This is a genomic window from Erythrobacter sp., from assembly GCF_030066995.1.
Classification (GTDB): Bacteria; Pseudomonadota; Alphaproteobacteria; order Sphingomonadales; family Sphingomonadaceae; genus Erythrobacter.
In genome coordinates this window covers 115344-171298 of the sequence record NZ_JASJAP010000004.1, presented here as the reverse complement: position 1 = coordinate 171298, position 55955 = coordinate 115344, and the positions used below count along the sequence as shown (strand labels likewise).

The 55955-nt window shown below is 62.5% G+C and carries 54 protein-coding genes and 1 tRNA gene (2 of these 55 cut by a window edge); 30 read left to right on the top strand and 25 right to left on the bottom strand.

The annotated features are described in order from the left end of the window. Positions 1-187 carry the 5' end (the start) of an ABA4-like family protein gene (locus QNI87_RS10935; RefSeq protein WP_300596373.1) on the bottom strand. Its footprint begins 305 nt before the window's first position, so 187 of the gene's 492 nt are visible here — the first part of the coding sequence; the start codon lies at positions 185-187; the stop codon falls past the left edge of the window. 118 nt (positions 188-305) lie between these two features. Further along, positions 306-989 (bottom strand): PspA/IM30 family protein, encoded by a 684-nt coding sequence (locus tag QNI87_RS10930; protein ID WP_300596371.1) that lies wholly within the window; start codon positions 987-989, stop codon positions 306-308. 469 nt (positions 990-1458) lie between these two features. Between QNI87_RS10930 and rplK the strand changes: the two genes are divergently transcribed. The 3 genes from rplK (at position 1459) to QNI87_RS10915 (ending at position 3214) form a co-directional block, all read left to right on the top strand. Beyond that, on the top strand, positions 1459-1890 hold the full coding sequence (rplK, locus tag QNI87_RS10925; RefSeq protein WP_300596369.1) for a 50S ribosomal protein L11: 432 nt from the start codon (positions 1459-1461) through the stop codon (positions 1888-1890). Between the two features lie 4 nt (positions 1891-1894). Further along, a complete protein-coding gene (gene rplA, locus QNI87_RS10920) occupies positions 1895-2587 on the top strand; it encodes a 50S ribosomal protein L1 (protein WP_300596367.1) in 693 nt (230 codons plus the stop codon). Positions 2588-2854: 267 nt separating this feature from the next. Then, on the top strand, positions 2855-3214 hold the full coding sequence (locus tag QNI87_RS10915) for a hypothetical protein (RefSeq protein ID WP_300596365.1): 360 nt from the start codon (positions 2855-2857) through the stop codon (positions 3212-3214). On the opposite strand, the gene QNI87_RS10910 is transcribed toward QNI87_RS10915, so the two are convergent. The 4 genes from QNI87_RS10910 to QNI87_RS10895 all read right to left on the bottom strand — a co-directional run bounded on the left by QNI87_RS10910 (position 3173) and on the right by QNI87_RS10895 (position 7494). Further along, on the bottom strand, positions 3173-4111 hold the full coding sequence (locus QNI87_RS10910; protein ID WP_300596363.1) for a GNAT family N-acetyltransferase: 939 nt from the start codon (positions 4109-4111) through the stop codon (positions 3173-3175). The two genes, QNI87_RS10915 and QNI87_RS10910, sit on opposite strands and share 42 nt — an antisense overlap. Before the next feature lie 9 nt (positions 4112-4120). After that, a complete protein-coding gene (locus QNI87_RS10905; RefSeq protein ID WP_300596361.1) occupies positions 4121-5101 on the bottom strand; it encodes a hypothetical protein in 981 nt (326 codons plus the stop codon). A gap of 66 nt (positions 5102-5167) precedes the next feature. Beyond that, positions 5168-5929: a molybdopterin-binding protein gene (locus QNI87_RS10900; RefSeq protein ID WP_300596359.1), complete on the bottom strand. Its 762-nt coding sequence runs from the start codon at positions 5927-5929 to the stop codon at positions 5168-5170. A gap of 53 nt (positions 5930-5982) precedes the next feature. Continuing rightward, positions 5983-7494, bottom strand: coding sequence for an NAD(P)/FAD-dependent oxidoreductase (locus QNI87_RS10895; RefSeq protein WP_300596357.1), 1512 nt, complete (start codon positions 7492-7494; stop codon positions 5983-5985). 141 nt (positions 7495-7635) lie between these two features. Between QNI87_RS10895 and QNI87_RS10890 the strand changes: the two genes are divergently transcribed. Together QNI87_RS10890 and QNI87_RS10885 are read left to right on the top strand one after the other, a co-directional pair. Beyond that, positions 7636-9657, top strand: coding sequence for a TonB-dependent receptor (locus tag QNI87_RS10890; RefSeq protein WP_300596355.1), 2022 nt, complete (start codon positions 7636-7638; stop codon positions 9655-9657). Positions 9658-9849: 192 nt separating this feature from the next. Further along, complete coding sequence (locus QNI87_RS10885) at positions 9850-12408, top strand: TonB-dependent receptor (RefSeq protein WP_300596353.1); 2559 nt, start codon at positions 9850-9852, stop codon at positions 12406-12408. 265 nt (positions 12409-12673) lie between these two features. Here QNI87_RS10885 and QNI87_RS10880 read toward each other — a convergent pair whose 3' ends face one another. After that, positions 12674-13837 carry an acyl-CoA dehydrogenase family protein gene (locus QNI87_RS10880; RefSeq protein WP_300596351.1) on the bottom strand — a complete coding sequence of 388 codons (1164 nt, stop codon included), beginning with the start codon at positions 13835-13837 and terminating at the stop codon, positions 12674-12676. A 64-nt stretch (positions 13838-13901) separates the two neighbouring features. Further along, entirely contained in the window at positions 13902-14675 is a 774-nt protein-coding gene (locus QNI87_RS10875; RefSeq protein WP_300596349.1) for a crotonase/enoyl-CoA hydratase family protein, read from the bottom strand. Between the two features lie 132 nt (positions 14676-14807). Between QNI87_RS10875 and QNI87_RS10870 the strand changes: the two genes are divergently transcribed. Further along, entirely contained in the window at positions 14808-16076 is a 1269-nt protein-coding gene (locus QNI87_RS10870) for an acetyl-CoA C-acetyltransferase (RefSeq protein WP_300596347.1), read from the top strand. Next, positions 16069-17628: an acetyl-CoA acetyltransferase gene (locus tag QNI87_RS10865; protein ID WP_300596345.1), complete on the top strand. Its 1560-nt coding sequence runs from the start codon at positions 16069-16071 to the stop codon at positions 17626-17628. Before QNI87_RS10870 ends, QNI87_RS10865 begins: the two co-directional genes overlap by 8 nt. On the opposite strand, the gene QNI87_RS10860 is transcribed toward QNI87_RS10865, so the two are convergent. Together QNI87_RS10860 and QNI87_RS10855 are read right to left on the bottom strand one after the other, a co-directional pair. Further along, on the bottom strand, positions 17625-18266 hold the full coding sequence (locus tag QNI87_RS10860) for a carboxymuconolactone decarboxylase family protein (RefSeq protein ID WP_300596343.1): 642 nt from the start codon (positions 18264-18266) through the stop codon (positions 17625-17627). The two genes, QNI87_RS10865 and QNI87_RS10860, sit on opposite strands and share 4 nt — an antisense overlap. 4 nt (positions 18267-18270) lie before the next feature. Then, positions 18271-18804, bottom strand: a complete 534-nt coding sequence (locus tag QNI87_RS10855; RefSeq protein WP_300596342.1) for a VOC family protein — start codon at positions 18802-18804, stop codon at positions 18271-18273. A 255-nt stretch (positions 18805-19059) separates the two neighbouring features. Between QNI87_RS10855 and hppD the strand changes: the two genes are divergently transcribed. Beyond that, a complete protein-coding gene (hppD, locus tag QNI87_RS10850; RefSeq protein WP_300596341.1) occupies positions 19060-20199 on the top strand; it encodes a 4-hydroxyphenylpyruvate dioxygenase in 1140 nt (379 codons plus the stop codon). Between the two features lie 120 nt (positions 20200-20319). Further along, entirely contained in the window at positions 20320-20883 is a 564-nt protein-coding gene (locus QNI87_RS10845) for a VOC family protein (protein ID WP_300596338.1), read from the top strand. 15 nt (positions 20884-20898) lie between these two features. Here QNI87_RS10845 and QNI87_RS10840 read toward each other — a convergent pair whose 3' ends face one another. Further along, entirely contained in the window at positions 20899-22533 is a 1635-nt protein-coding gene (locus QNI87_RS10840) for a hypothetical protein (protein ID WP_300596336.1), read from the bottom strand. A 62-nt stretch (positions 22534-22595) separates the two neighbouring features. Here QNI87_RS10840 and QNI87_RS10835 point away from each other — a divergent pair, with 62 nt between their 5' ends. The 7 genes from QNI87_RS10835 to QNI87_RS10805 all read left to right on the top strand — a co-directional run bounded on the left by QNI87_RS10835 (position 22596) and on the right by QNI87_RS10805 (position 32469). Continuing rightward, a complete protein-coding gene (locus QNI87_RS10835; RefSeq protein WP_300596334.1) occupies positions 22596-24380 on the top strand; it encodes a patatin-like phospholipase family protein in 1785 nt (594 codons plus the stop codon). 108 nt (positions 24381-24488) lie between these two features. Continuing rightward, complete coding sequence (locus QNI87_RS10830; RefSeq protein WP_300596332.1) at positions 24489-24881, top strand: MerC domain-containing protein; 393 nt, start codon at positions 24489-24491, stop codon at positions 24879-24881. Positions 24882-25250: 369 nt separating this feature from the next. Then, positions 25251-25595, top strand: coding sequence for a hypothetical protein (locus tag QNI87_RS10825; protein WP_300596330.1), 345 nt, complete (start codon positions 25251-25253; stop codon positions 25593-25595). Positions 25596-25624: 29 nt separating this feature from the next. Further along, positions 25625-28381, top strand: a complete 2757-nt coding sequence (locus QNI87_RS10820) for a M10 family metallopeptidase C-terminal domain-containing protein (protein WP_300596328.1) — start codon at positions 25625-25627, stop codon at positions 28379-28381. Positions 28382-28495: 114 nt separating this feature from the next. After that, positions 28496-29248 (top strand): trehalose-phosphatase, encoded by a 753-nt coding sequence (gene otsB / locus QNI87_RS10815; RefSeq protein WP_300596326.1) that lies wholly within the window; start codon positions 28496-28498, stop codon positions 29246-29248. Between the two features lie 9 nt (positions 29249-29257). Next, positions 29258-31069, top strand: a complete 1812-nt coding sequence (locus tag QNI87_RS10810) for a glycoside hydrolase family 15 protein (protein ID WP_300596324.1) — start codon at positions 29258-29260, stop codon at positions 31067-31069. Beyond that, a complete protein-coding gene (locus QNI87_RS10805; protein ID WP_300596322.1) occupies positions 31069-32469 on the top strand; it encodes a trehalose-6-phosphate synthase in 1401 nt (466 codons plus the stop codon). The genes QNI87_RS10810 and QNI87_RS10805 overlap by 1 nt, the downstream gene beginning before the upstream one ends. A 9-nt stretch (positions 32470-32478) precedes the next feature. Here QNI87_RS10805 and QNI87_RS10800 read toward each other — a convergent pair whose 3' ends face one another. The 3 genes from QNI87_RS10800 to QNI87_RS10790 all read right to left on the bottom strand — a co-directional run bounded on the left by QNI87_RS10800 (position 32479) and on the right by QNI87_RS10790 (position 37022). Beyond that, positions 32479-34128: a PepSY domain-containing protein gene (locus QNI87_RS10800; RefSeq protein WP_300596320.1), complete on the bottom strand. Its 1650-nt coding sequence runs from the start codon at positions 34126-34128 to the stop codon at positions 32479-32481. Between the two features lie 21 nt (positions 34129-34149). Beyond that, positions 34150-36282, bottom strand: coding sequence for a TonB-dependent receptor (locus QNI87_RS10795; protein WP_300596318.1), 2133 nt, complete (start codon positions 36280-36282; stop codon positions 34150-34152). Between the two features lie 134 nt (positions 36283-36416). Beyond that, complete coding sequence (locus QNI87_RS10790; protein WP_300596316.1) at positions 36417-37022, bottom strand: hypothetical protein; 606 nt, start codon at positions 37020-37022, stop codon at positions 36417-36419. A gap of 106 nt (positions 37023-37128) precedes the next feature. Here QNI87_RS10790 and QNI87_RS10785 point away from each other — a divergent pair, with 106 nt between their 5' ends. Further along, complete coding sequence (locus tag QNI87_RS10785) at positions 37129-38067, top strand: formylglycine-generating enzyme family protein (protein ID WP_300596314.1); 939 nt, start codon at positions 37129-37131, stop codon at positions 38065-38067. Positions 38068-38131: 64 nt separating this feature from the next. On the opposite strand, the gene QNI87_RS10780 is transcribed toward QNI87_RS10785, so the two are convergent. Beyond that, positions 38132-38224: transfer RNA gene (locus QNI87_RS10780), tRNA-Ser, on the bottom strand. 356 nt (positions 38225-38580) lie between these two features. Between QNI87_RS10780 and QNI87_RS10775 the strand changes: the two genes are divergently transcribed. Together QNI87_RS10775 and QNI87_RS10770 are read left to right on the top strand one after the other, a co-directional pair. After that, entirely contained in the window at positions 38581-39408 is an 828-nt protein-coding gene (locus tag QNI87_RS10775) for a DUF1134 domain-containing protein (protein WP_300596652.1), read from the top strand. An 80-nt stretch (positions 39409-39488) separates the two neighbouring features. Next, a complete protein-coding gene (locus tag QNI87_RS10770) occupies positions 39489-40670 on the top strand; it encodes an aromatic amino acid transaminase (RefSeq protein ID WP_300596312.1) in 1182 nt (393 codons plus the stop codon). Positions 40671-40696: 26 nt separating this feature from the next. Here QNI87_RS10770 and QNI87_RS10765 read toward each other — a convergent pair whose 3' ends face one another. The 7 genes from QNI87_RS10765 to QNI87_RS10735 all read right to left on the bottom strand — a co-directional run bounded on the left by QNI87_RS10765 (position 40697) and on the right by QNI87_RS10735 (position 45410). Then, a complete protein-coding gene (locus QNI87_RS10765; RefSeq protein WP_300596310.1) occupies positions 40697-41320 on the bottom strand; it encodes a riboflavin synthase in 624 nt (207 codons plus the stop codon). A 42-nt stretch (positions 41321-41362) separates the two neighbouring features. Beyond that, positions 41363-42316 (bottom strand): bifunctional diaminohydroxyphosphoribosylaminopyrimidine deaminase/5-amino-6-(5-phosphoribosylamino)uracil reductase RibD, encoded by a 954-nt coding sequence (ribD, locus tag QNI87_RS10760; RefSeq protein WP_300596649.1) that lies wholly within the window; start codon positions 42314-42316, stop codon positions 41363-41365. A gap of 29 nt (positions 42317-42345) precedes the next feature. Beyond that, the gene (locus QNI87_RS10755) at positions 42346-42828 is read right to left on the bottom strand and encodes a hypothetical protein (RefSeq protein WP_300596308.1); all 483 of its coding nucleotides are present in this window, start codon (positions 42826-42828) and stop codon (positions 42346-42348) included. A gap of 86 nt (positions 42829-42914) precedes the next feature. Further along, positions 42915-43490 (bottom strand): DUF4402 domain-containing protein, encoded by a 576-nt coding sequence (locus tag QNI87_RS10750; RefSeq protein ID WP_300596306.1) that lies wholly within the window; start codon positions 43488-43490, stop codon positions 42915-42917. A 65-nt stretch (positions 43491-43555) separates the two neighbouring features. Next, positions 43556-44293 (bottom strand): YgjP-like metallopeptidase domain-containing protein, encoded by a 738-nt coding sequence (locus QNI87_RS10745; RefSeq protein ID WP_300596304.1) that lies wholly within the window; start codon positions 44291-44293, stop codon positions 43556-43558. Beyond that, a complete protein-coding gene (locus QNI87_RS10740) occupies positions 44290-44799 on the bottom strand; it encodes a YcgN family cysteine cluster protein (RefSeq protein ID WP_300596302.1) in 510 nt (169 codons plus the stop codon). Before QNI87_RS10740 ends, QNI87_RS10745 begins: the two co-directional genes overlap by 4 nt. Beyond that, positions 44787-45410 (bottom strand): SCO family protein, encoded by a 624-nt coding sequence (locus QNI87_RS10735; RefSeq protein WP_300596300.1) that lies wholly within the window; start codon positions 45408-45410, stop codon positions 44787-44789. The genes QNI87_RS10740 and QNI87_RS10735 overlap by 13 nt, the downstream gene beginning before the upstream one ends. A 124-nt stretch (positions 45411-45534) precedes the next feature. Here QNI87_RS10735 and QNI87_RS10730 point away from each other — a divergent pair, with 124 nt between their 5' ends. The 4 genes from QNI87_RS10730 to QNI87_RS10715 all read left to right on the top strand — a co-directional run bounded on the left by QNI87_RS10730 (position 45535) and on the right by QNI87_RS10715 (position 48535). Beyond that, complete coding sequence (locus QNI87_RS10730) at positions 45535-46191, top strand: ankyrin repeat domain-containing protein (RefSeq protein ID WP_300596298.1); 657 nt, start codon at positions 45535-45537, stop codon at positions 46189-46191. Position 46192: 1 nt separating this feature from the next. Beyond that, a complete protein-coding gene (locus QNI87_RS10725; RefSeq protein ID WP_300596296.1) occupies positions 46193-46882 on the top strand; it encodes a COQ9 family protein in 690 nt (229 codons plus the stop codon). Between the two features lie 133 nt (positions 46883-47015). Next, positions 47016-47537 carry a single-stranded DNA-binding protein gene (gene ssb / locus QNI87_RS10720; RefSeq protein ID WP_300596294.1) on the top strand — a complete coding sequence of 174 codons (522 nt, stop codon included), beginning with the start codon at positions 47016-47018 and terminating at the stop codon, positions 47535-47537. Positions 47538-47701: 164 nt separating this feature from the next. After that, positions 47702-48535: a DUF5694 domain-containing protein gene (locus QNI87_RS10715; RefSeq protein ID WP_300596292.1), complete on the top strand. Its 834-nt coding sequence runs from the start codon at positions 47702-47704 to the stop codon at positions 48533-48535. Here the strand turns inward: QNI87_RS10715 and QNI87_RS10710 are convergent. After that, positions 48532-49572, bottom strand: a complete 1041-nt coding sequence (locus QNI87_RS10710) for a hypothetical protein (RefSeq protein WP_300596290.1) — start codon at positions 49570-49572, stop codon at positions 48532-48534. The two genes, QNI87_RS10715 and QNI87_RS10710, sit on opposite strands and share 4 nt — an antisense overlap. 177 nt (positions 49573-49749) lie before the next feature. Between QNI87_RS10710 and QNI87_RS10705 the strand changes: the two genes are divergently transcribed. Both QNI87_RS10705 and QNI87_RS10700 read left to right on the top strand, forming a co-directional pair. Further along, the gene (locus QNI87_RS10705; RefSeq protein WP_300596288.1) at positions 49750-50154 is read left to right on the top strand and encodes a hypothetical protein; all 405 of its coding nucleotides are present in this window, start codon (positions 49750-49752) and stop codon (positions 50152-50154) included. Then, positions 50151-50369, top strand: a complete 219-nt coding sequence (locus QNI87_RS10700) for a helix-turn-helix transcriptional regulator (protein ID WP_300596286.1) — start codon at positions 50151-50153, stop codon at positions 50367-50369. Before QNI87_RS10705 ends, QNI87_RS10700 begins: the two co-directional genes overlap by 4 nt. Here QNI87_RS10700 and QNI87_RS10695 read toward each other — a convergent pair. Together QNI87_RS10695 and QNI87_RS10690 are read right to left on the bottom strand one after the other, a co-directional pair. Beyond that, positions 50366-50917 (bottom strand): DUF177 domain-containing protein, encoded by a 552-nt coding sequence (locus tag QNI87_RS10695; RefSeq protein WP_300596283.1) that lies wholly within the window; start codon positions 50915-50917, stop codon positions 50366-50368. The genes QNI87_RS10700 and QNI87_RS10695 overlap by 4 nt on opposite strands. 5 nt (positions 50918-50922) lie before the next feature. Further along, positions 50923-51450: a ubiquinol-cytochrome C chaperone family protein gene (locus QNI87_RS10690; RefSeq protein WP_300596281.1), complete on the bottom strand. Its 528-nt coding sequence runs from the start codon at positions 51448-51450 to the stop codon at positions 50923-50925. A gap of 308 nt (positions 51451-51758) precedes the next feature. On the opposite strand from QNI87_RS10690, the gene bamE reads away from it, so the two are divergent. The 5 genes from bamE to QNI87_RS10665 form a co-directional block, all read left to right on the top strand. Then, entirely contained in the window at positions 51759-52250 is a 492-nt protein-coding gene (bamE, locus tag QNI87_RS10685; RefSeq protein WP_300596279.1) for an outer membrane protein assembly factor BamE, read from the top strand. Positions 52251-52344: 94 nt separating this feature from the next. Continuing rightward, positions 52345-52905, top strand: coding sequence for an ATP-dependent protease subunit HslV (gene hslV / locus QNI87_RS10680; RefSeq protein WP_300596277.1), 561 nt, complete (start codon positions 52345-52347; stop codon positions 52903-52905). A 20-nt stretch (positions 52906-52925) separates the two neighbouring features. Further along, a complete protein-coding gene (gene hslU, locus QNI87_RS10675; protein ID WP_300596275.1) occupies positions 52926-54224 on the top strand; it encodes an ATP-dependent protease ATPase subunit HslU in 1299 nt (432 codons plus the stop codon). Beyond that, complete coding sequence (locus QNI87_RS10670; protein WP_300596274.1) at positions 54221-54622, top strand: ACT domain-containing protein; 402 nt, start codon at positions 54221-54223, stop codon at positions 54620-54622. The genes hslU and QNI87_RS10670 overlap by 4 nt, the downstream gene beginning before the upstream one ends. Before the next feature lie 98 nt (positions 54623-54720). Then, positions 54721-55955, top strand: the 5' portion of a protein-coding gene (locus tag QNI87_RS10665; protein WP_300596273.1) for a pitrilysin family protein. It continues 1615 nt past the right edge of the window; 1235 of the gene's 2850 nt are visible here — the first part of the coding sequence; it begins with the start codon at positions 54721-54723; its stop codon lies beyond the right edge, outside the window.

The window sequence follows — 55955 nt, the reverse complement described above, 5'->3', positions numbered from 1 at the left end:
CCATCGCAAAACCCGCGTAGAGCAACGCGATGCCGAACGGGATCACGTAGCGCGCAATCGCGAAGAGCCACGCGCCGTACCCTCCGGGGAAGGAGCGAGGCGCGAAGATCAGGATCAGCCACCCCGCCATGGCAGCCTGGCCAGCCCAGCCGAACCATTGATCAAGGCTTATGGACGAAATGGGCAACGCATCCTCCCGTTATGATCCCGCTAGGCGAGATAGGGAGGATCGTTCGGGGTGTCTAGTGCGAGTAATACACCTGAAGCGCGGTTGAACCGGTGCCGCTGGAGAGCTGCGCGTTGGTCTATTTCTTGGCGGCGCTTCTCTTCCTGGGAGCCTTCTTCGAACCCGCGCCCTTCATCGCGGCCAGCTCGTCGTCGATCTTGCTCTCGCGGCGCATCGTTTCGATCTCTTGCTCGACTGAGGCCTGCGCGCGCTTCTCGATAGAGCCATCAGTCGCAAACTCGGTGCGCTTTTCAAGCTCGGATATGCGGTTGCGATGCCGATCAGCCTTCGAGGGGGCGCGGCCGACCGTTTCGGTGGACGCGTGGTGAGCGTCGGCGGCGCTTTGTCGGAGAATCTGCTCGCGCGTTTCCTCACGCTTGGCCTCAAGCTCGCTTATCGCTTCGTCAATCTCTTTGAGGTCCGCTTCGGCCGCAGCACTATCGGCGTCAAGCTTGGCGAGCGCCGCGCGGCAATCCTCTCGCGCCATCAGCGCCTGCCGGGCGAGATCTTCGCGCCCGTGGTCCATCGCGATCTTCGCCTTCTCGCCCCAGTCCGCCTCGCGCATCTCTTGCTGCGTCTTCTGCTCGTCCAGCCGCGACTTGCGCCGGTCGGCGCGGGTGCGTTCGCCCTGAAGCGCGATGATCGATTCCTCGATCTCACGCTGCAAGTTGCCCAGCATCTTGACCGGGTCGGACGCGGTCTCGATCACGCTTGTCACATTGCTCGAAATCAGTTCTTTGACCTGGATCGCCACGCGCAGCATTGTGTTAGTCCCCTAAAGCCTCGTGTGCACTAGCGATAAGCTATAGAAATTAACAGGATATTTTCTTGGCGCGTTCGTAGTGCGGCAGGCCGTTTTCCTACTGCACCTGCCTGCGGTAAGCCGCTTCTCTATGTCTCGCTCGCTTTTCCCTGCCGCCTCGCGCCCGTCGGATCGGGCGTCGTGGAACCCGCATTCGAGGGGGCGCCTTTTTTGCTTCAGGACAGTGTTCCATGTGTTCCAGGCGTTCTCTACGTGCGATGAGTTGAGCCGTCCGGGCCGATGGGTCGCACAGCGGACGCAAAGGTTGCAATCCGGACGCGAACCGCTAAATGGCGCGCTTCGCGTTCGGCAACGGCGCGATTCCACGCGGGAGGCGGGCCAAGGGGCTCGCTGCTGGACCGCTTAACATGAGAACGCAGCCTTGGCCCAACGCCGCGGCCGCGTTCGACAGTGAGAAAGGAGGCCAGCGATGGCCAAGAAAATCGAAGGCTATATCAAGTTGCAGGTGCCTGCGGGCACCGCAAACCCTTCGCCCCCGATCGGTCCCGCGCTCGGTCAGCGCGGCGTCAACATTATGGAATTCTGCAAGGCGTTCAACGCCGCGACGCAGGATCTTGAAAAGAACGCGCCGATCCCGACCACGATCACCGTCTACGCCGACCGTTCGTTCACCTTCACCTTCAAGAGCCCGCCCGCGAGCTACATGATCAAGAAGGCGGCCAAGCTGAAGTCGGGCTCGAAAGAGCCGGGCAAGGTGTCCGCCGGTTCGATCAAGTCGAGCCAGGTCAAGGAAATCGCCGAGGCCAAGATGAAGGACCTCAACGCGAACGATATCGATGCGGCCATGAAGATCATCGAAGGCTCGTGCCGTTCGATGGGCCTCGAAGTGGTGGAGGGCTGAACCAATGGCGAAGATGACGAAGAAGCAGAAGGCGATCGCGCAGCTCGACAGCGAGAAGCTGTATACGGTTGATGAAGCGATTGCGACGCTGCGCGAGCACAAGGCGAAGTTTGACGAGACGGTTGAGATCTCGATGAATCTGAGCGTTGACCCGCGTCACGCCGACCAGATGGTTCGCGGCATGATCTCGCTGCCCTCGGGCACGGGCAAGGACGCCAAGGTTGCGGTCTTCGCGCGCGGCGACAACGCCGAAAAGGCCACTGCGGCTGGCGCGGACAAGGTTGGCGCCGAAGACCTGATGGAAGACATGCAGAACGGCAATCTCGACTATGACCGCGTGATCGCGACGCCGGACATGATGGGCGTGGTGGGCCGACTGGGTAAGATCCTTGGCCCCAAGGGCCTGATGCCGAACCCCAAGCTTGGCACTGTCACCCCCAATGTGGAGCAGGCCGTCAAGGACGCCAAGGGCGGCCAGGTCGAATTCCGCGTCGAGAAGATGGGCATCATCCACTCCGGCATCGGCAAGCTGTCGTTCAAGGACGAGGACCTGAAGGCAAACTTCAAGGCGATTACCGATGCGGTCGTGAAGGCCAAGCCGTCGGGCGCGAAGGGCAAATACGTCAAGAAGGTCTCGTTGACCTCGACGATGGGCCCGGGCCTCAAGATCGATATCGCGGAGGTGGAAGGCGCGTAAGTTCGCGTTTTCCTACACTCTGCAAGCGGAGTAAGAGGCCGGGGATGCGTATCCCCGGCCTTTTTTTTGCCCTTTTGCGCGAAGGGTGCGGCGGTTTGGTCCGTCGGCGGCGGAGCTGCATCTCGCGCGCTCAACGCGAAGGGCAGCGCGCGTGACTTCTTCGAGGCGGTGTAACGAAGAGCGCACTTGCGGCGAACAACCGGCATCAATCGTCGCTGGAGACCCGATCTCCCTCGCTATTCGCTTGCTTTTCGCACGGGAGCCCTCATGTTTTACCAGACGGCAACGGACATCACCCCCGGTGTTCGGCCGATCGCCCCGACCGAACTCTTCGAAGGAGACACTATGCTAAATCCCAAATGGGGCGTGATTGCGGTCGCCTTGGCCGTCTTCGCCCTGGCGGCGAGCTATGACGCTCAGCTGGGATTGGGTGTCGGGATCGGTCTGGTTGTGATCGTGGCGATTGCGCTGTGGATCAGGGTTCGGTTTGCGCTGCAACCCGGCGAGAGCCCAGCGGACCGATCGAAGCTGGCAAGCCGCTTCAAACGGCTGGGGCGAAACCGCCGAGCCGCGCAAGCGGCGGAGTTACGCTCGCAATCGCGCTCGGAGCCGGGCGAGCCCTCCTGAACGCTGGGCAAACGCCTTGGCCGCGCCCACGCTCGCGTCAAAAGCGTCGCGTCCCGCCGCTAGCGCGCGGTTGGCCAAGGTCGGCGAAAGCAACGCGAAACTCGCGCAGCAAACGCTATCGGTTGCAAACAACGCCTTGTGCGCGCCGTCGCCTTCGGTGAAGTCGAAGTGGCTAAAGCGCTGCTCGGCAAACAGTCTCTCCAGCGCCTCCATCTGCAAAACGGTGCCCGGCGAGAAGCGCGCCCAATGCGGATCGTATCCCAGATGCGCGTAGATAAGGGTGGTGCCGCGGACCGGAAGGGCGAGATACGCAATCGGAGCGTCCGGCCCTTCGAGCAGGAAGCAACGGATCCGATCGGCCTCGGCGAGAGCGAGCATCTCGGATTGCGCGGCCTGATCCTCGGGCAGACCGGCGTTCAGCAGGCGAGCCTGATAGGTCCGCGCCGAAAGCGGCAGCGCGCGGGCGAGAAACCGCTCGATCTGAGCTGGAGAGCGATGCTCGCTGATGGCGAAGCTTGCTCCGACTTCGCCTTCCAGCTTGCGTGCCTTTCGACGGAGCGTGGAGCGGGTCTTGCTCGAAAAGCGCGCCAGGTAGTCATCAAACGAGCCATCCATGGCCACGAAGCGCCGCGGGTAGTCCTGCCGCGCGCCGACGATGTGATCGGGAAAGCGCTCCAGGATCGAAGGGATGTGGGCAGTGGGAGCGGACAAAACCCGCCAGCCGTCTCGCCCCGGAGACGGAGGCTCGATGCGCTGCGAGGGCTCGCTCAGCGCCTGAGCGAGAGTGAACGACCAGGTGGCCAGGTCGCGTTCGACCGATGCCAGCCGGCGCGCGCCGATGGTGAAGTCGATGCTCGCTCGGTTCTTGACGAGGCTGGAGGGAACTTGCGCGCTCAAGGGAGGGCTTCACCGGGTACCATAAAGCGCGTTCGACACCGCCTGCTCCACCATGCGCGCGCCGGTGCGCAAAGCGCTGGCGGGAAGCAGCGGGGTGGGCGTGCGGGCGGCGCGGACCCGCGGCGGTTCATAGCGATAGGTCGCGCTCGCAACACCCTTGGTGTCGCGCAGAAACGCGCACAGTCGGTCAAAGCGACGTTGCACGATGCGCTTGGCTACCCGCTTCTCGCGGCTGAAGAACTCAAAGCTGTGGCTGACGAGCGTCAGGCTGTCCTGGCCTGTGTCGCGGGCGTGAACAATGGCTGCGCTAAGCTCGGCGAAAGACAGCGCGGTGATTTGCGCGTGCCTTTGAGCGCCGCCTCCCAGAGCTTCGATCGAGCCAACGGGCACCTCGATGACGCCGTTATGGAAGAGCGGAGAGCGATCGTCCGGACCCAGCGAGAGCCGACTGGCGCTTCCGGCAAGCGCGGGACAGTGGCTGGTGTCGTACTCCATTCCCAACGTGGCGAGCGCCCGCAGGGTGTCATCGTTCGCGCCGTAATTGCCCGCTCGAAAGGCAACGGGTGCTGGCGCGCCCGCGGCGATGAGCTGCGAGCGGGCGTATTCGATCAGCGTGCACTGATCCTCGAACGCGAACTCGAACAGGTTTTGCCCGGTGCGTCTCGAAGCGAGCGGATGGTGATCCCCTGCCCATTGCAGCCATTCGGTGTGGAGGTGCAACTGCACATCCTGGCCCGCGTCGAGGATGGGCGCCACGATGTCCTCGATCGCCGCCGTTCCCCACAAAAGGGCGGGCATGGGATCGACGAAGAAGACCGCGCTCTGTCCGGTCTCCTGCAAGCGTGCAAGCGCGTGAGGAAGCCCTGCAGTGACCCTGCTGGAGACACAAGCGATGGAACGAGCGTAGTTGTCTGCGCGTTCGTCCGGGCTGCCGCTCCGGACAAGGCCCGAGGAATACTCCGTGTCGATTGTGATGTAGACGCGGGTCATAGCGCTAAGAGGCTAGCAGCGCAGGGTTAATTGCGCGTTTGCCTGGGCTGCGGCGATGCGCGTTTCTCAGATGCCGCCCGGTGTGAAATCGTACCCGTTCGTGGCCAAGCCGTCGCACAAAGTGTCGACGCAGCTTTGGAGGTCGTCCGCGCTGGTCGAGCGGATCACGAAGTTCGCGCCGACCTTGCCATCGCGAAAGAACGGATAGGACCCGATCTGGCAATTCTCGTGGGCTTGCTCGGTCTCGCGCAATAGGCCCGCCACTTCGCTTTCGGCTGTCCAGCAGCCGACCGTCTCGGTGAGCAGGGTCGCGCCGCCTTCAAGCTCGCCGGTCAATGCGTCGAGCATTCCCGCGGTGATGTGGGGCACGCCCGCCATCAGGATCACATTCCCGCGGCGAATGCCCGGCGCGCCGGACATGCGGTTCGGGATTAACTCAGATCCCTGCGGAACGCGGGCCATGCGCAAGCGGCCTTCGTTCAGTCCGCCTTTGTCGGCGTAGTAGCGTTCGAGGAGCGCGCGCGCGTCTTCGTGGATGATGACCGGAACGCCCAGCGCCGCCGCCACGGCATCGACGGTGATGTCATCGTGCGTCGGTCCGATCCCGCCGGTGGTAAAAAGGTAATCGTTGGCTTTGCGCAGCGCGTTCACGGCCTCGATAATCGCGTCCTGATCATCGGCAACGATGCGGACTTCGGCCAGACGGATACCTTGCACCTGAAGCCAGCTTGCAACCTGGGCGATGTTCTTGTCGTGCGTGCGGCCAGAGAGGATTTCATCGCCAACTATGACGAGGCCGGCGGTCCAGATCTTGTCGGGAGAATTCATGGGGGACGATCTAGTTCAAGAACCCCGCAAATTCCACCGCGTTCGCTTCGATACTATTCCGCCGCTTCGAGCTGCTCATCCGGTTCGCAGGCGTTGGCTCCGGCGCGGCTGAAGGTGAGCAGGCCATCCTCGACCGGATCATTCTGCATCAGCTTGCGATCAGCCACATATTCCTGATTCAGACGCCAGGGATAGGAAACGGCGTTTTTGGGATTGATGTCCTTGGCGCGCGCCAGATAGCCGCTTGAGAAACCTTCGAAGATGTCTTCGACTTCCAGCGTCGCTTCCATTTCAGGTGTGAGCACAGGGGTGACGATATCCGCGCCCTTTACGCGCATCGTGTTGAGGACACGGCAGACATAGTCCGAGTTGATGTCTGCGCGCAGCGTCCAGCTGGCGTTGATATAGCCGAACACCACCGCAAGGTTGGGCAGGTTCGAATACATGCAGCCCTTGTAATAGAAACGCTCGGAGAAATCGACGTGCTTGCCGTTTACGCTGATGTCGATCTTGCCTGCGATCGCAAGTTTTAGTCCGGTGGCGGTGACGATGATGTCCGCGTCGAGAAGCTCACCGGATTTCAGGCGAACGCCCTCTTTCTCGAACGCCTCGATATGGCCAGTTACCACTTCGGCCTTGCCCGACCGTATCGCTTTGAACAGGTCGTCATCGGGGACCAGGCACAAGCGTTGTTCCCACGGATTGTAGGGCGGTGTAAACGCCGCCTTGTCGTAGCCCGGACCCAACGCTTTCTCGATGCCCTTATAGAGCGTTTGCTTCACCTTCTCTGGCTTGGTGCGCGCCGTCTTGAAGGCGTAGTCCTGCATCCGGATATTCTTGAAACGGGTGATCGAATAGGCGAGCTTGTCGGGCAAGATCTTGCGCAGAACGTTCGCGATCCGGTCTTTCGCAGGCCGTGCGAACATCCAGGTCGGCGTGCGCTGCAACATGGTGACCTTGGCCGCCCTGTCGGCCATTGATGGCACGATCGTCACGGCGGTGGCGCCCGACCCGATGACCACGATCTTCTTGCCGCTGTAGTCGAGATCCTCCGGCCAGAATTGCGGATGGATCACCTGCCCCTCGAAGTCGCCAAACTGGAAGCCGGCGTCGTAAGGCTCATCGTAATCGTAATAGCCCGAGCCAAGGTAGAGGAAATTCGCCGTCAGGCGGGTGGTCGAGCCGTCGTCGAGCTCCATTACGACATGCCAGCGCGCTTCGTCCTCGCGAAAATCGGCGGAGACGACCTTGTGACCAAAGCGGATATGCTTTCGGATATCGCGCTCATCGACGATCTTGTTGAGGTATTCCAGAATAGCCGGAGCGTCCGCGATCGATTTTTCGTGCCGCCACGGCTCGAAATCGAAACCAAGCGTGTGCATGTCGCTGTCCGAGCGGATACCGGGATAGCGGAACAAATCCCAAGTCCCGCCCAGGTTCTCGCGACGCTCCACGATCGCGTAACTGTGGCCCGGCGCTTTCATTTCCATATGCGCGGCCATGCCAATGCCGGAAATCCCGGCGCCAACGATGAGGACGTCAAAATCAGGGGGTGTTGCGAGCATGGTGTCTGGGGCCTCTTCTCTCTCCACGAGAGAAACTATCGGTTTCGAGTGCGAAACGCGAGTCTTGATTGCAAAATGAAACTGGTCCCATTTTGCCGCATTGCGCGTGACCTTGGCGGATCAAGGCTTTAGGCGCGCCCCATGACCTTCCGATTTTCCTGCGCCGCGTGCATGCTCGCTGCCGTTCTACCGTTTCCTGTCGCCGCCCAAGATGATGCCGAGGAGCCGCAAGAGGAAGGTATACTGGTTACAGGAGAGGGCCTTGAGCCTGCGCTGTCCAACAGCGTGTACGCCACGGTTGAGCTTCCGCGCGAGATCATAATCACAAGCGCTTCGGGACGTCTCGACGATGCGCTGCGCAACGTCGCCGGCTTTCAGCAGTTCAGGCGCTCGGACAGCCGATCCTCGAACCCGACGGCGCAAGGTGTAACCCTTAGAGCGCTGGGAGGTAACGCCACGAGCCGGGCCTTGGTGCTGCTCGATGGCGTTCCGATCGCCGATCCTTTCTTCGGCTATGTTCCCTTCACCGCCGTTGGCCCGGACACGCTCGGGACCGTTCGTGTCACCCGCGGCGGGGGGGCGGGCGCGTTTGGTTCAGGCGCGCTGGCGGGAACGATAGAGCTTGAGAGCGCTGGCCCCGAGGCGCTTGGGCGTTTCAGCGGTTCGCTACTCGTCAACGATCGCGAGGAGACCGAGGCGAGCGGCGCGCTCACGACAAAACTCGGGGCTGGCTTTGCAACCGTTAGCGGACGCTGGGATCGTGGCCAGGGTTTCTTCACGGCGCCTGAGGATCAGCGCACGCCCGCCTCCGCCCGAGCCGCCTTTGAGAGCTGGCAGGTAGGCTTGCGCGGGGTTGCGCCCCTCAGCCCCAATGTCGAACTGCAGGCGCGCGTCAGCCTTTTCGAAGACCAGCGAACATTGCGCTTCGACGGCGCGGATTCGATGACCGAGGGTCAGGACGCGAGCGTGCGGGTGGTCGGGCGCGGCCAATGGGAATTCGACGCGCTTGCTTACGTGCAGGCGCGTAATTTCAACAACGTCGTGATCTCCTCGACACGGTTCGTGCCGGTCCTCGATCAGCGCAACACACCCTCGACCGGTCTTGGCGGCAAATTCGAAATCCGTCCGCCCATCAGCGAAGCGCATGAAGTGCGGCTGGGCGCTGATTATCGCCGCGCGGACGGCGAGTTGTTCGAGGACGCCATCAGCGCCTTTACCGGTCTGATTACCGAGCGTCGAAACGCTGGTGGCAACACGTCAAACCTGGGTGTTTTCATCGAGGACGACTGGCAGATCGGGCCGCTTCTGTTGACCGGGGGATTGCGAGCAGACCACACGCGAATCGAAGATGGCTTCTTCCGCGCGCGCAATGCGACCAGCGTTCTTGTCACCGAGACGATCGCTGAAGATCGTTCTGACTGGGCGCTCAATTGGCGCGCGGGCGCAAAGTTCAACGCCTCGCGCCGTCTCGAAATGCGAGCGGCAGCCTACACCGGCTTGCGACTGCCGACCTTGAATGAACTGTATCGACCCTTCGTTGTGTTTCCGGTTGTCACACAGGCCAACGCCGAACTGGAGAATGAGCGCCTTGAAGGCTTTGAACTCGGACTCGACTGGTACCCAAGCCGCGAAATTGCCCTGTCCTTGACCGCGTTTGACAATCGCGTGGAAAACGCCATCGCCAATGTGACCCTCGAGCCCAATCTTCGCCAAAGGCAAAATCTGCCCGCAATCGACGCGCAAGGGATAGAAGCGAACGGCGTGCTTGTTTTCGGGAAGATGAGCTTTGATGCCTCGGTGACGTATACCGACGCCACTATCGATGGCGAGGGCGACAGCGCGGCGCTCAATGGCAATCGGCCTCCACAGACACCGGAGTTCTCGGCTTCGACGACGCTGGCCTGGCAGCCTGCGCAAGGGTGGCGGCTAGCGGGCACTTTGCGTCACATAGGCGCGCAGTTCGAGGACGATCAGGAAACCGACCGATTGCCGCCGGCCACCACTCTTGATCTGTTTGCCTCCGCCCGGATTTCGAAGGGCGTGTCGATTATTCTTCGAGCCGAAAACCTCTTTGACGAGGAGATCGTGACTCGCAACGCGGGCGGAGCGATCGATCTCGGCGTACCGCGCACGATCTGGGCGGGGCTGCGCGTGGGCCTTTAGGGCGAAACCGCAATCGGACCGAGTGGCGGCGGTTGGGTAATAATGCTGCGCCGCAGCGTGATTTGTGATATTTTTGCTACATTTAGGCAAGAACTATGCCCGGAGTCTTGCGGCTTAACCGCGCGCTGATAGTCTCCAATCTTACGGAAAGCCCGAAAGCGGGCCGCCGGGGTAAGTTGGAGAGGACATTTTATGAAACGCAAGCTTGCAGCGTACGCTGCGGGTCTGATGGCCTGCAGCTCGTTCACCGCACCCGCCTTCGCGCAGGAAATTCCCGAGGGTCTCGAAGCTCCTGAAGCCAGCCAGGATGTCATCATCGTGACGGCGACCCGCCGAGCTCAGGACGTTCAGGACATCCCGATCGCGGTGACCGCGATTTCGCCGGAGGCGCTCAATAACCAGGGTGTCGACAACATTCGCGAGGTCACCGACCTCGCTCCCAGCTTCACCTCAAGCCAAGCCCAAATCGCCTCAGGTTCGGTCGTGCTCCGTATTCGCGGTGTGGGGACGACCTCAAACAATATCGGTTTTGAAAGCGCGGTCGGCATCTTTATCGACGGTGCCTATCAGTCGCGACCGGGCGTGGCGCTCAACGAATTCGTCGATATCGAGCGCGTGGAAGTGCTGCGTGGTCCACAAGGCACCTTGTTTGGCCGCAACACCTCGGCCGGCGCTCTTAACATCACCACCAAACGACCCGAGCTGGGCGAATTCGGCGGTTTCGTAAACGCGGGCTACGGAAATTTCGACGAAATCAGCTTGCAAGGCGCGGTCAACGTACCTCTTACCGAAGACACTCTGGCCCTGCGCGTCACTGGCGCGTTTCGTCAGCGCGACGGCTTCCTTGATGTTGTCGATGAAAACGGTGTGAAGTTCGACGAAACCAACGACGTCGACCAATACCTTGTTCGCGCGCAATTAGGGTGGGAAACCGATAGCGGCTTTCGTGGTCGCCTGATCGCGGATTATTCGAACAACCAGTCTAGCTGCTGCGGCGCGATCGAGCTTTACCAAACCCCGCTTGTGCCTACGGGCGCGTTTGAGCGAGTGGGGCTTGGCGCCAACGGAGGTAACGGACAGCCTGTTGTCTCGGACAACCCTTTTGGTCAGGCTGAGTTCGAACAAGCTCTTGATAACAGAACGATTTCGGCCAGCTTCGCGCCTATCGCGGATATCGACAATTACGGCCTGACCGGTGAGATCGAATTCCCGGTTTCGGACAACGCAGACCTCATCTTTATCGGCTCGTATCGCCAATTCGAAGGCATGGAGTTTTACGATTCAGACTTCACCGCGCTGGATATCTTTAACGTCGGCGTCGATTCTGACATCGAAACGTTTACGGCGGAAATGCGGATCCAAGGCGAAACCTTCGGAGGCAAGCTCAACTACATGGTGGGGGGCTTCTTCTCGGATGAAACGATCGATCAATCGACTTCGTTCTTCCTCGGATCGGATTATGACGCCAACGCCGGTGCGCTGTTTGGCGGCATCCCGGGGCTAGAGCAGCCCATTCAAACCTTTACCGGTGCCGATGCGACCGGCACGGAGACGGTCAACCGATTCCAGCAAGACGCGCAAAGCTACGCAATCTTCACCCACAACTCGCTGGAGCTTGTTGAGGGCCTCGAACTGACGGTGGGCGCGCGCTATGTTTGGGAAGAAAAGGAAGGCGGCTTCACTCAGACAGAGACGAATAACACGATCTGTCCAGCTACTCTTGACGCTCTTGCGGCCGGGGTCGTTCCAGCCGCGCTAACCGACGGGTTGTTCGCCCTTGGCTGTTTCAGCTTCGCGGCGCCAGCGGACTTGCCTCAGGCGGCTGCACTGCCTCTGGTTGAGACGTTTGAGGACACGTTCAGCGATGAAGAGCTGATCTACACCGTTCGTTTGGGCTACGAATTTCCCGACACGCCCATCAACGTCTACGCCAGCTTCACGCATGGTATCAAAGCGGGCGGTATCAACCTCGACACGACAGCCGCTGTCGATGGCGCTAGCCCCACCTTTGAGTCCGAAGAAGTCGATGCGTGGGAGATCGGTTTCAAGAGCCGCCTTATCGACGACGCGCTTACGCTCAATGTCGCAGCCTTCATTGAGGAATTTACGAACTTCCAGGTTCTTGAGTTCACCGGTTTGGCGTTCGAGACCTTCAACGTACCGAAAGCGGAATCCAAGGGTGTCGAAATAGAAAGTCTCTGGCGCGTTAGTCCGGAGCTTTCGATCAGCGCCTCGGCGACGATTCTCGACGCCCGCTATCCCGAAGATTGCGCGGGAGACCAGACTGACAACGTGACGATCGCGTCGCTGTGTGGTTTCGATCTAACGAACGCGCCTGGCGTGATCGGGATCATGGGGGCCAATTATGAGAAGCCCATTGGCAATGGTATGGACTTCTTCTTTGCGGGCCAGATCCGTTTGGAAGGCGACCAGCGCACCTCGACCCAAGCGATTGTTCCGCCTGACGATGCGGCCATTGCGGCAGCGGGTAGCGTGGAAGCCGCGATTGATGCCGCTCCTCTCATCATCGGAGACGTGCAGGACGGGCAGGAATTCATCAACCTGCGCGCTGGCCTGCGTTTCAACGATGGCGCCTATTCGATCGAGGGATTTGTCAACAATCTGACCGACAACGTGGTGCGCGGGGTTACCTTCAACACCACGTTGCGTGGGTCGGGCGCAGCCAACTCGCGTTCCGCCTTTTCGCTGCAACCGCGCACCTATGGTGTTGTGGTTCGCGCGAAGTTCTGATTGAGGCGCAAGTAGAAAGTGGGGCGGTTTCGGAAACGGAGCTGCCCCTTTTTTGTTGTCTCGTCATTGCGAGCGAAGCGTGGCAATCCAGAGTGGTTCGCTCCACCGTTCTGGATTGCTTAGTCGCTTCGCTTCTCGCAATGACGAGGTGTAAGAAAAACAAACGAGGGCGGCGTGGGGTTCATCCAAGCCGCCCCAATTTATGCGTGGGGAGACCCCCACTTCTCATTCTCCTTCCAATGGGGAAGGGAAGCAGGCGTTCCGCTCACATAGATCTCGCGATCAGCATCTTCATGATCTCGTTCGAACCGCCATAGATCCGCGCGATGCGGGTGTCGCGGTACATGCGGCCGATGGCGTAATCGTTGGTGTAGCCCGCGCCGCCGTGGAATTGCAGGCACTTGTCGACCACTTCGCTCTGAAGCTCGGTCACCCAGTACTTCGCCATGCTAGCGGTGGCCACATCCAGCTTGCCCTCCAGCAGCTTCTCGATGCAGTCGTTGACGAACACACGCGCCGCCGTGCCGCGCGCCTTAAGGTCTGCGAGCACGAACTGCGTGTTCTGGAAATCCCAGATCGTTTTCCCGAACGCCTTGCGGTTCTTGACGTAGTCAACCGTGACTTCGAGCGCTTTCTCGATACCCGTCATGGCGCCCATCGCAATGACGAGGCGCTCTTGTGGCAGCTCGCCCATAAGCTGGTAAAAGCCCTTGCCCTCGACCCCGCCGAGGACGTTGTCGCCGGGGATAAAGACGTTGTCGAAAAACAGCTCCGAGGTGTCCTGCGCATCGAGACCGACCTTGTCGAGTTTCTTGCCGCGCTGGAAGCCATCCGCGCCTTCGGTCTCCAGAAGCATAAGCGAGATGCCTTTGGCGCCCTCGTTCGGATCGGTCTTCGCGACGACAATGATGAAGTCGGCGGTCTGGCCGTTCGAGATCCAGGTCTTCGACCCGTTGAGCCGGTATCCATTGCCGTCTTTCAAGGCGGTGGTCTTGATGCTCTGAAGGTCTGAGCCCACGTCCGGTTCGCTCATGGCGATTGCGCTGACGAGTTCGCCGGTGACGAGCTTGGGCAGATACTTCTGCTTCTGCTCTTCCGTCCCGTGGCGCACGAGATACGGCAGGATGATCGTGTTGTGCAAGGACGCGGCAAAGCCTTCGACGCCGTGCTTCGCTTGCTGGTCGATCACCACCATGTCGTGGCGGAAGTCGCCGCCATGGCCGCCATACTCGGTGGGAACCGAGACGCCGAGCAGGCCAGCTTCTCCCGCTTCGTGCCAGAACTCGCGTTCCACCTGGCCGTCCTCACGCCATTTCAGAATGCGCTTTTCCGGCGCGTGTTGCTGGTAGAACTTGCCAACCGCGTCAGCGAAAATCGAAATTTCCTCGTCTTCCATGAAGGCGGGTTGGGGCACGTCGATGACGGGCATAATCTCTCTCCTCAAATCCCAAATTAATTACGCGGGGGCACCACGAAAGGATGCCCCGGCGCGATCATTTGCCCTGCCAGTTGGGCGGGCGCTTCTCGGCGAAAGCGGCGGCCCCTTCGCGCGCGTCTTGCGATACGAATACCGGCGCGATCAGCTGGGCCTGTTTCTCGTAACGCTCATCCATTGCCCAGCCGCGCGACTCCCGGATAATCTGCTTGGAGACTTGCACCGCAAGCGGTCCATTGGCGGCGATGCGCGCGGCAAGCGCAAGCGCGCCTTCAAGCGCAGCGCCCTCGGTCACCTCGTTGATGAGGCCCAGCTCATACGCGCGCGGCGCGTCGATAAAGTCGCCGGTCAGAGCCAGCTCCATCGCGATACGCTCGGGGATCTGGTCGGGCAGCATCATCACCCCGCCCGCCGCGGCGACGAGGCCGCGCTTGGCTTCCGGGATGCCGAACTTCGCCTTGGAAGACGCAACCACAAGATCGCAGGCGATCATCAGCTCCAAACCACCCGCCAGCGCGTAGCCTTCGACCGCCGCGATCAGCGGCTTGGCTGGCGGGGCCTGAACGACGCCGCCAAAGCCGCGGCCTTCGACCGTCGGGCTCTCGCCCCGAAGGAAGCCTTTGAGGTCCATCCCCGAGCAGAACGTGCCGCCCGCGCCGGTCAAAATGCCGACGCGCAGCGCATCGTCGGAATCCAGCCGGTCCATGGCTGCTGCGATGCCCTCGGCGGCGGCCTTGGTCATGGCGTTCTTCGCTTCGGGGCGGTTGATCGTGACGATCAGCACGCCGTCCTTGACTTCGGTCAGGACTTCTTGGGTGGGGGTGTCGGTCAAAGCTCTCTCTCCGTGTCCACGAGTGTGTGATTTTTCGCGTTGCGATGCGAAACTGATTGTTGTGCGCGTGGTGCAGTGCGTTTACGCAAGCGTCAACCGCTATTCGCGAGATTCTAGGAGAGAGGACCCCCAATGGCTGAAGCTTACATCATCGACGCTGTGCGCACCCCGCGTGGTATCGGCAAACAGGGCAAAGGTGCGTTGGCTGAGCAACACCCGCAGCACCTGGCCGCGACGGTTCTGAAGGCGATCAAGGAGCGCAACAACCTCGACACCGCCACCGTTGACGACGTGATCTGGTCGGTCTCCACCCAGGACGGCCTGCAAGCGGGCGATCTTGGTCGTATGGCCGCGCTCGATGCGGGCTATGACGTCACCTCGTCGGGCACCACACTGGACCGGTTCTGCGGCGGGGGCATTACCAGTGTGAACCTGGCCGCCGCGCAGGTCATAAGCGGGATGGAAGACTGCATCGTGGCCGGAGGCACCGAGATGATGAGCCTGACCGCGGCCATGTCGAAAGAGAAGATGCAGGCAGGCATCAAGCCGATGATGATGGGCAGCTACAACGAGCGGCTGCAAGGGGTGCACCCGCAATCCCACCAGGGCATTTGCGGCGACGCAATCGCTTCGAAGGAGGGCTTCACCCGCGAAGAACTCGACGAAGTTGGCTACCGTTCTCAAAAGCGCGCCGCTGAAGCCATCGCCGAAGGGCGCTTCGATAAGTCGGTTGTGCCTGTGGTGGCCGATGACGGCACGGTGGTCCTCGACCGCGAGGAGTACCCGCGCCCGCAAACAACGAGGGAAGATCTTGCCAAGCTTGAACCAGCATTCACCAAGATCGCCGACGTTCCGCTCGATGCCAAGGGCAACACTTTCCGCGGCCTCGTGAACCAGAAGTATCCCGATCTCGAAATCGAACACTTCCATCACGCTGGAAATTCCTCGGGCGTGGTTGACGGCGCGGCGGCGGTTCTCGTGACGAGCGGCGAATACGCCAAGAAGCATGGTCTCAAGCCGCGCGCGCGCATTGTCGCCACGGCGAATATGGGCGATGATCCCACGCTCATGCTCAATGCGCCGGTCCCGGCGGCGAAGAAAGTCCTCGAAAAGGCCGGCATGACGCTGGACGAGATCGACCTGTTCGAGATCAACGAGGCCTTCGCCGTGGTCGCCGCCAAGTTCGTGCGCGATCTCGATCTTGATTGGGACAAGGTCAACGTCAACGGCGGCTCGATTGCTCTGGGCCACCCGATTGGCGCCACGGGCTCGATCCTGATCGGGACCATCGTCGATGAGCTCGAACGTCAGGACAAGCGCTACGGCCTCGTGACGATGTGCGCAGCCGGCGGGATGGCCCCGGCAATTATCGTCGAGCGCGTGGACGACTTCGTTGATTGAAAAGGCACGCGAGGTTGCCGATACGACTCCGGTCATCATCGGCGTCGGTCAGTGTTCGGAGCGTGTGGGCGAACCGACCTATGAAGGCCTCAATTACATGGATCTCGGCGGGCGGGCGCTCGCCGAGGCCATCGCCGATAGCGGCGCGAGGGGCTCGGTAGCTCAGGCTATCGACACGCTCGCCGCGATCCGAGCGTTTGAAATCTCGCGGCCAGGTCGCGAGCCGCCCTTTGGCACAGCGAGCAACATTCCGCGCGCCATGGGAAACCGTGTCGGCGCCAACCCTGCGCGCGCAATCCTTACGACAACCGGCGGTCAGACCAACCAGCAGCTCCTCGGCGAGTTCGCCACCGCGATTGCGGCCAGCGAGAGCCAGTGCGCGGCGATTGTCGGTGCGGAGGCGATCTCGACCGCGCTGGCGCTCGCAGCCAGTCGCGAAACCCCCGACTGGTCCGAAGAGATTGAAGGCGACTTCGAAGATCAGGGCTATGGCATCGACAAGCTGCTCGAACCCTCGCTGTTCCAGCATGGTGCGATCGGCGCGATCCCGCTCTACGCGCTCGCTGAAAACGCGCGGCGAGCCAAGCGCGGCATGAGCCTGGACGCGTATCGGCTTGAGATCGGCGCGCTGTTCGAACCTTTCACGCGCGTCGCCGCCGCCAATCCGCACGCCGCCGCTCCGGTGGAACGTACGGCTGAGGAACTTGCCACAATTACGGAGCGCAACCGCATCGTCTCCGAGCCCTACGCTCGCATGACGGTTGCGCGTGATCAGGTGAATCAGTCCGCCGCGATCATCGTCGCCAGCGTCGCCAAGGCGCGCGAATTGGGCGTGCCGGAAGAAAAGTGGGTGCACATCCACGCCGTCACCGCCGCGACCGAATTGCCGTTGATGCAGCGTCCGGACCTGTCCGCCTGCCCTGCCAGTATCGCCAGCGTGGAAGCGGCCCTGACGCGCGCGGGCAAGGGGATGGAGGACATGGCCTATCTCGACTTCTATTCGTGCTTTGCGATTCCGGTCTTTAACCAGATTGACCATTTTGGCCTGACCGTGGACGACCCGCGCGGCCTGACGCTGACAGGTGGTCTCCCCTTCTTCGGCGGAGCCGGGAACAACTACTCCGCCCACGCCATCGCCGAAGCGGTGCAGCGGGTGCGCGAAGACGCGAGGAGCTTTGCCTTCGTGGGCGCCAATGGAGGGTGGATGAGCAAGTATTCCTCTGGCGTCTACTCAACGACACCAGCGGACTGGTCCGCGAACGACCGTTTCGAAGTTCTGCCCGAGGCCGAGGACGCGGTGCCGCTGGGCTCAGCCCAGGTTGAGCTAGCGACAATCGAGACCTACACGATCCACCACACCAAGAAGGGCGCTGAGGCTATCTGGATTGGCCGCGATGAAAGCGGCGGGCGCATGGCGGGCAACGCGGATCTGAACGACGAGGCGACTCGCGCTGTCTTTGAAGGGGGTGAACCTTTTGGAGACACACTGCGCGTGTCGCGCGATGATCGCGGCCGAAATATCGGACGCCTTGCGCCGACGCCCGGCCTTTAGGAGCTCCTTTCGCCTCCCAGAAAGTCGAGGGCGTCGAACCCTTCGGGCGCCTCGACCTCGGTGATCGGATCGTCGCGGTCGTCGAATTCGGTGCGCAGCGCGCGGCTTATAACGGCGTGCATCATGTACATCGCGGTCACATAGGTGAGCTCAAGGATTTCCTCATCGCCAAAGCTCGCTTTGAGTTCGTCGAAAAGCGCATCGGGAACGCGGCCCTGATGGCACACAAGCCGGTCCGCATAGGCCAGCACTAGCCGTTCTTTCGCGCCGAAAAGGTCGCAGGTTTGCCAGGTGGGTAGGGCGGCGATCTTCTCTTCGGGGTAGGCAAGGCCGCGCAAGGACTTGCAATGCTGCGAGAATACGAACTGGCTACCGACCGCCCATCCGGCCCAGGTTTGCCCCAGCTCGCGCAGGACAGGATCAAGCTTGCGCTCGGGCGAGCGGTAATAGGCAAAGCCTTCCGCAGCGTGCTTCAACGTCGCGGGCGAGATGGCAAACACCGTCCACCAGTCTCCCGGCGTGCCCGTGGCGGTGCCGGGTTCGGCAACGGGATCACGCTCTCCGAACAGCAGGCGGTAGAGCGGCTTGGCAATCTTTTCATCCGCTTCGCCAAGCGGCACTTCGCGCAGACGCGGCATCGCCTTACGCCTCCTGCGGCGCGGCGACGCCCGCCGGATCGTGCTTCACGTCGTCAGGTCCGAATTCGCGCGTGGTCGCTGCAAATTCCAGGAGAATGCCGTTGGGGTCGGTGAAATAGACCGAGCGCACGAACACGCCTTCGTGCATGTCCTTGGCGTAGCCCCCCGGACTGTCGTCGTGGTTGAAGACCATATGGGTGTGCTCGACGCCCGCTTCTTCCAGCCGGTCGAGCGCGGCTTCCAACTCGCTCTCTTCCATATCGAAGGCGAGATGGTTCATCGAGCCGTGGGCGGATTTGGCGTCGAACGGAAACTTCTTGACCGAGGCTATCCCCGGCGCGGCTTCCGGGGCGTCGTCCCACCAGAAGAAGGCGACCGCGTTCCCGCCGCCGCAATCGAAGAAGAAGTGCTGGCCTCCATCGGGCAATTGCACCGTCTTGAACAGCGGCATGTTGAGGACCTGCGTGTAGAACTTCATCGTCTCGCGCATGTCGCGGCACACCAGCGCGACGTGGTTGATGCCCTTGGTCTTGATCATCTCCGCTCTCCTTCGCTGCTGCCAATCTGCACACAAGTAGAGCGGCTTGAAAGGGGGTTTAGTTGATAAAGTACATCCCTGGAGCCGGGATTCGAGCATTCAACCAAATGAGACGTTTCTGCGATTGCAATCGGCGCGCAAAGCGCGTAAATGGTTACAACCGTAACCAGTTTGTAACGCGCCCACCGGGTGCGACCCCGATCCCCATGACGCCGAGCCCGCATCCCCGGCGCGCGTTCGAGAAGGCAAGAAGGCATGACCAAACACGACGCAATCCAGGCTTCCCTCCATCCCGGCGATCTGTTCGAGAACCCGGCTGGCCTCGACGGGTTCGAATTCGTCGAATTCTGCGCGCCCGAAAAAGGCGTGCTTGAGCCGGTGTTCGAGACGATGGGCTTCACCCTTGTCGCCAAACACCGTTCGAAAGACGTCCATCTGTGGCGCCAGGGCGGGATCAACCTCGTCGTCAATTACGAGCCGCGCAGCGCCGCCTGGTACTTCGCGCAGGAACACGGACCCAGCGCGTGCGGAATGGCGTTCCGCGTGCGCGACGCGGCCAAGGCGTATGAGCATCTAATCGAGGCAGGCGCGGAGCCGGTTCCCAATCAGCCCGGCCCGATGGAGCTTTCGATCCCCGCCATTCGCGGTATTGGCGGCGCGATCCTTTATCTCGTCGATCGCTACGCGGGCGCAGCCGACAAGAGCCTGACGATCTACGACATCGATTTCGACTATCTGCCCGGCGTCGATCCCTATCCCGAGGGCGCGGGCTTTCACACGATCGATCACCTGACCCACAACGTCTACACCGGGCGGATGAAATACTGGGCTGAATACTACGAGCGCCTGTTCAACTTCCGCGAAATCCGCTTCTTCGACATCAAGGGCGAATACACCGGCCTCACGTCCAAAGCGCTGACCGCGCCCGACGGCAAGATCCGCATTCCGCTCAACGAAGAGGGCGAGAGCGGCAAGGGCCAGATCGAGGAATTCCTGCGTCATTACAACGGTGAGGGCATTCAGCACATCGCGCTGATCTGCGACGACCTCGTGACGTGCTGGGACAAGCTTAAGGAGCTGGGTGTGCCGTTCATGACCGCGCCGCCCGCGACCTATTACGAAATGCTCGATGAGCGGCTGCCGGGCCATGGCGAAGACGTGAACGCGCTTCAGGCGCGTGGCATTCTGCTCGACGGGACGACCGATGGCGAAACTCCGCGCCTGTTGCTCCAGATCTTCGCCGAGGCGAAAGTCGGTCCGCTCTTCTTCGAGTTCATTCAGCGCAAGGGCGACGATGGCTTTGGCGAGGGCAACTTCAAGGCCCTGTTCGAAAGCATGGAGCGGGACCAGATCCGCCGCGGAGCCCTGGAGGTCGAGGAAGAACCGGCTGAATAAAGCACAGCTGTTGCTGACCCGTTCGTGCTGAGCCTGTCGAAGCACCGCTCTTCTTCTTGAGCGACGGAGCAAAAGGAAGGACAGCCCTTCGACAGGCTCGGGGCGAACGGAGTTAGGGTTATGACAGATCATCCTGTCACTCTCGCGGGCGTGCACCACGTCGCCTATCGCTGCCGTGACGCCAAAGAGACCGTCGAGTGGTACGCCCGCGTGCTCGGGATGGACTACACCACCGCCTTTGCCGAGGATCACGTTCCCTCGACCGGGGCCTACGATCCATACATGCATGTCTTCCTGGACGCAGGTAACGGCAACGTGCTCGCCTTCTTCGAATTGCCGAACCAGCCCGATATGGGCCGCGATGAAAACACGCCGCAATGGGTGCAGCACCTCGCCTTTCGCGTGGGCAGCGAAGCGGAATTGCTGAAGGCCAAGAAACATATCGAGGCGCAGGGTGTCGATGTGCTTGGCCCAACGCATCATGGCATCTTCAAGTCGATCTATTTCTTCGATCCCAATGGGCACCGTGTGGAGCTTGCCGCCGATATCGGCACGACCGAGCAATATGACGAACTCAAGCGTGTCGCGCCGCTGATGCTCAAGGAATGGAGCAAGACCAAGAAAGCGCCGCGCCACGCAGACTGGCTGCACGAGGTTGCGCGCGCCGAACACGCAAAGGATTAGCTCGCATAGTGTAGATCAGGCGAGCCCCCACCGCTCCAGTGCGGGCGGGCAAAGCCTGGCGCGCAGACCTTCCGGCACCAGCGCCGCGCGCGCCGCCCGGTAACGCACGGCGGCCTCGCCAAAGTCGGCGGCGATCTTGGCCGCGTCGCTCGGTATGTCCTTGCCCCAATGCATCGAGAACGGCACGCCCGCCTGCTCAAGAGCGTCGGTGAAATCGCGGGCAAACTCGTCGCTGTGCGAAATCCACCCCGCAATCCCGGCGCGCGTCAGGCCATCGATATTGACGATCGCGGTGTCCTTAAAGCGCAGGAAGCTTAGCGAGGCGCGGCTCTTGACCGCGAAGCGCACCGTGAAAACGAAATGTTTGCGCCACTTTGCCGCAACGCGGTTTCCGATTTCCAGCGCCCGCTTGAGCTCGCTGACAGGTACCGCGAGCGCAGCGTTGAACGTGTCCACCCGGATGCCCAGCACCTCGCGCGGCTTCCAGTCGCCGGTCAGCGCAAGGAGGCTCTCAGGGCGGTCCGAGACCGGCTTTGCTTCCACCTCCTCGCGAAAGTCCCCGAAGATCATCTTGGCGATGTCGAGCAGACGCAGACGGCGGCCGAAGCTGAACAGGGCGTCTTCCTCATCAAGATCATCGTCGCTGTCGTCCTTGGCGCTGCGCGAGGCGACCATGCGCGCGGAGAACGCGTTGATCCCGTCAACCAGGAGGTCGAGCGCGTCGCGCGTCTCGGGCGGGGCCGGGGGATCGGGCGCGGCGGCGTATCCTTGTGGCAAGTCCTCGCGCCAATAGAGGGTTTGCATGACCTCTTCATCGAGGCCCTTATTGGGATCGAAGGTGATCTCATAGAATGCGGGCGGATTGGGGCCGGTAAGCGCCTCGGCCGCGCGCGCGTATTGCGCCTGCCCCACCGCGTCCCACCATTGAGGGGCGAGCGGGGCCAGAGCCTTTTTCCAGGAAAGGCCAAAGCGCGGCACCGCTTCAAGCAGGACGGCCGCGCAATAGCCGAGCCCGCCCAGATGGACCAAGGTGTCGTCGAACAAAGTGGGGTCGGCAGGGGTCGCAAAAGTGCGAATGAAAGCCTCGCTCAGCACCGGGCATTGCGGATCGGCGATCCAGTGCTTGGCGTCGGACCCGCTGACGAACAGAAGCCCGCGCACATGCGTCTCCAGCCCCATCTCACCCAGCAGCGATCCATGCGTACCGGTGGCAATGGCGCCCGCGATCGACTGACCCTTGTGTGATCCGGCGGTGCGAAACGAGAGGCCGCGCGCGTCGAGAAAGCGCATGATGTCTTCCAGCTTCGCGCCGCCGCTCGCCATGACGAAGCGCTCAGCCTGGCTCTCGGCTTCGGGGACCAGAGCGTCGGCAGGGACGGGCCAGACGGCGCGATCGAGCGCGGTGTCGATCCGCACACCGGGCGATGCAAAAAGGTCGGCTTGCGACCACGCGGACCCGGTGATCGCAACGGGATGCGGCTGGCTGGCAAGATCGTCCATCAACGCGCCCAGCGTCGCGGTTCGCCGCACCAGATCCTCGCCCAGGGCGCCCGCAGGGCCCGCCTTCACCTTGAACACCCGCAGCGCGCGGCGATCGCAGGTGCGATGCTCATCCAGCCAATCCCCGCCGTCGATTTCGATGATCTGCATCAAACGCGTCCCTTTCCTACTGGCTGGCTCCCAGCGTATCGTCTGTTTCGAACAATTATTGTATGCAAAAAATCGATAGGCTTGGCGATGCTGCGGGCCGGTCGGGTGGGCGGTGTCAGGGGAGATTTGTGGTGGGCAGAGCGGGTCTGGCGTTGGCTATGGCGGCGGTGTTGGTGAGCGGCTGCGCCTCCACGCGCGGCGGGCAGAACATTGCGTGCCGCGGGTTTGACGACTTCGCGCTTGAGCCCAGGCCGCACGCGATCATCAGCGATATCCAGCGCTACGGGGTCGAGAACCGGGGCGTCGAAGCGCCGAGCGAACCGGCCGCCAAGACCGGCGCCCCTTCGGCGATGGACGAGGTGATCGGCGACACCGCTTTCGGGATGAACGAAGACCAACTCAAGCGGGAAGGCAGCCGGCTGCGCACCGCGTATGATCGCGCCATCACCCCGTCGGCGAAGAACACGATCGTTGTCCGCTCCACGCTCGCGCCGCGCAACGTCCTGCTGCTGTCGGGCGGCGGGCAGTGGGGCGCGTATGGCGCGGGCCTGTTTCTTGGCATGGTGTGTCGGCAGGAGGTTTCGACCGCGTATGACGCCGATGCGGTGCCGTGCCTGCTCGACACGCCGGAAGGCAAGCGCGTGATCGTGGACGATGAGGGGGCGATCGATTTCGGCCCTCTCGACGCCATGGATATCGGCGTCATCACAGGCGTGAGCACCGGCAGCCTCCAGTCGCTGCTGCTGATGGTCGTGCTTGACCGTTCGCAGCTCAGGAAGACGCGCATCGCGGCCCTGCAGCAGATGCTCGATAGCTACGCGCCCGCCGATCAGAGCGAGCTTGTCGATTACGATGGGTTTGGCGCGGTGATCCTTCAGGGCTCGGTCGCCGGCACGGACGAACTGCGAGGCCATGTCGGCCGCGTGCTGGAGAGCCGATGGGGTTTTCGCGACGGTGTGCGGCAGGCGGACGGCGGCTATGCGGGCGATCCCTTTCCCGATCGCCGACTGGTCGATCAGATCGCGCATTCGCCGATCACCACGATGGTGGGGATCGTGCAGGGGCACGACGGCAATTTTCGCTCGGTCAACATGAAGCGGATGGTGAGCGAAATCCAGCCCGACGACGGCGATGGCGGCAATCCCCAGACGAGCGAGGCGGTGGATTGCGTGCTCGCGACAACGCTCGCCTCCTCCGCAATGCCGGTGTTCCATCAGCAATTGCGCGTGGTCGAGGAAGCGGGAGCGAGCGACGATGATCCGGGCGTCACCTTGTTCGATGGCGGGGTGCGGCGTTCGGTCTTCATCTCCGAGCTCGGGGAGGCGTTTGCCCGGCGCTACGCGACGCTGGTCAGCTCTTTGGGGCGCGAGCTCTATTCGCTGCTCGACCAGAATCAGAAACTGCCCAGGATGTATGTGCTACGCAACGGGCCGACGACCGCGGTGTTCGAGCCGGAGGTAGACCGTGTCGACAACGCGATCGTCCAGGCCCTGCGCGCCTACGAACTGCTGGTGAACGAACTTGAGGTGAGCTCGATCGCCTCGCTGCGGCTCGCCAACCCCTATGGAACCATCTTGCTGAGCACGGCGGACGGCTCGGAGAACAAGGAGTTTCTGCCCGGAGACGCACCGGGCAAGCCGGTGGCCGGTGCCCGGCGTCCAGGGTGCAAAAAGAACGGCGAAATGTTTGATCCGGAATTCATGGTGTGCCTGCAGAACTTCGGCATCCGGCGCGGCATGACCCTTGAAGTCGACAAGCACGGGCAGACCATTCCGGCCTTCTGGCCACTCAGCGAGATCGCCGAGAGACCGGGCGTTACCGTGTCAGAGCCCGCCAACGACAACTGAACTTGCCCTTGCACGCCTTTTCGCAGAAGGGATCGGCGGTTGACCTTGCGCGGCCAATGGCGCAAAGCATCATGATATATTGTAACATCAAGACGGACAAGCCGCCCGATGACCACGTCCCAACGCACCACCACCTCGCCCGTAAGGAGCCAAACCGATCGCGCGGCGGTCTTCTTGAGTCTGGCGTGCATCGCGCATTGTGTGGCGTTGCCGATGGTGGCGGTGGCTCTTCCGTTTGCCGCCGCAGCGGCCGAAGCGGAGTGGGTCCACTGGGTGTTCGCGGTGCTCGCTATCCTCGCCTCGGGGACGGTCGCGTTGACCGATCCTGCAGCGCGCGTGGCGAACTTTCTCGTCCCCGCCGGGCTGGGCGCAGCGCTGGTGGTCTTCGGTCTCTTCTCCGAAGGGCTAGGGATCGAAGAGGCTATCCCCACCGTGATTGGCGGCGTGCTGCTGGCTTTCGCTCACGGGCGGCGCCTGACCAGGCGCGCCGTCCAAGTCTAGGTAGGATCGGCCTGGGGCGGTTCGCCCTCGGGCGGATCGGTCCCCGATCGCGGTCGACATCCGGCCTTTCGCCATGACGGGCCTATAAAACCCCTCCCTGTCACCTGGATCGCGCCAAGGGGCGACGCCAGTGGCAGGTAGAAAACTCCATTCTCGCGGTAATTGCGTTGCGTTCTCGCCATGTGCCTCGCTAGCGCGTTCACCCAGGCTCAATCCGCGCCTTGTCCTTGCCAGACGAGCTCTCTAGTCGTGCGGTTGAGGGGAGCGCTCGAAGGGGTTTGAGCGCGAATTCACGCTTTTTCGATGGTTGGACGCGTACTATTTCTCGCAACTTTGTCTTTGTTTCCCGCCGTTTGGGCAGGCGCGTCCGTGGTTGAACCGAGCCATGACGGGCCGCCGGGCGGGTGTCGGATCGAGGGCGCAGCGGGGGTGCTAACGCCCGCCAGCGACGCCGAGATCTGCGCGCACTTTCGCGAGGAACTGATCCGCGCGGCGGGCGAAGAGAGCGGCGCTGAGCGGTTTCACATCGCGCTTAAGGTGATCAAAGGCTCCACAATAGAGGCGACAATATCCGATGCTTCGCAAAACAACGTAAGGGTTGTTCCGCCCATGGCAATCGATGTGTCGGACAGGTCGCTGACCATGCGCGATGTTGTCGCCTTGGCGCAGGAATTGGGGAAGGTTTTGGCGCGGCGGGCGAACGACACTCGCTGACGCGCAAGCGGGTAAGAGAGTGACGTAGCGTGTTTCGCGAGTTTCTAGATCGATACGAGGGGGGAGAACTGGACCCGGTCCAGACCGCGTTCGCCCCGGCGACGTCTTTCAGCGACGCGTTCAAAAGCGTGATCCACGCGCACAGTTGCGCCTGTGTTGCGTGCTACCAGCAGAAGCTCGACGACGCGGTGACGTCGGGGGCGGGAAGCTCGCCGCCGTCAGGACCCGAAACCGGCAGCGATACGTCAACCCAGGGCCGATTGTCGCCCGGCGCCAACGTGATCGACGAAATCAACCAGAGCGGCGACAGTGACTGGTTCAGCATCAACCTCATTCAGGGTGAGGTCTACACTTTCACCGTCTACCTGCCGCCAGGAGGTCTGCCCGACAGCGTTCTTACACTGCGCGATCTGTCGGGGAACGAAATCGTCACCAACGACGACGCGAACTCCTCGCAATTCCTGTACTATTCCGAAATCACCTTCACGGCGAACCGCACCGGCACGTACTTCCTCGATGTGAGCGGCTTTGGGGCCAATTCGGGCGTTTACGTCCTGTCGAGCTCGCGCCCGCTCGATGACGCGGTTGGCAACACGAATGCGACCGCCAGCCAGGACCTTGCGCTCGACGGATCGCCAATTTTTGGCGTTCTTGAGGAGACCGGGGATCGCGACTGGTACGCGGTGACGCTGGTGGCGGGTGAGACTTACGTTTTCGAGACGAGCGACACGGGCGGTCTGTACGACGTCGATACCATCTTGAGCGTGCGCGACGCATCTGGCGAGGTTCAAGCGTACAACGATGACAGCTTGGGCATCTATTCGTCGGTCCGGTTCACCCCGACCCAGAGTGGGACCTACTACATCGATGTCGGCGGCTGGGCGGATGGCGAGGAGGGCACCTTCCAGATCAGCGCCGGCGTTGCGGGCCCGCTTCAGGAGTACACCAACGACCAGATCGCGCAGCAATTGCTGTTGGGCTCAAGCGGCAATCCTAGCAATTTGCGCCGCTGGGACGCGGGCGAGGGCGACACGCTGACGGTCGATGTCTCGACGCTCACCGCGGAAGGGCAGTTTCTGGCGCGCGAAGCGCTGGCGCTGTGGAGCGATGCGACCGGCATCCGGTTCGTCGAGGTGACCTCGGGAGCGCAGATCACCTTTCAGGACACCGATAGCGGCGCCTACGCGCAGACGATCCGCACCAATGGCTTCATAACCAGCTCGACCGTGAACGTCTCGACCGACTGGCTCAACACCTACGACACGGGTTTGGACAGCTATTCTTTCCAGACCTATGTGCACGAAGTCGGTCACGCGCTGGGCCTGCGCCATGGCGGGGACTACAACGCGCAGGCAAGCTACGATCAGGACGCGCTTTACGCGAACGATTCCTGGGCGACGACCGTCATGTCGTATTTCGATCAGGTCGAGAACGATTTCTTCAACGATCTGGGCTTCAGCCGACAGTTCGCGGTGACGCCGATGTCGGCCGATATCGTCGCGGTCCAGCAGTCCTATGGCGCCGTGACAACCACGCGCACCGGCGACACGGTCTATGGCGTCGGGAACACCAGCGGGCGCGCATCCCTTGGCGTGGGCAACGCGGCGACCGATAATTTCGGCAATCTGCTCGCCTTCGTGATCATCGACAATGGCGGCGTCGATACGGTCAATTATTCGACCTTCTCGTCCAATCAGCTGATCAATCTGGAGGCCGAAAGCTTTTCCAATGTCGGCGGCAGCGTCGGCAATATGAGTATTGCGCGCGGAACCGTGATCGAGAACGCGGTGGCGGGCCGTGGCAACGACACGCTGATCGGGAACGATACGGCGAATAGGCTCACCGGCGGGCTTGGCAACGATACGCTTGACGGCGGATCGAACGTGGACACGGCGGTCGTTTCGGGCAACCGCTCATTCTATTCGGTCACCCAGATCTCGACCGGGGTCTTCCGTGTCGTGGGCGCGGATGGGATGGACACGCTGACCGGCGTGGAGTTTCTGCAATTCGACGATGAGACGCTGCGCCTTCGCCCGGGCACGGGCGTCTCGGTCGACTTCAGCGCAACGAACCCGGCTGCGTATCAGTCGGCGATGAGCAACATCAAGGACTTCGACGGAAATTCGCTGGGGGGCGATGGTTTCTGGCTGCGGATCGGCGAGGCTGATGTGAACGGCGATGGCGACATCGACCAGATCCTGGTGAACGACAATATCGCGCGCTTTGCCACGGTCGGCACGGCGGAGGATGGCCTCATCTATTTCGACGACCATTCCTGGGCGGGTGAGACGCGCGTGGCGGGCATCTATATCGACCCGCTGGTCGAGGCCGGAATCGTCGATCGCTTCAGCGATTTCGACAGCCAGCAGCGCTTTCAGAACGATCTCGCGATCGAGAACATCAACCGCGTGCTGGGCGCGGACGATTACGATGGCGACGGCTTGCAGGAGGTCTATTTCGCGCTCACCGACGGCACCGCCTATCTGCGCGCGATCATGGAGTTTGACGGCAATATCCGCTACGCCAACTATCAGAGCGAACAACAGGTGATCGACTACCTCACCGCCAACGGCTACGATGCGAGCACGTGGGATGGCTGGTTCACAACCGCGCAGGAAGCGCCCGCGCCCAACAAGCTCGCCGCCAGCACCACCCACGCAGCGCCCGCCAACGCAAGCGTGGACGACGCCGCCATCGCTCCAAGCGCAGCGCCCATCACCCCGTCCATCATAGGCCCCATCACCCTCACCGCTATCGAGGACATGACACCCGAGTTCTTCGGCTAGAGGGGGCGTTCGGGCGTGGACCTGGCCGGTTCGCAAGGTCCCTGGTACGCTGAAAACGGCGGAACTCCGAAAGCGAAACGCGCGCATTGACGCTCCGCCGCCAGGGGCTATGGCATGCCCTTGATGACCGCGAGCCCGCTGTCCCCTCCGCCCCTGCTGGGCAGCCTTCGCGAGGCCGGGCCGGTTGCGCTCTTCGTCGATTTCGACGGCACTCTGGTCGAGATCGCCCCTACGCCGGACGCTATCGATGTGCCCGCCCGCCTGGGCGAGCGGCTCGCCGCCCTGTCCGACGGCCTTGACGGAGCGTGCGCGTTGGTGAGCGGCCGCTCGCTTCAGGATCTTGCCCGCTACCTTGGGGGCCCTCTTCCCGTGACCTGCGCCGGATCGCACGGCGCGGATATCCGGACGGCTGAGGGGACCAGGCTGGGCGCGGCGCCTGAAGGCGTGCCCGACGCCATCGCCGAGCCCATGCGCGCATACGCCTTGCGCGAAGGGCTCGATTACGAGGCCAAACCGCACGGCGCGGCACTGCATTACCGCGCGCTGCCAATCAGGGGCCCGGCCGCTCAAGCCTTTGCCAAAGCGCTGGCCAAAGCGCACGGATGGTCCGCGCAAGCGGGCAAATCGGTGATCGAACTGGTTCCCGCTCACACCGACAAGGGCAGCGCGGTTCGCACCCTCATGAAGACGGCAGCCTTCTCTGGCGCGCGGCCCTGTTTCATCGGTGACGACCTTACCGATGAAAAGGGGATGGCTGCGTGCACCGCGCTTGGAGGGACGGGCATACTGGTCGGGGATCGGGAGCCCACGATCGCGCAGCACCGATTGCCCGATGTCGCTTCCGTCTATCGCTGGCTCGGCCTATGACAGCCTTTCATGTCTGACCCGCAATCGAATCTCGAACTCTGGCCCGTCGGCAATTGCCAGGTCTCGGGTCTGATCGACGAAACCGGCGCGCTCGTATGGGGCTGCACCCCGCGCGTCGATGGCGATCCGGTGTTCTCCGCGCTTCTTAACAACAGCCAGCGCGACGCCGGGATCTGGCGGTTCGAAATCGAAGGCCAGTGCGAGGTCCATCAGGAATACATCCGCAACACGCCACATCTGCTGACGACGCTGACCGCGAAAGACGGCAGCGCGGTGCAGGTGCTCGATTTCTGTCCACGTTACGAGCGCTCGGGCCGGATGTACCGCCCGGTGGCCTTCGCCCGGATCCTGCGCCCGCTTTCCGGCAATCCGCGTGTCAAGGTCATCCTGCGCCCGACGAAAAATTACGGAGCGAGCCTTGCCGAGACCACCAACGGCACCAACCACGTGCGCTATCTGGTCGGGCCGCAAGCGCTTCGCCTCTCGACCGACGCGCCGGTGGGCTATGTTCTCGATCAGCGCAGTTTTCGGATCGAGCACGACACGCATTTCTTCCTGGGTCCGGACGAACCCTTCTTCGGAAATCTGCGCGAAGAGGTGCGCGCGATGGAGCAGAAGAGCCGGAAATACTGGCAGGAATGGGTCAGGATGCTGGCGATCCCCCTCGAATGGCAAGAGGAGGTCATCCGCTGCGCGATCACGCTCAAACTCTGCCAGCACGAGGAAACGGGGGCGATCGTTGCCGCGTTGACCACGTCGATCCCCGAGGCCGCGAATTCGGAGCGCAACTGGGACTATCGTTACTGCTGGATCCGTGATTCTTATTACACGGTGCAAGCCCTGAACCGGCTCGGCGCGCTCGACGTGATGGAGAACTACCTCGCCTATCTGCGCAACATCGTGGACACGGCGCGCGGCGGACAGATCCAGCCGCTCTATTCGGTGATGGGCGACAGCGAATTGGACGAATCCACCGCCAGCTATCTGGCGGGATATCGCGGAATGGGCCCTGTGCGGCGCGGCAACGCGGCCTATAAACAGGTCCAGCACGATTGTTATGGCCAGATTGTCCTGCCCAGCGCGCAAGGGTTCTTCGACACCCGGCTCTTGCGTCCTTCGGACGAGCGCGATTTCGAGAACCTGGAACAGGTGGGCAAGATGGCCTGGGCGATGCACGACAAGCCGGATGCGGGCCTGTGGGAGTTTCGCACCCGGCAGGAGGTTCACACCTATTCCGCGGTCATGAGCTGGGCGGCGTGCGACCGGCTTGCCAATGTTGCGCAGCATATCGGCAAACCGGATCGCGCCCAGCTGTGGCGCGAGCGGGCCGACGCGATTGCGGCGACGATCGAGGAGAAGGCGTGGAAATCGAACGGTGGCAACGCGTTTGGAGGCGGCCATTACGGGGCGAGCTTCGAAAGCGACTATCTTGACGCCAGCCTGCTTCAGATGGTCGAGCTGCGTTTCCTTTCGCCCGATAACGAACGCTTCCAACAGACTTTTGCCGCGGTGGAAGAGCACTTGCGGCGCGGCGAGCACATGCTGCGCTACGCCGCCGAGGATGACTTTGGCGCGCCCGAAACCGCTTTCAATGTCTGCACCTTCTGGCTGATCGAAGCTTTGCACCTCGCCGGGCGAACCCAAGAGGCGCGCATTCTGTTCGAAAGCATGCTGAGCCACATGACCCGATCGGGCCTGTTGTCCGAAGACCTCGATTACGAGACGGGCGAGTTGTGGGGCAATTTCCCGCAGACCTATTCGCTGGTGGGAGTGATCAATTGCGCGGGGCTTTTGTCCCGGCCCTGGAGCGAGGTGCGTTGATGGCGGGAGACGGGCGCCTTGTCGTGATTTCCAATCGCGTGGCGGTGCCCAAGGCGCGCGGAGCCGCCGGCGCGCAGGGAGGGCTGGCGGGAGCGCTGAACGCAGCGCTTAAGGATCGCGGCGGCATCTGGTTTGGCTGGTCCGGGGAAGAGACCGAAATCCCTTCGGAAACCATCCATCTCGATCGCACGGACGGCGTGACGACCGCGACGATCGATCTCAGCGCGCAAGAGGTCGAAGAGTATTACAACGGATACGCTAATTCGACGCTGTGGCCCTTGTTTCACTACCGCATCGATCTGGCCGAATTCGAGAAGCGCACGGGGCAAGTCTATGAGCGGGTGAACGAACGCTTTGCCGAAGGGGTTTCACCGCTGATCGACGCTGAGGATCTGGTGTGGGTGCACGATTATCACCTCATTCCCCTGGGCGAGCGGCTGCGCGCGCGCGGGCTTAAAAACCGCCTTGGCTTCTTTCTGCACATTCCCTGGCCGCCGACGCGTTTGCTGACCTCGCTCCCGTTTCACGAGCGGTTGGTCAATTCGATGCTGACCTATGACCTTATTGGTTTTCAGACCGAGGAATGGCTCTCCAGCTTTCTGCACTATTGCGAGAACGAGCTGGGGGCCGAGGTCGACGCGCAATCGGGACGTGTAACCTTTGAGGGTCGCACCACCACAGCCAGGGCCTATCCGATTGGAATAGACTGGGATCACTTTCAGGCGCAGGGCCAAACCGATGACGCGCGCCGCGCGCAGAAGCGTCTGCTGGCCTCGACCCGCCATCGCACGGCGATGATCGGGGTTGACCGGCTCGACTATTCCAAGGGCCTGCCGGAAAGGATTGACGGGATCGGACGCTTTTTTGACGAGCATCCGGAAAGAGCCCGCGACCTCGTTTTCATCCAGATCGCGCCGCCAAGCCGCGAAGACGTTGAAAGCTATCAGCAGATCCGCGCGCTGCTCGAGCAGAAATGCGGTCAGATCAATGGCGCGCGCTCAGAGGTTGATATCGTGCCTATCCGGTATGTGAACCGGGGGTACAGCCACGCCGAGCTGTTCGGTTTCTTTCGCGCGGCCAAGATCGGGCTCGTTACCCCTTTGCGAGACGGGATGAACCTGGTCGCCAAGGAGTATGTGGCCGCGCAGGACCCTCAGGATCCTGGCGTTCTGATCCTGTCGGATTTTGCGGGCGCGGCCCGGCAACTGGAAGCGGATGGCACGGGCGCGCTGCTGGTCAATCCGCACAGCCCGGACGCGATGGCGAGCGCGATCGCCACCGCTCTGGACATGCCACTGGAAGAACGCCAGGCGCGGTATCAGGCTATGATCGGAACCGTGCGCGACGATAACGTGCAGGCCTGGACTGCGGAGTTCTGCAAACAGCTTGCCTCGGATTGAGTGGGGCAATCACTCCGCCGGATCGGGCATGGGCGCTCCTTGGCCGGTGGCTTTACCGGATGCACGCTTGCGCACGCGCCGGTTTTTCCAGTCCATCCGAAGCCCCAGAATGGCCATGAAAACGATCAGCGCGATGACGAAGCCACCCACCACTAGATTGAGGTTGAGGCGTCCGATCGGGAACAGGAAGTTCCACTTGTGGATCATGCTGAAAATCAGCCTTTCGGGCTTTTCCCAATCGGCAACGCGATCGACGAGCACGCCGGAGGCGGTGTCCACAAACACGCTCGCCTTGATCGGTTCGGCATAGTCGACCCGCCAGACCGGGAGGCGCTTGTTGCGAAAGTCGTATTCGTGGCTGAAGCGCGTTATGAGTTCCATGCCTGTGACCGCCTCGTCGGGCGCTTCGGTGAACCGGCGGGCTATTGCCAGCGCGATGTCACGGTCGCCGTCTTCGATCACCTCACCGGTCTGCGCGTCGAGATAGATGGCCGGGCCCTTCGGCTCGATCCCGGCGAAACGGGCCTCGCGGATCTCGGCGTCGGTTTGCGGCGTGTCGCCTGGCGCCGGTGATGCGGCGTTGCTCGCGACGTGATCGTGTTCTTGACCCTCGTGCTCGGCTTTCTTGCTCGCGCTGTGGTCGTGCGCCCCGCCGCCCATCGCGCCCCGAGGCGGGGCCAGCCCCACCCGGTAGAGCGCCCGGCCACCATCGCCCTCGACCAGCGAAACAGCGGCTATGTCGCGCCCCGCGCTGATCGCGGCCCAGTCCTGTTCGACCGGCCACGCGCCGCTGGCGAGATCGACCGGTTCGCCCATGCGCAATTGACTGTCCGGAGGGACCAGCGCGGATTGCACGAGGTGGTAGACACCGCTTGCCGAGAACATGATCAACGGCAGCGCAAGAATGTAACTCATCGCGCGGTGCCATCCTTTCGCGCCTGGCGCGCGTTTCCTGCGGCGCACGGTGACGAGCATCATCACCCCCGTCGCCGCGAGCGCGAAGAGGCTGCCGACCATCAGCGTGATCACCAGCACGCGCAGCCATTCCATACCGGGTGGCACCCACTCCCAGGTGTGCAGAGCGCGGAACAGCGATTGCAGCGTTTCCTTCGTGCCGTTGTTCACCGCGGCGAGCGCCGAGGTTTCGGTGTGGACATAGGCTGTCAGCCTGTCCTCTCCTTCGAACTCAAGTTTCCAGACGGGCAGCAGCCGATTGACCCAGGGGTAACTGGCGTCGAAATCGGTCTGCAACGTCGCCGATACGATTGCACGGTCGGTGTCGAGGAAATGGCGCGCCAGGAACTCGGCCTGCGCGCGATCTCCATCGGTGATTTCGGTGCCGTCCGAGGGTTTGAAATAGCGACGCGCGGCCATTGGCTCTTCGGTCACTTGCCACAAAGCGTCGCCGCCGGGTGCCGCGACGGTCTTGACCGCCGAGGTTGCAAGAACGCCGGTCTCGGAGAGTGTGTCGGCGATCGGCTTTGCTCCCGAAAGCTCGATCTGGGCCGTGGGCGGCATGAATTGCGCCTGCTGCGGTCCAAACAGGACCATTGCGATATGCATAAGGCCCGAAAGACCCCATACAAGCAGGCTGATCCCACCCACCAGCGCCAGCCAGCGGTGCTTGGAATTGGACCAACGGGCGGTCTTGTTCTTCATCGACATCGCTTAACTCCTGCCTCAGAACCGGGCGCGAACACCGCCGAAAAAGGCGCGTCCCTGGCCGGGTGTGTAAATCGCTGCGTTGCTGATCGACTGGTCCGCGACCGTGTTGAGGTTCGAGATGAACACAGTGTCGAACAGGTTCTCGATCGAGCCGAACAGCTGGAACCGCTCGAAGACCGTGACCCCGGCGGTGATCTGTACGGTCTCGTAGCCCGGCGCCCTTTCGGTGTTGGCGTAGTCCGCCCAGGGTCCATCCGGGACGAACCGCAAGGTGGTTGAAATGTACCAATCCTCGATCTTGTCGAAGCGCGCCTCCGCGATCAGGAGATGGCGCGGCACGCCGGCCAGATCGTTGTCGCCGTAAATCGGATCGTCGTCGAACCGGAAATCGTTGAGCGTGTAGGCCGCCGAGAGACGAAGTGACTGGCCGCGCGCTTCCAGAACGTCCTTCGCGGGTCGAACATCGATCCCGGCCTCGATGCCTTGGTGGATCGTACGGTCGCCGTTGTCCGTCACCGTGATGAATCCGGCGCCTCCTTCCACGGCAAAGTCGAGGAACTCGTTCTCGATTTCAGCGCGGTAGACGGCGATGTCCCACGAAAATACGCCCGATTGGCCTCGCGTACCGACTTCGAAGACGGTCCCGCGCTGTTCTTCGAGCGGTGAAAACGGAAACGCTCCGCCGGCCGTCAGATCGGTCAGGCTTGGCGGCTCGAAAGTCCGGTTGATGTTCCCAAAAAGCTGTACGCTTTGCGAGGCGTCCAACAACAGGCCAACCCTTGGATTGAACTGGTCGTATTCACCGCGCCCGGAAACCGTGTTCAGCACCGCCTCCACATCGCGAGTGGCGCGGGCGTATTGCGCGCCGGTGACGAGGGTAAGTGCGTCCGTGAGCCCAAGGTCGAGCTGAGCGTAGCTCATCAACAGCGAGGAATCCTGGTCCGACTTTGAGGTAAGATCGCCGCGATCGCCCGACTGGTTCTCGAACACTTCCGCATCGTTGCTGCCGAAGGCATACATCCCGCCTACCTGCCAGCGGCTTTGCGGGGCGAGGAACGCGATCTCGCCCGTCAACCTGACAGAGGCGCCGACTTCGTCTTCGCCCTGGACGATGATGCCGGCGAAACGCGTGATCGCGTGGTCGAGCTCGCGCCGCGAATACCACAGACCGACCTCCAGATCGGTGCCGCCTCCAAGATCGACGGCGGTGAGGTTGGAAAAGCGCAGGACATCCAGATTGCGGTCCCAGTCGTCGGCGACCGGGCCCGGATCAAGCACGGTAACCGGACCGCCCGGAAAGAATGGACCAATTGTCACGGGACGCGCGGCCGCTTGCGGATTTTCCAGCGCGTCCTCGAGCGAAAGCGACCCGGCGAGCTCGAAATTGTCGCGGAGCGCGGTGACATAAAAGCGGGTCTCGACATTGTCGGCCACCTGCCAGCCCAGATTGCCGTGACCGTAGAGACTGCGCACGTCGCTTTGCTCTCGAAAACCGTCCGTGGTGAGTCCTGTCACGCCGACCCAGTAATCGGTGTCCTCGCTCTTGCCGCCAATTGCGGCGTTGGCTCGAAAGGTGCTGAAGCTTCCGCCTTCCGCCCGCAGCGTGATCGGCGATCGCGCGGTGCGACCCGTGGGGCTGACAACGTTGATCGCTCCGCCGAGCGATGCAGCGCCGTATTCGAGCCCGTTCGCGCCCTTGAACACTTCCAGATAGCGGAACGAGAGCGGATCGATTTCCTGAAATTCCGTGGAACCCGCCGCCCGGCTGATCGGCACTCCGTCGCGAAGGACCGTCAGGCCGCGCCGCTCGAAACTGGAGTTGAGGCCCGATCCACGAACCGAAATCCGGCTCTCGCGCAGCGCGCTCGTATCCGCAAAGACTCCCGGCGTAAGCTCGAGAGTGTCGCCGATGCTGAGCGCGAAGATATCGGCAAAGCCTTCGTCTTCGACCACCCCGATGGCGCCTGGAATGCGCTCAAGCTCGGCGCGCGCTTCCTCGACCGATTTGGACGTGGGCGAGCCATCGAGGCTGGCGCTGACAATGATTTCATCTTGCCTTTGGCCAATACCCTGCGCGTGGAGCGCGGTGGCCGGAAGGACAAGGCAGGACGCCGCAGCCAGTGGCCGGGCAAATGTACGAATGGGCATGAATCTGAGTTCCTGAAACGCGGCCCGGTGTGGTGCACGTGGCCACACCGCAGCTTGCGAGGCCCGGCCAGAGCCAGGGCAGTATGAGAGTTCGCCCGGGCGCTATCGTGGCCCAGAGCGAGATCTGCGTGTGTTCAGCCGTTCAGGAGCGGAGGTCCGGTCGATGGCGGCGGCGGCGCCGCAAGGCCATGTCCCGGTGCGACTTCGAAGGCCGCGAAGTCAGCCGTGTCGGCGAGGAGGAGGGGCGCGTCTGAAACCTCCAGCGCGGTCGGGGGGACCGCAGGGGAGCCAATCGCCGCCTGATCGCACAGCGCCTCTGCCACGCCGGGCGCTGCGTCCTCGTCGGAATGATCCATTGCGTCATCATGCGCGTGATGCGCGTGATGCGCGTGATGGGCGTGGTGCCCATGGTGCGGAGCGGTGCCGGTCGCCCGGGCGAGTTCGAAGAGGGCTGGCGAGGTAATGGGGCAGGGGGCGAAAACGAAGTCGCCGTCCGCGTCCGCTGCAATCATCCACCCATGCGGTACCGACCATTGCACGACCGCCGAAAAGACGGCGACAAGCGCAAACATCCGCGCAAACAGGGAAGCCCGGTGGATCATCGGGAAGGGCCTAGGCCAATCCGGTCCGCTCGCAAAGGAAAAACCCCCGAAGGCGCGCCGCTCGGCCTTGATGCCAGGGCGCTCCGCGCCGCCTGCGCGACGGGCGCTGAGCGCCGCGCGGATGCGGATGGTAAACACAGCTTGCCATCCAGTCTCCCTTCACTTCAGAAACGCGATCAAGCGGGGGTGCCGATGCGCTGGCTGGGAAACCCGAGGTCTTGGGGAAGGAGGGAATTGGTCAGGTATGCGCTCTGCAATCGGTCTCTCATTCGCGCTGGCGGCCTGTTCGCAACCCGCGCCGCCTCCTGAAGCGCAAGCGGATGCTGCGGGCGCTTGCCGCGGGCTGTCCGATCCGAAGATGGTCTGGATCGAAGGAGGAACCTTCACGATGGGCGAGGCACCGTTCTACCGCGAAGAGGGACCGCCGCGCCAGGTCGCCGTGGAAGGCTTCTGGATATCGCAGACCGAAGTCACCAACGCGCAGTTTGCCGAATTTGTTGCCGCGACCGGCTACCGGACGCAAGCCGAGCGTGACCCGCCGGCCATCTCCGGCGCTCCGCCGGAAATGCGGCTGCCGGGTTCGGCGGTGTTCCGCGTACCGACACACGAGAACCCGTCCTGGTGGGTCTGGGTCCCGGGCGCCTGGTGGAGGGCGCCCGAGGGACCGGGAAGCACCATCGAGGGACGAGGCACCGATCCGGTTGTCCAGGTGACCTTTGACGACGCGCTCGCTTACGCCGAATGGGCGGGCAAAAGCCTGCCCACCGAAGCGCAATGGGAATACGCCGCGCGCGCCCGCGCGCACGCCGGATCGCAGGTTGCGCCCGAGCCCAGGGACGCGGCGGGAAAAGCGCAAGCCAACTATTACCAGGGTGTGTTTCCGGCAAAGGATCTGGGCGAAGACGGCTTCACCTCTCGCGCACCCGTTGGGTGCTTTGCCGCGAACGCCTTCGGGCTTCACGACATGATCGGCAATGTCTGGGAATGGACCGTCAGCGAGGCGATGCCCGGCCAGCCCGAGAACGTGATCAAGGGCGGCTCTTTCTTGTGCGCGCGCAATTACTGCGCCCGCTATCGTCCCACCGCGCGTCAGTTCCAAGAGCGTGACCTTGGCACCGATCATATCGGTTTTCGCGTTGTCGACACGAACAGAGCCCCGCCCGCCCCGCAGGGCGAAGACTAACGCCGCTGATCCGGGATCTGGTTCGAAACAACAACGCGGCTTGGCACCGACAGTGAAGGGAAAATGGCGGAGACGGAGGGATTCGAACCCTCGATACCGCTATAAACGGTATGGTCCCTTAGCAGGGGACTGGTTTCAGCCACTCACCCACGTCTCCGCGACGCATTCTCGGCTGCGAGCCGCGCGCTATAATCGCAGCGGCGTGGGGCGGCAAGCCGCCAGAGCCAAATTTTTGCGCGGCGCTCGGAGCCTGTCCGCTCGCGGTCGAAACGGTTCGTCCCCGGTTCAGGGGGGATCGCCGAATTAACCGTCCTGTCGCGTTTTCGATTCGACTCACCGCCCTTGGGCTTGCCTGATCGCGTTTGTCGGACTCTGCTAACGCGGCTCCAGACTGTCTTTTCGCAATAAGGGCAAGAGATTATGCACGCCGTCGCTACCCAATCGCCCGTCTCGCCCAGAGGCTCTACCCAGACCCTATCCGCAGGCTCTTCGCAGAGCGGGCTCTGGGCGACGATGAGGCTCGCTGTTGCGGCGATGCTGTTCTGGGCGACCGGTCCGCTGGCCGCGCAGGAAATGGAGACGTTCGATCCCAACGAGGCGTTTGCCACCGCGCCGACCGATACGTCCGCTCGGACCTCACGACCCTATCGCGTCGATTCAGCGACGATCAACGCCGAAGCAGCCGCCCAGTCAGCGCCCGCGCCGCAATCGGAGCCGCCGATCGAGCCTCAACCTCAACCCGTCCCGGAGCCCAATGGTACCGCGACGGACGGATCGGGTCAGTGGGTTGACCCTGCCAGCGGCGCAAGCGTCGAGGGCGAGGCCGGGATCGATGCAGAGACCGTCGCGGCAAGCGAGAGTACCTATGGCGAAGACGATTTGATCGGCGCAGCCGAAGGCGTCTTCGGTAAAGGCGCAGAAGGCCTTGCCAAGATGATCGAGGATTTGCTCAAGAAAGAGGGGCAACCCAACGGCTACATCGTGGGCCGCGAGGCTGGCGGCGCGTTTGTGGTTGGCGCGCGCTACGGCTCGGGAACGCTGCATCACAAGGTTGAAGGCGACCAGAAAGTCTACTGGACCGGCCCCTCGATCGGTTTTGACGCAGGCGCAAACGCGGCCAACACCTTTGTGCTGGTCTACAACCTCTACGATACCGAGGATCTCTTCAAACGCTTCCCGGCGGGTGAGGGGCAGGCCTATCTGGTCGGCGGATTGCACGCGAGCTACATGCGCTGGGGCGACGTTGTCCTGATCCCGATCCGGATGGGCGCGGGTGTGCGGCTTGGCGTCAACGCGGGATACATGAAGTTCTCGAAAAAGCAGCGCTGGCTGCCTTTCTGATACGTTTCTCTGTGCGCAGCGTGCACTAGCCGTTCAAAAGGCGGTTGCGCGCGGCCCGCGCTCACGGCATCGCGTTGGCCATGCTCAACCGACTCGAAGCCCAATCGCCCGACGCGCTGCTCGCGCTGATCAAGCTCCACGCCGCCGATGAGCGCCCTGACAAAGTCGACCTTGGCGTCGGCGTCTATCGCACGGGACAGGGCGACACGCCCGTTTTTGCGGCGATCAAGCGGGCCGAGCAAGCGCTGGTCGATACGCAGGAATCGAAGAGCTATCTGGGCCCGGAAGGCGACATGGGCTTCGTCAACGCGCTGATGCCCTACATCTTCGGAACCGACGCGACGATGGGCGGGCGCATCTCGGGAATGCAGACACCTGGCGGCACCGGCGCGGTGCGCCTTGCTCTTGCGCTTGCGCAAAGGGCGGGGATGGAGCGGCTGCATATGGGCACGCCGAGCTGGCCCAATCACAAGCAGATTATCGATGACCTGGGGCTGGAGCTTGCGGCCTTTGGCCACGCCAAGGCCGATGGAACCGCCAATCTCGACGCGGTTCTGGCCGCGATCCGTGGCGCTGCGCCCGGCGATGGCGTCCTGCTGCACGGTTGCTGTCACAATCCCACCGGCATCGACTACGCAGCGGACGATTGGGACGCGATCGGGGACGCGATTGCCGAGACCGGCATCTTCCCGATCATCGACACCGCGTATCAGGGACTTGGCGAGGGGCTCGAGGAGGATGCAGCCGGTTTGCGCAGCGTGCTCGCCAAAGTGCCCGAAGCTTTCATCGCTTACAGCTGTGACAAGAATTTCGGCATGTACCGCGACCGGGTCGGCGCGTTCTATATCATGGCGGGTGAGGGTGAGAGCGAAACGCTAAATACCGCGTTCTCCAACGCTAACGCGCTCGCTCGCGCCAGCTGGTCGATGCCGCCTGATCACGGCGCCGCGGCGATCCGGCTAATCCTGCGCGATCGCGCGATGACCGAAGTCTGGCTGGATGAGCTGGACCAGATGCGCTCTCGCATGCGTCAGGTCCGCGAACGCCTGGCCGAGGCGGGCGTAGCAGGCGGCGTGGATCTGGCTCCGCTAGGGTCCCAGAACGGGCTGTTCTCCACTCTTCCGGTGACCAAGGAGCAAGTGGTCCGCCTGCGTGAAGAGCATGGCATCTATATGGCCGGTTCGGGCCGCATCAATATCGCGGGCCTGACGATGGACAATATCGAAAAGTTCATCGGCGCGCTGGCCGATGTGACTGGCTGAAGGCCCGTCGTCCCAGAAGGGAGCGCTCAGCTTCCCGCGGCCAGTCCCTGCATCCGCTTGAGATAGCGCGCCAGAACGTCAATCTCCAGATTGGCCTCACCGCCCACATCAAGATCGCCCAGCGTCGTTACCTTGGCGGTGTGCGGGATGATGTTGAGCGCAAAGTCACACGTGCCATCGGGGCGATCGCGCACGTCGTTGACGGTCAGCGACACCCCATCGACCGTGATCGAGCCCTTCTCCGCGATGAATGGCGACATCTCGGCGCGCGCGCGGATCGCCAGGCGCCAACTGTCGCCCTCGCGCTTGGACAAGACGACCTCACCGACCGAATCCACATGGCCGGTGACAATATGGCCGCCGAGCTCGTCACCGATGCGCAGCGAGGGTTCGATGTTGATCCGCTGACCTTCTTCCCACATGCCGCGCCGTGTGCGCAGGATGGTCTCCGCCGACACGTCGACTTCGAACCAGGCGTTGTCGGCATCGCCGCCGCGGTCGACCACGGTAAGGCACACGCCCGAACACGCGATCGATGCGCCGATATCGATCCGCTCGGGGTCGAGCGGCGCGTCGATCCGCAGACGCATATCGCCGCGCTGGTCCACCTTCGAAATGGTGCCGATGGCGGTGACGATGCCGGTGAACATGGGACCTGATTTCCTTTGCTTGCCCGTAAACCGCGAATGCGATTAGCTGTGCTGGCGCAGATAGGCGGTGAAGCGGTCGCTGCCAAGTTGGCGTGTCTCTCCGCGTCGCCAGCGTCCGTGCGCCGCCGAGAGGTCGGCAAGGCCTAGCGCACCAAGACTGTTCATCCCATCGCCGCCGATCACGATAGGCGCTTCGTAAAGGTGCAGTTCGTCGACCAGGTCAGCGGCAAGAAAGCTCGCCGCAGTCGCCGCGCCGCCCTCGATGTAAAGAAAATGCGCGCCTTCGATCTGTCCGATCTGTTCGGGGGCGTTGATCACGCGCACGCCGTCCTGCTGGACGCCGCGGGTCAGGAGCACGCGGTCCGGGCTGCGCTTCTCGAGACCGGGCAGGCGAACGTTGAGTTTGGGCTTGTCCGCGCGCCACGTGGCCCCGCCAACTAGAATCGCATCGTTGCGCGCGCGCATGGCGTGGCAATGCGCGCGGGCCTGAGGCCCCGTGATCCACTGGCTTGTTCCATCGGCGAGCGCGAGGCAGCCGTCGAGCGACTGCGCCAGTTTGAGCGTGACATAGGGTCGTCCCTTGCGCTGGCGGGTCAGATAGCCGACCAGACTGCGCGCGGAGTGTTCATCCTCAAGCGCCGTGACCGCGATCCCCGCCTTCTCCAGCCGAGCGATACCGCTTCCGGCCGTGCGCGGGTCGGGGTCGTGCTGGCCGATCACGACGCGTGCCGGACGCGCGGCGCTGATGATGTCAGAGCACGCTGGGCCGCGATCGGATATGTGCGCGCATGGCTCCAGCGTTACGTAGAGCGTGGAGCCTCTTGCTACGCCGTCGGCCAGGCGGGAAAGCGCATCGGCTTCGGCGTGCGGGCGTCCACCTTCGCGGGTCCATCCGCGCGCAAGAACGCGTCCATCCCTGACGAAGATTGCCGCGACACCGGGATTGGGACGACTGATCGGACGCGCGCGTTCCGCCAGCCGCGCGCACGCCGCCATCCAGTCCGCGTCGCCGGGAGCCTTCAAGGCTATGGCCGCGTGCTTTCGGCTGGCGGCTCACCTGTCTCGGACGAGTCCGCGCTTGCACGCCCGTATCTTTGCGCTCGCTGCTCGGCGGCGGCCGCTTCCTCGGCGGCGCGGCGCGCGTCGGCCTCGGCCGCGATCTTGTCGACGTCCATACCGATGCCCTTGCCCAGCGCCTTGTAGATTTCGCGCTTGCGCTCGGCGACGTCATCCTGAGCCGCCTTGCGCAAATCCTTGATCTCCTGATTTGCCTCGTTCGACGCGATGATCTCTTCGTCTGTGCGCTCCGGATCGAACGTGGTGATGTAGGTAATCGTGGGCCGCTCTGGCGCCGAGTAATGCGTCTCACCCGACAACCAGTAAAAGATCACCATCAGCGGAACGGTCGAGGCCAGCAACATCGGTACGCGAAAGGGATTGGGCTTGCGGAATTCCGTCCAGAAATCGACAATACCGGTCTTGGGATTGAGGCGCGAAAGCGAGGACATGGGGCGAATATAAGGGCGCTCCACTCGTAAGACCAGAGGGCGAAGGGCGCTGACGCACGGCCCGCATTCGATGATCGCCGTGGTTCCTACTGATATTCGACGCTGATCGGCACGCGGCCACGCAAGCGACCGGAGGCTTCCATCTTGGCGCTGAGCACCAGCGTTCCGGAAAAACGGAAGGTGAGCTGGCCGTTGGCGTCGAGGGTCGGCAGCGCCGGCAGGTCGGTCACGAATTCACTGATTTCCGCTTCGCCGCCGCTTGTATCGCGCATGGAAACCCGCGTCGGCAGCGTGATCCGCAGCCTTTCCAGCGGCGCGCCGGTCACGGTCGCGCGGCCAGTGATCGGCACTCCGCCCAGGTTCTCGAGATCCCCGAGCAGCTTTCTCTCTCCTGTTTCGAGGTCAAGCAGGACGCGGCCTTCGCCGTTTTTCAGGACCACAACGCGGCCAAAATCCACATCGCTTTCGATCGCCACGCTGAGTTTCTGGCAATTGCGCGCGCGCAGGCGCAGGATGCTCTCGGGCGCGTCTTCGCGGCAGGCGGGCGGTACGTCGCAATCCTCGCACGCACCCTGCGCGCGCAACGCGGAAGGCGCAGGCGTAGCAAGGCTGGCCACCATGATGGTCGCCAGAGCCGCGGTCAGGGTAGGGCAGCGAAACATCACCGGCGTTTAACCGAACAGGGTTAATCAACGCCTAAGTAATCGTCGCAAGAGCGTCCAGAAGATCAACCGAACGCGGTGTAGAGGTTGCGCCCGTTGTCCTTCAGCCAGCGGTCCGCCTGACCGATATCGCCTTCGTAAATGTCGCCCAGCAGAGCGTGGAAAGCGGGGCTGTGATCGAAGTGGACAAGGTGGGCCACTTCATGCGCGACGACGGAGCGGCGAACGAAATCGGGCGCTTGAACCAGCCGCCAGTTGATCCGGATGCGCCGCTGCCCGGATTGGCCGCCATCCGAACAGCTTCCCCAGCGCTTCTGGGCGCGGCTGAGCCCGATCGGCACAGGTTGCAGCTTGGCCGCGCGCGCGTAGTCGGTCAGATCGCTTTCGAACAAACCTAGTGCCTCGCGCTCAAGCCAGCGGCGCAGGCGCGCCTCAAGCCCTTCGATCGCGCCGCCGACGCGCAATTGAGCGCCCTCGCGCAACGGGCGTCGAGGCGCGCCCTTGTCCCAGGCGATCGTCAACGCGTCGCCGCGATACCTGAGGTCGCCGCCCGCACTTGGCCGCGTGCGTCGCGGAATGCGCGCGTGCTGACCCGCGAGCCAGACCTGGCGGGCGTGCGCGAAGGCGATGGCGTCCGCGCTGCGCGCCCAGCGAGGCAGGGTGATCTGGACCGCCTGCCCGTCCGGTGCCAGCCTCAGCGTCAGACGTTTGGCGGCAGAGTGACGGCGAAGGACAATCGGGACGCATTCCCCGTTGAGGTTGATCTCGGGATCCATCAACACCCGCTTCAGACCGTCGATCACGTTTCGAAGTCTCCCCTTGGCTCGCTCCCCTCTTCAAGCTCAGCCGGGGCCGCTTTGTCCAGCCGCACCGGTCCCCATTCCACGATATGGTGTTCGAGCGGTCCCGCTTCGCTCTCGCTCACCACCCGGCCCGCAACCCCCACGCCCACGCGGTGGACCGCCTCGCGGTCTCCGCTGATGAGATAGTGCCAGGATGGCAGGCTGCGCCCTTCGGCCCGGACGCGGTAAGCGCAGGTCGAAGGCAGCCATGGCACGTCCTCGACGATCGCAAGCGTCAAACGCAGGCAATCGGGCACAAAGGCCTTGCGGTTGCGGTAATCGGAGCAACAGGCGGTTTTGGTGTCGAGCAGCTTGCACGCGACATTTGTCTGTTCGATCTCGCCGGTATCCGCGTCTTCGATCTTGTGCGTGCAACAGCGCCCGCAGCCATCGCACAGCGCCTCCCACTCCGCGCGGTTGAGCTCGCCCAGAGGCAGCGTCCAGAAACGGTCTCTCAGCTCGCCCATTTCTCGATTTCGTCGGCGACCGCCTCGGATCCCTCGTTTGTCGGCAACATGGCAAGCGGCTCACCATCGGGATCGAACAAATAGACGATGTTGGTGTGGTCGACGAGATAGCCGCCGTTCGGCGTCTCCTCGCCCTTTTTGTAGTAGACGCGAAAAGCGTCCGCCGCCGCCTTGACGGCTTCCGGACTGCCTGTGAGGCCAACCAGATCGTCGGAGAATGCCGAGACGAACTCCCCGACCACCTCGGGCGTGTCGCGCTCAGGATCGATCGAGATAAAAACCGCTTGAGTCCGGGAGGCCAGCGCGGGGTTGCGCTCTTTGAGGATGCGCAGCCCTTGCGCGGTGCGCTGCATGTCCGTGGGGCAGACATCGGGGCAATAGGCGTAGCCGAAGTAGACCACTGCGTAAGAGCCACGAAAATCGTCCCAGGCAACAGTTTTGCCGGTGGAACTGGTGAGCGTGAATGCTCCGCCAATATCGGCCCCCGCCAGAGGGGCAGGCCCTGGTGTGCCCGCGCCCGGCGCGCACGCTGCAAGACCCGCAGAGCCAAGAGTGACAAGCAAGGCGGAGCGAAGGACGGCGTGGATCGGGGGCTTTGCGCGGGTATTCATGCTCTGCTAACGGGCGGACAAGCAGGAGATTACAGCCAAGACGCGCGAGGCGCAAAGGCTTGAGGGGCTTGTCCGGTCTCCTTCTGATGACAATATGTGACAGCAAATGCGAAAGGATCAAAGCGTGTCGGGCTTCGTTGTGCGCAAACTAGGAATTGGCGGCGCGATTGCCAGTGCCGTGTTCTTCACCGGTCTTGCGGGGGTTGCGCCCGCGCAGTTGACCGCGCCGGCTGCCGCGCAGATGTTTTCGCAAGGCTATGAGTTCCTCGAAGCGGTCAAGGAGCGCGATGGCGACGCGGTGACCGAGATGCTGAACCAGCCCGGTACCCAGGTGGTCAACACGCGCGATATCACCAATGGCCAAACCGGTTTGCACATCGTGGCGCAGCGACGCGACGCGTTGTGGATTCGTTTTCTGATCCAGCGCGGCGCCGATCCGAACATTAGGGACAAAACGGGCACCTACCCGATCCAGATTTCCGCCGCGCTCGGCGATATCGACAGTGTCGAGGCGCTGATCAAGGGCGGCGCCCAGGTTGATGTGGCCGACCAGCAGGGCGAGACGCCGCTAATCTCTGCGGTGCATAAGCGCGATATTGCGCTGATCGCGCGCCTGCTGAAAGAGGGTGCGAACCCCGACCGCAGCGACAATTCCGGACGCTCGGCGCGCGATTACGCGGAACTTCTGATCGGCAATGAGCGGATCATGGAGGAGTTCGCCTCAGCTGACGCTGAAAGGGGGAAAAAGGGAACTACCGAGCAGTACGGGCCTTCTTTCTGATATGACCGACACCGCCCGCGCCGATTTCGCCGACATGACCCTCGATGAGCTGCGCGTGGCGCTGGCTCCTGACATTGCGGCGTCCGCTATCTTCGATGGCTGGAACGAGACCGCTCTGGTGGCGGCCGCGGAAATGGCGGGGTGCGACGTGGACATCGCCAAGCTTGCCTTTCCCCCGAAGCCGCTGAACGGTCGGTCGATGGATATGATCGAGGCGTGGGTCACCAGCGTCGATCAGGCGATGGAAGCCGAGTGGCCGGCCGAACGTCTGGCCGAGCTCAAAATTCGCGAGCGCATTCGCGAACTCGTCGCTTTCCGGTTGAAGGCGGTCGAGGACATCGACGAAGCGGTGCGACGCGCGCTTTCCGTCATGGCCATGCCGCAAAATGCGCCGCGTGCGCTTCAGATCGGCTGGCGCAGCGCGGACATCATGTGGCGCCTCGCGGGCGATACGTCGACGGACTACAATCACTACACCAAGCGCACGATCCTGGCGGGCATCTACTCTGCAACTCTGGCGTATTTCGTGAACGATGATAGCGAGGGCAAGGAGAAGACCTACGCGTTTCTCGATCGGCGCATTGACGGGGTGATGCGGTTTGAAAAGGCCAAGGCGAAGTTCACCAATCGCGACATCGAATTGCCCAGTTTGACGCGCTTTCTGGGGCGTCTTCGCTACCCTTCTAAGTGATTTCCACCATATCGGAGGTGGAAAAGGTCGCGCGCGGCTCGCCTAGTTGCGCTTACCTGTCCTAATACATTGTCAGAGAATCGCTCGCGCGATCGGCGCGGGCGCGTGTTTTGACGGGAAGGACTAACGGCTCATGGCAGGCTCGCTCAACAAGGTGATGCTGATTGGCAATCTCGGGGCAGACCCGGAAATCCGCAGTTTCCAGAACGGAGGCCGGGTGGCGAACCTGCGCATTGCGACCAGCGAACAATGGAAGGATCGCAACACGGGAGAGCGCCGCGAAAAGACTGAGTGGCACACGGTTGCGATCTTCTCGGACGGGCTCGTCGGCGTGGTTGAGCGCTACCTCAAAAAGGGCAGCAAGGTCTTCATTGAAGGCCAGCTCGAAACCCGCAAATGGCAGGACCAGAACGGCCAGGATCGCTACTCGACCGAGGTTGTGATCCGCAACTACGGCGGCACACTGACCATGCTCGATGGGCGCGGCGATGGTGGCGGTGGCGGTGGCGGTGGCGGAAGCTACGGCGGTGGGCAAAGCTCAGGCGGTGGCGGTCAGGGTGGCGGCTGGAGCCAGGGCGGTGGTGGTCAGGGTAGCGGCTCGGGCGCAAGTTCCGGTGGCGGCTACGATGATCTGGACGACGATATTCCGTTCTGACCAACGGGCGCGGATTGGGTGATCGTCCGCGCTCTTGCGCGCATGCCCGCCAGCGCCTTTCGGTTTCAGCAAGCGAATTGACGCGCAATTTCGCTACTGTATTATGACACCAGTACAGTAATGGAGGTTCCTTTATGTGGTGTCGATCCCTAGCGGCTCTGCTCATGGGTCTTTCGGCTTCGGTCGTTGTCGCGCAGCCAGCGGATGCCGAAACCTCCGACGCAGCAGAGCCGACCGAAGCCATTCAGGTGATGGTCCTTGGCCTTTATCACTTTGCCAATCCCGGCGCCGATATGGTCAATTCCCAGGTGGACGACATGCTCGCGCCCAGGCGCCAGCAGGAGATCGAGGCCCTGGTCGAAAGTCTTGCTGACTGGGGACCGACCAAGATCGCTCTCGAGGATGAGGCGTCCGCGCCGACTTTCGAGCTGGAAGGTTACGCGCGCAGCGAAGAGCTCCTCAAGACCTCACCCAATGAAACCGTCCAGATCGGGTATCGCCTCGGGCGCAGGCTGGGTCACAAGGCGGTCTATGGCTATGACGAACGCAGTGGAGAGGGAGAGCCCGATTACTTTCCGATGGAGAAAGTCCAGGCATTCGCCGTTGAGAACGGCCAGATGCCGATACTCGAAAAATTGATCGGTGAGGTGCAGGCGTATTCGAGCGAGCAAGACGCCGAGCGCGAGACACAGAGCGTGGCTGAATCGCTCTACGCCCACAACGATGGCGCGCAGCTTTCAGCCCGGCACGACAGGCTTTACTATTCGCTGATCCGCATTGGCGATGGCGAGAGTCAGCCAGGGGCGGAGCTCAACGCCTATTGGTACATGCGCAACGCCAAGATGTTCGGCAAGATCGACATGATAGCTGAGCCGGGGGACCGCGTGCTCGTTATCGCGGGAAGCGGCCACGCGCCCTGGCTTCGGCACTTTGCCCAGCGTATGCCGGGCTTCGAACTGGTCGAAACGATGCCCTATCTGGAGCGGGCGGCGCGTTAATTGCGCGCCTCTCGCTTGTCGTCTTTCTCAACGCCGGCCTCGCCATAAGCGAGGACGCGCTGGAATGGCTCCATCATGTCGGCGCGCTGCCGATTGGCGCTGACGTCAGAGCGCGCGGAGTAGAGCGAGACCAATAGCGCCAGATCGACACGGGTCAGCGAAGGTTGACGCTGATCAACCGCGAGGTCCTGATCAAACAGATTTAGGATCGTGTCCGCCTTCTTTGACGGGCCGCGTCTGAGCTGGATTTGCATCATTCCGCGCATCAGCGCGTAGTCCGCCAGTTGGATCGCGCTGACGCCTTCCAGCGCGTCGCGCTCGACCAGAACAAAGGCACGGGTGATTTCCTCTGGATAAGGGATGCGAATGTAAGGGTTCACCGGGTGGTTGTTGTGGGCCAGATTGATGGCCAGCCCGTCCGATAGACCCAGCCCACCCGTGAAATTGCTGAAACCCGCGCCGCCCGTCAGACTGCTGACGGTCATGGCGCCGCCGTTTTGGCTGGCTCCTTGAAACAGGACATGCCACGCATAGGCCGGGCCGCCGCTTCGCATAACGGTGTCTCGGGCGTGAGGAGGGATCAAGCCGAACGCCGTTCGGTTATATTGCTGGCGCCAGCGCTTTATCGTCGCAGGCCCATTATCGACCAGCGCCAAAACCAGGTTGAACGTGCAGTCCTCATCCTCGCTCACCGCAATGCCCGCGGCCTCGGACACCGTGCGCATTCGGTCGATCACGAATTGCCTGGAGACCTCTTCCAGCCCGATCACGGCCGGGCACAAAGGATCGCCCTGCTTGGCGTAAAACCTGGTTGCGCCGACGCGTTCAGGGAAAAGGATGTCCACGATATAATCGCGCACCTCATCGTCCGGAATGCGATCGCCGATCACAAGGATCTCAGGGTCCGGCGCTTCAGCTGGGGGGCTTTCCGGTCCGCGCGTTTCGAAGGCGTTGAGTTCAGGCTCTTGCCCGGTCTCCTGCGCGGCCAAACTCGTAGCGGCGCACATAGCAACAAGCGCAGTGGCAAGACGGTTCATTGTTGCTCGCATAGGTCCACCTAACTCTTTGCCCGTCCAGACTAAAACTTGTTCAGCGATGCCTTTACGAGCCCTGAATAGGTCGGTTGGCGGCAGAAAAGTTAAGATGTTTTGACATCGTCGCGAAACATGTTAAGAACTTTTGACATTCGCACGGCTGATCGAAGGAGTTTACCGGTGCTCAAACTCTCTTACACGTGGCGCATACGCCTCTATCTGGTGGCCGGGGCGATCGTCACGATCGCGTTCGGTCTGGTCGCGGGAAGCCTCTCGCGCATCGGGGACGAGGGCGAGTACTTCTGGCTCATCTTTCCCGCGCTGCTGGTGCTGGCAATGGGCCTTGCCTGGTTCGTCTACATCTGGTTGCGCGCGCTGGATGATGTGCAAAAGGCTGGCCAAGTGAACAGCTGGTATTGGGGCGGGTGCATTGGTGCACTGGTATTCATTCTGTACCTCGTCGCCGATCGCGCGCAGCACAGCGAATACGGGCAAGGCGCCTTTGCGATGTTTGGCGCACAGTTTGTGGGCTTTGTGGTGATGTGGGGCGTTTGGAAGCTGCGCGGCATGGTACGCGCCGAATGAAAAACCGTCTTCGCGAATTGCGCAAAGGGCGCGGGCTCAACCAAGCGCAATTGGCCGACCTCTTGGAGATATCACGCCAGACGATCATCGCGATGGAAGCCGATAAATACGATCCGTCTCTGCCGATGGCCTATCGCATGGCGGCGTATTTCGACATTCCGGTTGAAGACCTCTTCTTCAATCCTTGGCGGAAAACCGACGAGAAGGAGCGCTAGGTCTCCTTACGCAGCGCAGCTAGGCCAGCGGCGAGCGGTCCGTCCTGCTGGCCTTCTTCTACAATACCTGCCTTTTTGCGCGCATCGCTCGCCCCGGGGCCTTCGGCATAGGGATCAATCGCAAGCCCCAGTGTTTGCGCCACCGCTTCGCCCAGATCGAAGCTGTCGCCGCTGTATTCGATCTCGTCGCAGTCATCGGCGGTGAGTTCGTAATCTATCTCGTCTTCCTCGCTCGGGGTCAGCGCGGCGGTGCCCTGTTCGATGAAGCGAAGCGCGATTGGCTCTTCGATCTCGACCGTGAAAGGTTCGCCCGACACCGCGCACGCTTGCGTGATGCGGGCGCGCAGGCCGCCTTCGGCCCGAATACCCTTCTTGCACAATTCCAGACCGACTTCAGCGTCGAGCGTCTCCACGCTGACAAGCGAAAAGCGCTCCGCCAAGGCCGCGCGCTCGCGCTCATCCGCCTCGATTACCACTGCGCTCGCCGGCAACAGTCGCGATTTGACCACACGGGTCAGCTCAGGCGCCTTGTCTTTTGATCCCAACATTGCATTCACCAGATCCCATTGGCTTTTAATAGCTCGTCATCGCTGCGCGCGGCAAGCCGGTCGCTCAGCGCCAGCAACTTGTCGGCAACGCCCGCAGCGCCAGTTTCCTCGTCACCGTCTTGCGTAAATGTGACGTTGCGCCTGACAGCGGCAATCATGCGATCGCGATCCTTGGCGTTTAGCGCGCTGCGATAGGAACCCAGCCGGCCGCCGAGCACGCTCATCAACTTGCCCATGCGCTTACCCACGACGACGTCGTTTACGCCAAATTCGCGCAATTGCCCGTCCATATCTTCAACGAACAGCTCAGCGAGAAGTGCGCTCTCCGCGCGCATCTCGCTCGCCTCGATGCGGACCATGACGGTGCACAAAACCGCCGTGATAAGGTCGAAGCGCCCGCCCACGGTGTCCGCCACATTGCAGTCGGTGTAGTAAGAGGGCTCCCGCGCGAGCTCGACCACTCGGTGCCAGAGCGGTCGGATGGCCTCGCGCGGATCGGGCGCGGTTCCCAACAGGCGGGAAAGAAAGGACATAGCTTGCGGGTTTCCCTAGGCGTCTCCAGCGGATTAGGAGACTGTGCGTATCCTTCAAACACAAAGCGCGCTGCGATGTTCCTCAGTCGCACCCGGCTGACCGGAAAGGGGCAGGCCACCGCGTTCATTGGCTTTTCAAGACGCTTGCGTCAGGTCTTGTCCCAGTTTGAGCCCGCTGCTGTGGCTCGTTGCCGCCCGATCGCCTTCGCGGCGTTGCATGGCGGCAGGGTTCGGCTTAAAGCCAGGGCCAGCGCCCGGCCTTTCGCACGGCGGGGCCCGCATAGAGCATTAGGGAATTGACGGGACGTATGCAGATAATGGGTTCGATCGGTGCAAGAGTGATGGTCTTGGCCGGCGTGCTGGCCACCTTGGGCGCGTGCTCTTCGATCCGCGAATCGCGCGGTTATGTCTCGGACAACGTGCTCCTGCGCAGCGTCCAGCCGGGAATCGACAATCTGCGCTCGGTTGAAGGGACGTTGGGCCGACCCACCTTTGCCAGCCAGTATGGCGAGCCGACCTGGTACTATGTTTCCAGCGTAACGGGACGCAAACCCTTCGTGCGCCCCCGGATAAAGACGCACGGCGTGCTGGCGGTTAAATTCGATGACGCGGGAAATGTGACGTCGATTGAGCGGTCTGGTGTTGATAAGGTGGTGTATCTGCGTCCCAACGGCGACAAGACGCCCACACTGGGCCGCGAGCGCGGATTTCTCGAAGATCTGTTCGGCAATATCGGCCAGGTTGGCGCGGGTGGTCCGGGAGGCGGACCGGGCGGTCCCGGTGGCCCTGGCGGTCCGTAAGCCAACGCTCGGTACGGCCTAGAACGGCGCGCGTGACGGGCCCTAAGCCAAGCTATGGGTTGAACCCACCCCGACCGCTCCATATTTCCCGCGCATGACTGACACTCAGGCAAGCCACGGCCTCACCCAGTGGCACGGAACCACCATCGTTGGCGTTAAGCGTGGCGGCACCACCGTTATAGCGGGCGACGGCCAGGTCTCTATGGGCAACACCGTGATGAAGCCCAACGCGCGCAAAGTGCGCCGGATCGGTGAGGATGGAAAAGTTGTCGCCGGCTTTGCTGGTGCGACGGCGGACGCTTTCACATTGTTCGAACGGCTAGAGGCCAAGCTGGAGCAGTACTCGGGCCAGCTTCTGCGCGCAGCGGTGGAGCTGGCCAAGGACTGGCGCACCGATAAGTATCTGCGTAATTTGGAAGCCTTGATGATCGTCGCGGATGAAGAGACATTGCTGGTGCTGACCGGCAACGGCGACGTGCTCGAACCCGAAGCGGGAATCGCAGCGATCGGCTCTGGTGGGAATTACGCGCTCGCCGCCGCCCGCGCGCTCAGCGACTACGAAGACGACGCGGAGACGATTGCGCGCAAGGCGATGGCCGTTGCCGCGGATATCTGCGTGTTTACCAACGGTGAAGTGACGCTCGAGGCCGTCTGACCCCTTTTCGAAAGCTATTCATGGACAACCTGACCCCAAAGGCGATTGTCGCCGCTCTGGATGATCACATCATCGGCCAGAAGGACGCCAAGCGCGCGGTGGCTGTCGCGCTGCGCAATCGCTGGCGGCGCCAGCGACTTGGCCCTGACCTGCGCGATGAGGTGACGCCCAAGAACATCCTGATGATAGGTCCGACCGGCTGCGGCAAGACCGAGATCAGCCGTCGTCTCGCCAAACTGGCAGAGGCCCCCTTCGTGAAGGTCGAGGCAACGAAGTTTACCGAAGTTGGCTATGTCGGGCGCGACGTTGAACAGATCGCGCGCGACCTCGTCGAAGAAGCGATCCGGCTCGAGAAGGACCGTCGCCGCGAGGCCGTTCGCGAGGCGGCTTCCGAGGCTGCAATGGAGCGCCTGCTCGACGCGCTGGTCGGTCAGAACGCGAGCGAGGCGACGCGTGAGAGCTTCCGCGCGCGCATCATCGACAATTCGATGAACGACACCGAGGTCGAAATCGAAGTCGCTGAAGAACGCTCAATGCCTTTCGACATGGGCAATATGGGCGGCAATGTGGGTATGATCGACTTGTCCGACATGATGGGCAAGGCGCTGGGCAAGAAACCGACCAAGCGCCAGAAGCTGCGTGTGCCCGATGCCTGGGACAAGCTGGTCGATGAGGAGGCCGACAAGCGCCTGGATGACGACGATGTCGCGCAAAGCGCGTTGCGCAACGCGGAAACCAACGGGATCGTCTTTCTCGACGAGATCGACAAGATCGCAGTCTCCGATGTGCGGGGCGGCAGCGTCAGCCGCGAAGGCGTGCAGCGCGATCTCCTGCCGCTGATCGAAGGCACTACGGTGGCGACCAAATACGGCCCGATGAAGACCGATCACGTCCTCTTCATCGCGTCCGGTGCGTTCCACGTCGCCAAGCCATCGGACATGTTGCCCGAATTGCAGGGACGCCTCCCAATCCGCGTGAACTTGCGCGCGCTGACCGAAGAGGACTTCGTGCGCATCCTTGCCGAAACGAGGGCCAACCTCGTCGAGCAGTATCGCGCGCTGATCGGGACGGAAAAGGTCGAACTCGACATAACCCCCGACGCCATCACCGAGGTTGCGCGGATCGCGGCTCAGGTGAATGAGAGCGTCGAAAACATAGGCGCGCGGCGCTTGCAGACCGTAATGGAAAAGCTGCTTGAGGAAATCAGCTTCGAGGCCGAGGAATACGCGGATCAGACGGTCACTGTCGATGCGGCCTATGTCAAAGAGCGTCTGGCGGATCTTGCAGGCGACACCGATTTGTCGAAATACATTCTGTGAGCGCCGCACCCGTCAGCCAACTGAAGGCGATGCTGGCTGGCATGAACCCCAAACTCTGCGAGGCGCCCTATCGGTTCGTTGCGCACGGGCCTGATGAAGATTTCATCGACCTTCTTCACCGCACCTTTGCGATGGTGCGCGAGGATGAGGGGATGACCCTGGTGATCCGCGCGCGGCGCGATGATCCCGGCCCGTTCTTCGCGCGCGTCACCTTGCAGGTGCACTCCGATTTGGAAGCGGTGGGCTTGACTGCCGGGGTATCGGCCGCGTTGGCCGATGTGGGCCTGGCATGCAATGTGATCGCGGGCTTCCACCACGATCATCTGTTCGTGCCGTGGGAAGACCGCGCGCAGGCGCTTGAAGCACTGGAGCGCCTCAGCCTCGACGCTGGTCGATAAAATATGCCAATATTCGGGGGCGCAGCCGCACCGCCCCTTGAGCCCAAGGGCGCAGTGCGCTTAGCTTCGAGGCACAAGACAAATGAGGATATTCTATCATGATGCGGGCTATTTTGATCGGCGGCGCGGCTGCGCTCAGCGTATGTGCAGGCTCGGCTGCCATGGCTGAGGAAGCCGCCGAGAGCGCGAACGCGCCACCCTCTACGCTGTCCGCGCCCAAGATCGAATACACGCGCTGGGTGCTTGAGAACGGGCTTGAGGTTATCGCTCTGCCCGACAATTCGACTGCCAACGTCACCACCTCATTATGGTACAAGGTCGGCTCGAAGCACGATCCGGAGGGGCGCGCGGGCTTCAGCCACCTGTTCGAACACATCTCGAGCCGCAAGACGGTCAATATGCCGCTTAACATGGTCAATCGACTGACCGAGGATGTGGGTGGGCAGCGAAACGCCTCGAATTGGATCGATCGCACCAACTATTACGAAACGGTGCCCGCCCAGTACCTGGAAACCATGCTGTGGACCCATCGTGAGCGCATGGCCTTCCTGGTGGTCGATGAGGAGGTGTTCGAGAAGGAGCGCTCGGTTGTGAAGGAAGAACTGCGCCAACGCGTGCTCGCGCCGCCCTATGGCCGCCTTCAGCGCTTCGTTATTCCGGAAAACGCGTTTGACGTCTTGCCTATGCGGCGCCCCGGTATTGGATCGATCGAAGAGCTGGACGACGCCACACTGGAGGACGCGCGCGCCTTTCATCAGGCGTTCTATGGTCCTGACACAGCGACGTTGATCGTGGCGGGCAATTTCGAAGTCCCGCGCCTCAAAGAACTGGCCGACACCTACTTTGCCGATATCCCCCGCCGCGCGAATCCGGTTAGCCTCGATATACCGTTGGAGGAACCCCGGCGCACCCAGCCTCGCAGCGTCAGCGCGGCGGCGCCCAATGTGCCGCTGCCGCTGATCGGAGATTTGTGGAAAGGCCCCTCGGTCACGCACCCCGATGCCGCTGCGCTGGAAGTGCTCTCGACCGTGCTTTCCGGGGGAGAGAGCAGCCGCCTCAACGACGCTTTGGTGCGCAGCGGCAAGGCGGTCAACGCCGCGCATTTCGATTCGCTCACCATGGATGGCGGTTACATTGCAAGCTACGCGGTGCTCAGCCCGACGGGGAAGGCCGAGGAGGCGCGCGCGATTCTTGACGAGCAGATTGAACGAGTCCGTCGAGAGCCGGTGACCCAGGTTGAGCTCACCGAGGCCAAGAACCAGATTTTTTCCGCCGCGCTCTCCCAGCGCCAGACCGTGCGCGGTCGTGCCTTCGAACTGGGTGAGGCCTTGAT

Coding starts and splice junctions, on each gene's coding strand:
- QNI87_RS10930 (WP_300596371.1), bottom strand. CDS start 989: ATGCTGCGCGTGGCGATCCAGGTCAAAGAACTGATTTCGAGCAATGTG.
- rplK (WP_300596369.1), top strand. CDS start 1,459: ATGGCCAAGAAAATCGAAGGCTATATCAAGTTGCAGGTGCCTGCGGGC.
- rplA (WP_300596367.1), top strand. CDS start 1,895: ATGGCGAAGATGACGAAGAAGCAGAAGGCGATCGCGCAGCTCGACAGC.
- QNI87_RS10915 (WP_300596365.1), top strand. CDS start 2,855: ATGTTTTACCAGACGGCAACGGACATCACCCCCGGTGTTCGGCCGATC.
- QNI87_RS10905 (WP_300596361.1), bottom strand. CDS start 5,101: ATGACCCGCGTCTACATCACAATCGACACGGAGTATTCCTCGGGCCTT.
- QNI87_RS10900 (WP_300596359.1), bottom strand. CDS start 5,929: ATGAATTCTCCCGACAAGATCTGGACCGCCGGCCTCGTCATAGTTGGC.
- QNI87_RS10895 (WP_300596357.1), bottom strand. CDS start 7,494: ATGCTCGCAACACCCCCTGATTTTGACGTCCTCATCGTTGGCGCCGGG.
- QNI87_RS10890 (WP_300596355.1), top strand. CDS start 7,636: ATGACCTTCCGATTTTCCTGCGCCGCGTGCATGCTCGCTGCCGTTCTA.
- QNI87_RS10885 (WP_300596353.1), top strand. CDS start 9,850: ATGAAACGCAAGCTTGCAGCGTACGCTGCGGGTCTGATGGCCTGCAGC.
- QNI87_RS10880 (WP_300596351.1), bottom strand. CDS start 13,837: ATGCCCGTCATCGACGTGCCCCAACCCGCCTTCATGGAAGACGAGGAA.
- QNI87_RS10870 (WP_300596347.1), top strand. CDS start 14,808: ATGGCTGAAGCTTACATCATCGACGCTGTGCGCACCCCGCGTGGTATC.
- QNI87_RS10860 (WP_300596343.1), bottom strand. CDS start 18,266: ATGCCGCGTCTGCGCGAAGTGCCGCTTGGCGAAGCGGATGAAAAGATT.
- QNI87_RS10855 (WP_300596342.1), bottom strand. CDS start 18,804: ATGATCAAGACCAAGGGCATCAACCACGTCGCGCTGGTGTGCCGCGAC.
- hppD (WP_300596341.1), top strand. CDS start 19,060: ATGACCAAACACGACGCAATCCAGGCTTCCCTCCATCCCGGCGATCTG.
- QNI87_RS10845 (WP_300596338.1), top strand. CDS start 20,320: ATGACAGATCATCCTGTCACTCTCGCGGGCGTGCACCACGTCGCCTAT.
- QNI87_RS10840 (WP_300596336.1), bottom strand. CDS start 22,533: ATGCAGATCATCGAAATCGACGGCGGGGATTGGCTGGATGAGCATCGC.
- QNI87_RS10835 (WP_300596334.1), top strand. CDS start 22,596: ATGCAAAAAATCGATAGGCTTGGCGATGCTGCGGGCCGGTCGGGTGGG.
- QNI87_RS10830 (WP_300596332.1), top strand. CDS start 24,489: ATGACCACGTCCCAACGCACCACCACCTCGCCCGTAAGGAGCCAAACC.
- otsB (WP_300596326.1), top strand. CDS start 28,496: ATGCCCTTGATGACCGCGAGCCCGCTGTCCCCTCCGCCCCTGCTGGGC.
- QNI87_RS10810 (WP_300596324.1), top strand. CDS start 29,258: ATGTCTGACCCGCAATCGAATCTCGAACTCTGGCCCGTCGGCAATTGC.
- QNI87_RS10805 (WP_300596322.1), top strand. CDS start 31,069: ATGGCGGGAGACGGGCGCCTTGTCGTGATTTCCAATCGCGTGGCGGTG.
- QNI87_RS10800 (WP_300596320.1), bottom strand. CDS start 34,128: ATGAAGAACAAGACCGCCCGTTGGTCCAATTCCAAGCACCGCTGGCTG.
- QNI87_RS10795 (WP_300596318.1), bottom strand. CDS start 36,282: ATGCCCATTCGTACATTTGCCCGGCCACTGGCTGCGGCGTCCTGCCTT.
- QNI87_RS10785 (WP_300596314.1), top strand. CDS start 37,129: ATGCGCTCTGCAATCGGTCTCTCATTCGCGCTGGCGGCCTGTTCGCAA.
- QNI87_RS10775 (WP_300596652.1), top strand. CDS start 38,581: ATGAGGCTCGCTGTTGCGGCGATGCTGTTCTGGGCGACCGGTCCGCTG.
- QNI87_RS10770 (WP_300596312.1), top strand. CDS start 39,489: ATGCTCAACCGACTCGAAGCCCAATCGCCCGACGCGCTGCTCGCGCTG.
- QNI87_RS10765 (WP_300596310.1), bottom strand. CDS start 41,320: ATGTTCACCGGCATCGTCACCGCCATCGGCACCATTTCGAAGGTGGAC.
- ribD (WP_300596649.1), bottom strand. CDS start 42,316: ATGGCGGCGTGCGCGCGGCTGGCGGAACGCGCGCGTCCGATCAGTCGT.
- QNI87_RS10755 (WP_300596308.1), bottom strand. CDS start 42,828: ATGTCCTCGCTTTCGCGCCTCAATCCCAAGACCGGTATTGTCGATTTC.
- QNI87_RS10750 (WP_300596306.1), bottom strand. CDS start 43,490: ATGTTTCGCTGCCCTACCCTGACCGCGGCTCTGGCGACCATCATGGTG.
- QNI87_RS10740 (WP_300596302.1), bottom strand. CDS start 44,799: ATGGGCGAGCTGAGAGACCGTTTCTGGACGCTGCCTCTGGGCGAGCTC.
- QNI87_RS10735 (WP_300596300.1), bottom strand. CDS start 45,410: ATGAATACCCGCGCAAAGCCCCCGATCCACGCCGTCCTTCGCTCCGCC.
- QNI87_RS10725 (WP_300596296.1), top strand. CDS start 46,193: ATGACCGACACCGCCCGCGCCGATTTCGCCGACATGACCCTCGATGAG.
- ssb (WP_300596294.1), top strand. CDS start 47,016: ATGGCAGGCTCGCTCAACAAGGTGATGCTGATTGGCAATCTCGGGGCA.
- QNI87_RS10715 (WP_300596292.1), top strand. CDS start 47,702: ATGGGTCTTTCGGCTTCGGTCGTTGTCGCGCAGCCAGCGGATGCCGAA.
- QNI87_RS10710 (WP_300596290.1), bottom strand. CDS start 49,572: ATGAACCGTCTTGCCACTGCGCTTGTTGCTATGTGCGCCGCTACGAGT.
- QNI87_RS10700 (WP_300596286.1), top strand. CDS start 50,151: ATGAAAAACCGTCTTCGCGAATTGCGCAAAGGGCGCGGGCTCAACCAA.
- QNI87_RS10695 (WP_300596283.1), bottom strand. CDS start 50,917: ATGTTGGGATCAAAAGACAAGGCGCCTGAGCTGACCCGTGTGGTCAAA.
- QNI87_RS10690 (WP_300596281.1), bottom strand. CDS start 51,450: ATGTCCTTTCTTTCCCGCCTGTTGGGAACCGCGCCCGATCCGCGCGAG.
- bamE (WP_300596279.1), top strand. CDS start 51,759: ATGCAGATAATGGGTTCGATCGGTGCAAGAGTGATGGTCTTGGCCGGC.
- hslV (WP_300596277.1), top strand. CDS start 52,345: ATGACTGACACTCAGGCAAGCCACGGCCTCACCCAGTGGCACGGAACC.
- hslU (WP_300596275.1), top strand. CDS start 52,926: ATGGACAACCTGACCCCAAAGGCGATTGTCGCCGCTCTGGATGATCAC.